At 74.8% G+C, this 47,092-nt stretch carries 48 protein-coding genes and 1 pseudogene (1 of these 49 cut by a window edge); 10 read left to right on the top strand and 39 right to left on the bottom strand.

Features of this window, described 5'->3' with window-relative positions; all coding sequences use genetic code 11:
• Positions 1-548: 548 nt before the first annotated feature.
• The 8 genes from dapB to ACI795_RS13650 form a co-directional block, all read right to left on the bottom strand.
• Complete coding sequence (dapB, locus tag ACI795_RS13685; protein WP_457076071.1) at positions 549-1,358, bottom strand: 4-hydroxy-tetrahydrodipicolinate reductase; 810 nt, start codon at positions 1,356-1,358, stop codon at positions 549-551.
• Positions 1,359-1,417: 59 nt separating this feature from the next.
• A complete protein-coding gene (locus tag ACI795_RS13680; RefSeq protein WP_457076070.1) occupies positions 1,418-1,786 on the bottom strand; it encodes a VanZ family protein in 369 nt (122 codons plus the stop codon).
• A gap of 3 nt (positions 1,787-1,789) precedes the next feature.
• A complete protein-coding gene (locus ACI795_RS13675; protein ID WP_457076069.1) occupies positions 1,790-3,100 on the bottom strand; it encodes a M16 family metallopeptidase in 1,311 nt (436 codons plus the stop codon).
• Between the two features lie 80 nt (positions 3,101-3,180).
• Positions 3,181-5,442: a polyribonucleotide nucleotidyltransferase gene (locus ACI795_RS13670; protein WP_457076068.1), complete on the bottom strand. Its 2,262-nt coding sequence runs from the start codon at positions 5,440-5,442 to the stop codon at positions 3,181-3,183.
• Between the two features lie 258 nt (positions 5,443-5,700).
• Entirely contained in the window at positions 5,701-5,970 is a 270-nt protein-coding gene (rpsO, locus tag ACI795_RS13665) for a 30S ribosomal protein S15 (RefSeq protein ID WP_029339129.1), read from the bottom strand.
• Positions 5,971-6,092: 122 nt separating this feature from the next.
• Entirely contained in the window at positions 6,093-7,070 is a 978-nt protein-coding gene (locus ACI795_RS13660) for a bifunctional riboflavin kinase/FAD synthetase (RefSeq protein WP_457076067.1), read from the bottom strand.
• Positions 7,071-7,093: 23 nt separating this feature from the next.
• Entirely contained in the window at positions 7,094-8,242 is a 1,149-nt protein-coding gene (locus ACI795_RS13655) for a branched-chain amino acid aminotransferase (protein ID WP_457076066.1), read from the bottom strand.
• Positions 8,243-8,368: 126 nt separating this feature from the next.
• Positions 8,369-8,701, bottom strand: a complete 333-nt coding sequence (locus ACI795_RS13650) for an antibiotic biosynthesis monooxygenase family protein (RefSeq protein WP_457076065.1) — start codon at positions 8,699-8,701, stop codon at positions 8,369-8,371.
• A gap of 59 nt (positions 8,702-8,760) precedes the next feature.
• On the opposite strand from ACI795_RS13650, the gene larB reads away from it, so the two are divergent.
• Positions 8,761-9,468, top strand: coding sequence for a nickel pincer cofactor biosynthesis protein LarB (gene larB / locus ACI795_RS13645; RefSeq protein ID WP_457076064.1), 708 nt, complete (start codon positions 8,761-8,763; stop codon positions 9,466-9,468).
• Here the strand turns inward: larB and ACI795_RS13640 are convergent.
• The 12 genes and pseudogenes from ACI795_RS13640 to rimP form a co-directional block, all read right to left on the bottom strand.
• Positions 9,459-10,292: an ATP-dependent sacrificial sulfur transferase LarE gene (locus tag ACI795_RS13640; RefSeq protein ID WP_457076062.1), complete on the bottom strand. Its 834-nt coding sequence runs from the start codon at positions 10,290-10,292 to the stop codon at positions 9,459-9,461. The genes larB and ACI795_RS13640 overlap by 10 nt on opposite strands.
• Before the next feature lie 22 nt (positions 10,293-10,314).
• Positions 10,315-11,235, bottom strand: a complete 921-nt coding sequence (gene truB / locus ACI795_RS13635) for a tRNA pseudouridine(55) synthase TruB (protein WP_457076061.1) — start codon at positions 11,233-11,235, stop codon at positions 10,315-10,317.
• On the bottom strand, positions 11,232-12,557 hold the full coding sequence (locus ACI795_RS13630) for an MATE family efflux transporter (RefSeq protein WP_457076060.1): 1,326 nt from the start codon (positions 12,555-12,557) through the stop codon (positions 11,232-11,234). The genes truB and ACI795_RS13630 overlap by 4 nt, the downstream gene beginning before the upstream one ends.
• A complete protein-coding gene (locus ACI795_RS13625; protein WP_457076059.1) occupies positions 12,554-13,549 on the bottom strand; it encodes a DHH family phosphoesterase in 996 nt (331 codons plus the stop codon). The genes ACI795_RS13630 and ACI795_RS13625 overlap by 4 nt, the downstream gene beginning before the upstream one ends.
• Entirely contained in the window at positions 13,546-13,794 is a 249-nt protein-coding gene (locus tag ACI795_RS13620) for a hypothetical protein (RefSeq protein WP_457076058.1), read from the bottom strand. Before ACI795_RS13620 ends, ACI795_RS13625 begins: the two co-directional genes overlap by 4 nt.
• On the bottom strand, positions 13,791-14,321 hold the full coding sequence (gene rbfA / locus ACI795_RS13615) for a 30S ribosome-binding factor RbfA (RefSeq protein WP_457076057.1): 531 nt from the start codon (positions 14,319-14,321) through the stop codon (positions 13,791-13,793). The genes ACI795_RS13620 and rbfA overlap by 4 nt, the downstream gene beginning before the upstream one ends.
• Before the next feature lie 80 nt (positions 14,322-14,401).
• Positions 14,402-14,698: a DUF503 domain-containing protein gene (locus ACI795_RS13610; RefSeq protein ID WP_457076075.1), complete on the bottom strand. Its 297-nt coding sequence runs from the start codon at positions 14,696-14,698 to the stop codon at positions 14,402-14,404.
• A 90-nt stretch (positions 14,699-14,788) separates the two neighbouring features.
• Positions 14,789-16,627 carry a translation initiation factor IF-2 gene (infB, locus tag ACI795_RS13605; protein ID WP_457076074.1) on the bottom strand — a complete coding sequence of 613 codons (1,839 nt, stop codon included), beginning with the start codon at positions 16,625-16,627 and terminating at the stop codon, positions 14,789-14,791.
• 1,020 nt (positions 16,628-17,647) lie between these two features.
• Positions 17,648-17,788, bottom strand: a pseudogene (locus ACI795_RS13600) (translation initiation factor IF-2 N-terminal domain-containing protein); the annotation flags it as partial.
• Between the two features lie 60 nt (positions 17,789-17,848).
• Positions 17,849-18,214 (bottom strand): YlxR family protein, encoded by a 366-nt coding sequence (locus ACI795_RS13595; RefSeq protein WP_457076056.1) that lies wholly within the window; start codon positions 18,212-18,214, stop codon positions 17,849-17,851.
• Between the two features lie 8 nt (positions 18,215-18,222).
• Positions 18,223-19,344 (bottom strand): transcription termination factor NusA, encoded by a 1,122-nt coding sequence (gene nusA, locus ACI795_RS13590; RefSeq protein WP_457076054.1) that lies wholly within the window; start codon positions 19,342-19,344, stop codon positions 18,223-18,225.
• The gene (gene rimP, locus ACI795_RS13585; RefSeq protein ID WP_457076053.1) at positions 19,341-20,117 is read right to left on the bottom strand and encodes a ribosome maturation factor RimP; all 777 of its coding nucleotides are present in this window, start codon (positions 20,115-20,117) and stop codon (positions 19,341-19,343) included. The genes nusA and rimP overlap by 4 nt, the downstream gene beginning before the upstream one ends.
• 241 nt (positions 20,118-20,358) lie before the next feature.
• On the opposite strand from rimP, the gene ACI795_RS13580 reads away from it, so the two are divergent.
• Both ACI795_RS13580 and ACI795_RS13575 read left to right on the top strand, forming a co-directional pair.
• Positions 20,359-20,871 carry a hypothetical protein gene (locus ACI795_RS13580; protein WP_457076052.1) on the top strand — a complete coding sequence of 171 codons (513 nt, stop codon included), beginning with the start codon at positions 20,359-20,361 and terminating at the stop codon, positions 20,869-20,871.
• Positions 20,872-20,955: 84 nt separating this feature from the next.
• Positions 20,956-21,453 (top strand): ferritin-like domain-containing protein, encoded by a 498-nt coding sequence (locus ACI795_RS13575; RefSeq protein ID WP_457076051.1) that lies wholly within the window; start codon positions 20,956-20,958, stop codon positions 21,451-21,453.
• Positions 21,454-21,457: 4 nt separating this feature from the next.
• On the opposite strand, the gene ACI795_RS13570 is transcribed toward ACI795_RS13575, so the two are convergent.
• From ACI795_RS13570 to dxr, 5 genes are all read right to left on the bottom strand, one after another.
• Positions 21,458-23,383 carry a penicillin-binding transpeptidase domain-containing protein gene (locus tag ACI795_RS13570; protein ID WP_457076050.1) on the bottom strand — a complete coding sequence of 642 codons (1,926 nt, stop codon included), beginning with the start codon at positions 23,381-23,383 and terminating at the stop codon, positions 21,458-21,460.
• Positions 23,384-23,469: 86 nt separating this feature from the next.
• Positions 23,470-24,321, bottom strand: coding sequence for a GNAT family N-acetyltransferase (locus ACI795_RS13565; RefSeq protein WP_457076049.1), 852 nt, complete (start codon positions 24,319-24,321; stop codon positions 23,470-23,472).
• 29 nt (positions 24,322-24,350) lie between these two features.
• Positions 24,351-25,511 (bottom strand): flavodoxin-dependent (E)-4-hydroxy-3-methylbut-2-enyl-diphosphate synthase, encoded by a 1,161-nt coding sequence (gene ispG / locus ACI795_RS13560; protein ID WP_457076048.1) that lies wholly within the window; start codon positions 25,509-25,511, stop codon positions 24,351-24,353.
• 78 nt (positions 25,512-25,589) lie between these two features.
• On the bottom strand, positions 25,590-27,026 hold the full coding sequence (locus ACI795_RS13555; RefSeq protein WP_457076047.1) for a M50 family metallopeptidase: 1,437 nt from the start codon (positions 27,024-27,026) through the stop codon (positions 25,590-25,592).
• Complete coding sequence (gene dxr / locus ACI795_RS13550; protein WP_457076046.1) at positions 26,978-28,180, bottom strand: 1-deoxy-D-xylulose-5-phosphate reductoisomerase; 1,203 nt, start codon at positions 28,178-28,180, stop codon at positions 26,978-26,980. The genes ACI795_RS13555 and dxr overlap by 49 nt, the downstream gene beginning before the upstream one ends.
• A gap of 269 nt (positions 28,181-28,449) precedes the next feature.
• Between dxr and ACI795_RS13545 the strand changes: the two genes are divergently transcribed.
• From ACI795_RS13545 to ACI795_RS13530, 4 genes are all read left to right on the top strand, one after another.
• Positions 28,450-29,346: a hypothetical protein gene (locus tag ACI795_RS13545; RefSeq protein ID WP_457076045.1), complete on the top strand. Its 897-nt coding sequence runs from the start codon at positions 28,450-28,452 to the stop codon at positions 29,344-29,346.
• A 107-nt stretch (positions 29,347-29,453) separates the two neighbouring features.
• The gene (locus ACI795_RS13540; protein WP_457076044.1) at positions 29,454-30,341 is read left to right on the top strand and encodes an LCP family protein; all 888 of its coding nucleotides are present in this window, start codon (positions 29,454-29,456) and stop codon (positions 30,339-30,341) included.
• A 78-nt stretch (positions 30,342-30,419) separates the two neighbouring features.
• A complete protein-coding gene (locus tag ACI795_RS13535; RefSeq protein WP_457076043.1) occupies positions 30,420-30,740 on the top strand; it encodes a DUF2631 domain-containing protein in 321 nt (106 codons plus the stop codon).
• A gap of 313 nt (positions 30,741-31,053) precedes the next feature.
• Complete coding sequence (locus ACI795_RS13530; protein WP_457076042.1) at positions 31,054-31,917, top strand: LPXTG cell wall anchor domain-containing protein; 864 nt, start codon at positions 31,054-31,056, stop codon at positions 31,915-31,917.
• Between the two features lie 78 nt (positions 31,918-31,995).
• Here the strand turns inward: ACI795_RS13530 and ACI795_RS13525 are convergent, their stop codons facing one another.
• The 4 genes from ACI795_RS13525 to ACI795_RS13510 form a co-directional block, all read right to left on the bottom strand.
• Positions 31,996-32,718 carry a VIT1/CCC1 transporter family protein gene (locus tag ACI795_RS13525; protein WP_457076041.1) on the bottom strand — a complete coding sequence of 241 codons (723 nt, stop codon included), beginning with the start codon at positions 32,716-32,718 and terminating at the stop codon, positions 31,996-31,998.
• Positions 32,715-33,893: a 23S rRNA (adenine(2503)-C(2))-methyltransferase RlmN gene (gene rlmN / locus ACI795_RS13520; RefSeq protein ID WP_457076040.1), complete on the bottom strand. Its 1,179-nt coding sequence runs from the start codon at positions 33,891-33,893 to the stop codon at positions 32,715-32,717. Before rlmN ends, ACI795_RS13525 begins: the two co-directional genes overlap by 4 nt.
• 71 nt (positions 33,894-33,964) lie before the next feature.
• Positions 33,965-35,413, bottom strand: coding sequence for a hypothetical protein (locus ACI795_RS13515; RefSeq protein WP_457076039.1), 1,449 nt, complete (start codon positions 35,411-35,413; stop codon positions 33,965-33,967).
• 131 nt (positions 35,414-35,544) lie between these two features.
• Positions 35,545-36,234, bottom strand: coding sequence for a TrmH family RNA methyltransferase (locus tag ACI795_RS13510; protein ID WP_457076038.1), 690 nt, complete (start codon positions 36,232-36,234; stop codon positions 35,545-35,547).
• 59 nt (positions 36,235-36,293) lie between these two features.
• On the opposite strand from ACI795_RS13510, the gene ACI795_RS13505 reads away from it, so the two are divergent.
• On the top strand, positions 36,294-37,403 hold the full coding sequence (locus tag ACI795_RS13505; RefSeq protein ID WP_457076037.1) for a GNAT family N-acetyltransferase: 1,110 nt from the start codon (positions 36,294-36,296) through the stop codon (positions 37,401-37,403).
• On the opposite strand, the gene ACI795_RS13500 is transcribed toward ACI795_RS13505, so the two are convergent.
• The 5 genes from ACI795_RS13500 to rpsB form a co-directional block, all read right to left on the bottom strand.
• The gene (locus ACI795_RS13500) at positions 37,404-38,564 is read right to left on the bottom strand and encodes a phosphatidate cytidylyltransferase (RefSeq protein ID WP_457076036.1); all 1,161 of its coding nucleotides are present in this window, start codon (positions 38,562-38,564) and stop codon (positions 37,404-37,406) included.
• 122 nt (positions 38,565-38,686) lie between these two features.
• Positions 38,687-39,244 (bottom strand): ribosome recycling factor, encoded by a 558-nt coding sequence (frr, locus tag ACI795_RS13495; protein ID WP_457076035.1) that lies wholly within the window; start codon positions 39,242-39,244, stop codon positions 38,687-38,689.
• A gap of 115 nt (positions 39,245-39,359) precedes the next feature.
• The gene (pyrH, locus tag ACI795_RS13490; protein WP_457076034.1) at positions 39,360-40,148 is read right to left on the bottom strand and encodes a UMP kinase; all 789 of its coding nucleotides are present in this window, start codon (positions 40,146-40,148) and stop codon (positions 39,360-39,362) included.
• Between the two features lie 194 nt (positions 40,149-40,342).
• Positions 40,343-41,158 carry a translation elongation factor Ts gene (gene tsf, locus ACI795_RS13485; RefSeq protein WP_457076033.1) on the bottom strand — a complete coding sequence of 272 codons (816 nt, stop codon included), beginning with the start codon at positions 41,156-41,158 and terminating at the stop codon, positions 40,343-40,345.
• 88 nt (positions 41,159-41,246) lie between these two features.
• Entirely contained in the window at positions 41,247-42,173 is a 927-nt protein-coding gene (gene rpsB / locus ACI795_RS13480; protein ID WP_457076031.1) for a 30S ribosomal protein S2, read from the bottom strand.
• Positions 42,174-42,510: 337 nt separating this feature from the next.
• On the opposite strand from rpsB, the gene ACI795_RS13475 reads away from it, so the two are divergent.
• Together ACI795_RS13475 and ACI795_RS13470 are read left to right on the top strand one after the other, a co-directional pair.
• Entirely contained in the window at positions 42,511-43,035 is a 525-nt protein-coding gene (locus ACI795_RS13475) for a M23 family metallopeptidase (RefSeq protein ID WP_457076030.1), read from the top strand.
• 25 nt (positions 43,036-43,060) lie between these two features.
• Complete coding sequence (locus ACI795_RS13470) at positions 43,061-43,552, top strand: DUF4262 domain-containing protein (protein ID WP_457076029.1); 492 nt, start codon at positions 43,061-43,063, stop codon at positions 43,550-43,552.
• Between the two features lie 7 nt (positions 43,553-43,559).
• Here the strand turns inward: ACI795_RS13470 and ACI795_RS13465 are convergent, their stop codons facing one another.
• The 5 genes in view from ACI795_RS13465 to ACI795_RS13445 are tightly spaced (at most 47 nt apart) and all read right to left on the bottom strand, a layout consistent with a single transcriptional unit that may run on beyond the window.
• The gene (locus ACI795_RS13465; protein WP_457076028.1) at positions 43,560-43,754 is read right to left on the bottom strand and encodes a hypothetical protein; all 195 of its coding nucleotides are present in this window, start codon (positions 43,752-43,754) and stop codon (positions 43,560-43,562) included.
• A gap of 16 nt (positions 43,755-43,770) precedes the next feature.
• Positions 43,771-44,574: an RNA polymerase sigma factor WhiG gene (whiG, locus tag ACI795_RS13460; RefSeq protein WP_457076027.1), complete on the bottom strand. Its 804-nt coding sequence runs from the start codon at positions 44,572-44,574 to the stop codon at positions 43,771-43,773.
• Positions 44,575-44,621: 47 nt separating this feature from the next.
• On the bottom strand, positions 44,622-45,578 hold the full coding sequence (locus ACI795_RS13455; protein ID WP_457076026.1) for a tyrosine recombinase XerC: 957 nt from the start codon (positions 45,576-45,578) through the stop codon (positions 44,622-44,624).
• A gap of 31 nt (positions 45,579-45,609) precedes the next feature.
• Positions 45,610-46,857, bottom strand: coding sequence for a DNA-processing protein DprA (dprA, locus tag ACI795_RS13450; RefSeq protein WP_457076025.1), 1,248 nt, complete (start codon positions 46,855-46,857; stop codon positions 45,610-45,612).
• A protein-coding gene (locus tag ACI795_RS13445; RefSeq protein ID WP_457076024.1) for a YifB family Mg chelatase-like AAA ATPase crosses the window boundary here: on the bottom strand, positions 46,854-47,092 show its 3' end. Its footprint extends 1,282 nt past the window's final position; 239 of the gene's 1,521 nt are visible here — the last part of the coding sequence; its start codon lies off the right edge, out of view — the gene reads right to left on this strand; the stop codon is at positions 46,854-46,856. Before ACI795_RS13445 ends, dprA begins: the two co-directional genes overlap by 4 nt.

The following is a 47,092-nucleotide window of genomic DNA, read 5'->3' as shown; positions in this document are numbered from 1 at the left end:
TGTTAAGCACGCCGCCAGCGTTCGTCCTGAGCCAGGATCAAACTCTCCGTAGATGAATTCAACCCACGGCTGAGAACCGAGAGCTAGCACTCTCGATGTCAATCAACCAAAGGAATCCCCAACCCAGTCACCCGAAGGCGACCAAGCCGAATGGGGGTTTAACTATATGGCACTGACTTTCGGCACGCTGTTGAGTTCTCAAGGAGCGGACGCGCACGAAACCCGACCGAATTGCTTCGGCCCTCGTTCGCGGCGGCTTGTCCCACGTTACGCCGTGCACGGCTCGCTGTCACACCCGGGGGTCTGACCTCGCGGCTTCCGGCCCTTCCGGCCCGGTCTCGCTCGGCGCAGAGAGAAAGTTACGTGGCCGGACGGGGCTCGTCAAACCGCAGATGGCCAGTCGGTGGCCGTTCCGCCTCCCATGGGACCGGTTGCACGGCGAAGGCCCAGGTCAGCCGCGTGCGGTCGCCGCAAGACTGCGAGCCAGGTCACGTGTCCTGCGGGTGTCCGGGCGCCCCGCGAGCCCCGTCCGCACCACGGGGGACCGCTCAGAGTCCCAGCAGGGACTCGATCCCGACCGTCAACCCGGGGCGGTTGCGGACCTCGCGCACCGCCAGGAGGACACCCGGCATGAAGGAGGCCCGGTCGTAGGAGTCGTGCCGCAGCGTCAGCGTCTCGCCGGCCGCCCCCATCAGGACCTCCTGGTGCGCGACGAGCCCCGCGAGCCGGACCGCGTGCACGGGGACGCCCTCGACGTCCGCGCCCCGGGCGCCTGGCAGGGAGTCCGACTCCCTGGTCGCATCAGGGGCGTCCGGGACACCGGCTGCCCGCCGGGCGGCGGCGACCAGGCGCGCGGTGCGGGCGGCCGTGCCGGACGGGGCGTCGACCTTGGCCGGGTGGTGCAGCTCCACGATCTCCACGGAGGGGAAGAACCGAGCGGCCTCCTGCGCGAAGCGCATGAGGAGCACCGCGCCGATGCCGAAGTTGGGCGCGATGAGCACACCGAGGTCGGGCTTCGGTTCCAGCCACTGGGCGATCGTCGCCAGACGCTCCTCGTCGAAGCCCGTCGTCCCCACCACGCAGTGGATGTTCTGGTCGATGCAGAAGCGGATGTTCTCCATGACCGAGTCGGGTCGGGTGAAGTCCACGACCACCTGCGCGCCCGCGTCGGCGACGTTGAACAGCCAGTCCCGCTCGTCGACCATGGCGACGAGCTCCATGTCCGCGGCCGCGTCGACGGCCCGGCAGACCTCGGTCCCCATCCGGCCGCGGGCACCGAGCACGCCGACCGGGATGAGCGGGGCCTCCCCGGCAGGGGCGTCGGGGGCGGTCACGGTCGCGGTGGGGGGTGTGCTCACCCAGCGATGCTCACCAACCCGGCCCCCGGGCGCAAGGCGGCCCACCCGACAGCGGTAGATCAGGCCGGGGAGGTGCGGCGCCGTCGGGCGAGCGCCGCCCAGGCCGCCAGGCCGACCAGCACCCCGACCACGTCGGCGAGCAGGTCCGCCACGGAGGCGTCCCGGCCGACCAGGTCCGTGCCCTGGAGCAGCTCGCTGACCGCTGCGTAGAGCACGAGGATGCCGGCCAGAGCGGAACGGCCGACGCCGGCCCACCGTCCGCTGACCGCCAGCACGGCGAACAGCAGCAGGTGGACCAGCTTGTCGACGCCCGGCGGGCTGTCCGGCACGTCCGAGGGCGGCGCGAACAGCACCGCCAGGGAGATCAGGACAGCGACCGCGAAGGCGCCCCGGGACAGGGCGCCGTGCACCCGCAGCGGTGAGGACACGGATCAGCCCAGGAGGGCGTCGAGGTCACGCTCGCGGTACGGGCCCACCACGGCCAGGCAGGTGGGCCGGGTCAGCAGGTCGTCGGCGACCGACCGCACCTGCTCCTCGTCCACCGCGTCCAGCCGCGCCAGCACGGTGCGCACCGGCAGGTACTCCCCGTAGGAGAGCTCGCTCTTCCCGAGCCGGCTCATCCGCGAGCCGGTGTCCTCCAGGCCGAGCACCAGGCCGCCCTTGAGCTGCCCACGACCACGGGCCACCTCGTCGCTGCGCAGCCCGTGCGCGGCCACCTCGGCCAGCTCGGCGCGCACCAGCCGGAGCACCTCCGGCACCCGCTTGGGCGAGCACCCGGCGTACACCGAGAAGGTGCCCGTCCCCGCGTAGTGGGTCAGTGACGATCCCACGCTGTACACCAGCCCGCGCTTCTCCCGGACCTCCTGGAACAGCCGCGAGCTCATCCCCCCGCCCACGGCGGCGTCGAGCACCGCAGCGGCGTACCGGCGGTCGTCGAGCCGGGCGAGGCCGACGCTCCCCAGCAGCAGGTGGGTCTGCTCGGTGCGCCGGTGGATCAGGCCGGCCGGGCGGGCCGGACCGTCCGGCCGGACGTCGTCACCGGACCGCAGCGGGTCCGGTCCCCCGGTCCCGGTCAGCCGGTTCCCGAAGGCCGCGGTCACCAGGTCGACCACCTGCTGGTGGTCGACGCGTCCCGCGGCCGAGACGACGATCGAGGGCACCCGGTAGCGCGAGCGGTACCAGCCGTCGACGTCGTCGCGGGTCAGCGCCTCGATCGACTCGATGGTGCCGAGCACCGACCGGCCCAGCGGTGAGTCGCCGAACAGGGTCTCGGCGAACAGGTCGTGCACGGCGTCGGCGGGCTCGTCGTCGCGCATGGCGATCTCCTCGAGCACCACCGTGCGTTCGGACTCCAGGTCGGGTGCCGTGTTCAGCGCCTCGGTGACGAGGTCACCCAGCAGCGTGACGGCCAGCGGGAGGTCGCTGGCGAGCACGTTGGCGTAGTAGCAGGTGTGCTCCTTGGCGGTGAAGGCGTTCATCTCACCGCCGACGGCGTCCATCGCCGTGGCGATCTCCAGCGCCGTCCGGCTCCGGGTGCCCTTGAAGAGCAGGTGCTCCAGGAAGTGCGAGGAGCCCCCCAGTGCCGGGCTCTCGTCCCGGGAGCCGACGCCCACCCAGATGCCCAGGGTCGCCGAGAGGACCCCGGGCATCGTCTCGGTGACCACCCGCAGCCCGCCGGGCAGTTCCGTCCGCTCCACCCGGCCGCCGACCTCGTCGACGTCCAGCACGACCGTCTCGCCCACCCGGCCCGACCCTGCACCGGCCGGGGCCGGGACGGACGCCGCAGCGTCCGTCCCGGCCCCGGCCAGGCCGTACGACGTGGTCACGCCTCCGCGGGAGCGGCGTCGGCGGCCGGGGCCGCGTCGCCGGCGGCCGCGGCGTCACCCTCGGCGACCGGCACCAGGCTGATCTTCCCGCGGGCGTCGATGTCGGTGATCTCCACCTGGAGCTTGTCGCCGACGTTGGCGACGTCCTCGACCTTGGCGATCCGCTTCCCGCCGCCGAGCTTGCTGATGTGCACCAGACCGTCGCGGCCCGGCAGCAGCGAGACGAACGCACCGAAGGCGGTCGTCTTCACCACGGTGCCGAGGAACCGCTCGCCGACCTTGGGCAGCGTCGGGTTCGCGATGGCGTTGATCCGGTCCACGGCGGCCTGCGCCGACGGGCCGTCCGAGGCGCCGACGTAGATCGTGCCGTCGTCCTCGATGGTGATGTCCGCGCCGGTCTCGTCCTGGATCGCGTTGATCATCTGGCCCTTCGGGCCGATGACCGCACCGATCTTGTCGACCGGGATGCGCACCGTGGTGACCCGCGGGGCGTACGGGCTCATCTCGTCGGGACCGTCGATCGCCTCGAGCATGACGTCGAGGATGTGCAGCCGGGCCGCGCGGGCCTGGGTCAGCGCACCGGCGAGGACGTCGGAGGGGATGCCGTCGAGCTTCGTGTCCAGCTGGAGGGCCGTGACGAAGTCCTTGGTGCCGGCGACCTTGAAGTCCATGTCACCGAAGGCGTCCTCGGCGCCGAGGATGTCGGTCAGCGCGACGTACTCGGTCTTGCCGTCGACCTCGTCGGAGACCAGGCCCATGGCGATGCCGGCCACCGGGGCCTTCAGCGGCACACCGGCGTTGAGCAGGGCCAGCGTCGAGGCGCAGACCGAGCCCATCGAGGTGGAGCCGTTGGAGCCCAGCGCCTCGGAGACCTGGCGGATCGCGTAGGGGAACTCCTCGCGGTCGGGCAGCACGGGCAGCAGCGCCCGCTCGGCCAGCGCGCCGTGGCCGATCTCGCGGCGCTTGGGCGAGCCCACCCGGCCGGTCTCACCGGTGGAGTACGGCGGGAAGTTGTAGTTGTGCATGTAGCGCTTGCGGGTGACCGGGTTCAGCGTGTCCAGCTGCTGCTCCATGCGGAGCATGTTCAGCGTGGTGACGCCCATGATCTGCGTCTCGCCGCGCTCGAACAGGGCCGATCCGTGCACCCGCGGCAGCACCTCGACCTCGGCCGACAGCGGCCGGATGTCGGTCAGGCCACGGCCGTCGATGCGGATCTTGTCGCGCAGGATGCGCTGCCGGACGACCTTCTTGGTGACCGCGCGGAAGGCCCCGGAGATCTCCTTCTCCCGGCCCTCGAACTGGCCGGCCAGCGCGGCCTTGACCTCGTCCTTGAGCGCGTCGGTGGCCTCCTCGCGCTCCTGCTTGCCGGCGATCGCCTGGACCGCTGCGAGCTTCTCGGCGGCCTGGGCCTCGACGGCGGCGTAGACGTCGTCGGAGTAGTCCAGGAACCGGGGGAAGTGCGCCTCGGGCTTGGCGGCCTTGGCGGCCAGCTCGGACTGGGCCTGGCACAGGGCCTTGATGAACGGCTTGGCGGCCTCGAGGCCCTGGGCCACGACCTCCTCGGTGGGGGCGGTGGCCCCGCCCGCGACCAGCTCGACGGTCTTCTCGGTGGCCTCGGCCTCGACCATCATGATCGCGACGTCGCCGTCGGGCAGGACCCGGCCGGCCACGACCATGTCGAAGACGGCGTCCTCGAGCTCGGCGTGGGTCGGGAAGCCGACCCACTGGCCGTTGATCAGCGCCACCCGGGTGCCGCCGACCGGGCCGGAGAACGGCAGGCCGGACAGCTGGGTGGAGGCCGACGCACCGTTGATGGCGAGCACGTCGTACAGGTGGTCGGGATCCAGCGACAGCACCGTGATGACGACCTGGACCTCGTTGCGCAGGCCCTTGGCGAAGGTCGGGCGCAGCGGGCGGTCGATCAGGCGGCAGGTGAGGATGGCGTCCTCGGAGGGCCGGCCCTCGCGGCGGAAGAACGAGCCGGGGATCTTGCCGATCGCGTACATCCGCTCTTCGACGTCGACCGTGAGCGGGAAGAAGTCGAACTGCTCCTTGGGCTGACGGCCGGCCGTGGTGGCCGACAGCAGCGTGGTGTCGCCCATGGTGGCGACGACCGAGCCGGCGGCCTGCTTGGCGAGGCGGCCGGTCTCGAAGGTGACGGTGCGGGAGCCGAGGGCCCCGTTGTCGATCACCGCGGTGGCGGTGAAGACGCCGTCCTCGGCGTCGAAGTCGGTGGTGTCGGTGCTGGGTGCGGACATCGTGTCCTCTTCCTACGTCGCATACGGCGACGTCCTCTTCGCGGCGGCCTGCGCCGCCTCTCCTCCGGGGCGACCGGTCTTCGATCGAAGCTCCCGGGTGTCGTGTGCCCGCACCGGGTGCGGGCCGAACGTGCCCGGGGGCCACTACCGAGGACCGGCCCGCTCGTGGGGACGGCAGACCGCCGGTGGGCCCGTGCGGCGGGTGCCGCACGAGTGAGGGGACCGTCCCGGCGTGCCGGAGCGGTCCCCTCGGTGGTGCTAGCGGCGCAGGCCGAGCCGCTCGATGAGCGAGCGGTACCGGTTGATGTCGGTCTTCGCCAGGTAGTTCAGCAGCCGCCGGCGGCGGCCGACCAGCAGGAGCAAGCCCCGCCGGCTGTGGTGGTCGTGCTTGTGCATCTTGAGGTGCTCGGTCAGGTCGCTGATCCGTCGGGTCAGCATCGCGACCTGCACCTCGGGGGAACCGGTGTCGTTCTCGACCGTCGCGTACTCGGTCATGATCTGCTTCTTCGTCGCGCTCTCCAGCGCCATGGTGCCTCCAGGGCAGGTCACGTGTGGCCCCCGGTCTGGGTCACGGGGGCAGCATGCACACACGTCGGTCACCCGACGTCGCCGCCAAGGTTACACAACGGTCACGCCGGGGCCGTCGGCCGTCAGGTCAGGCCGAGCACCACCCGGGTCCGGGCGACGTCGTCGGCCATCGCCACCAGCAGTTCGGGGACGCCGGGGAAGGTGGTCATCGGGCGCAACCGCTCGGCGAACTCCACCCCGACGTGCTCGCCGTAGAGGTCGCCGTCGAAGTCGAGCAGGTGGGCCTCCACCGTCCGGCGGGCCCCGGCGAACGTGGGGTTGGAGCCCACCGAGATCGCCGCGGGGTGGCGGGCGCCGCTGGCCCCGGTCTGGTGGTCGCGCAGCACCAGGTGCCCGGCGTAGACGCCGTCGGCCGGGACGGCGGTGTGCGCCGGGCTCTCCACGTTGGCCGTGGGGTAGCCCAGCTCCCGGCCCCGACGGTCCCCGCGCACCACGATCCCGTCGACCCGGTGCGGCCGGCCCAGCGCCAGCGCGGCCGAGGTCATGTCGCCCGCGGCCACGCACGCGCGGATGTAGGTGGAGGAGATCGTGACGTCCCCGCCGCCGGCCGGGTCCGGCGCCTGCGCGACGCTGGCCAGGTCCACGCCCTCCACGCCGAACCCGAACCGGCTGCCCTCGGCGGTGAGCGTCTCGACCGTGCCGGCGGCCTTGTGGCCGTAGGTGAAGTTGCGGCCGACGACGACCCGCGCGGCGTGCAGGTGCTCGACCAGCACCGTGTGGGTGAACTCCCCGGGGCCGAGCCGGCTGAACTCCTGGGTGAAGGGCAGCACGCACATCGCGTCCACGCCCAGCCCGGCGACCAGCTCGGCCTTGCGGTCGGCCGAGGTGAGGATCGCCGGGTGGGATCCGGGCCGGACCACCTCCGACGGGTGCGGGTCGAAGGTGAGCAGCAGTGCCGGGCGGCCCATCGCGCGGGCGCGGGCCACCGCAGCGCCGATCAGCTGCTGGTGCCCCCGGTGCACGCCGTCGTACATGCCGATGGTGACCACCGTGCGCCCGAGGTCACCGGGCGTGGCGTCCAGCCCGCGCCAGCGAAGCACGCCGCTCCCCCGTACCGGCCGGCTCAGGAGGCGGCGGCGACGCGGTGCAGCCAGCCGTGGGTGTCGGCCACCCGGCCGTGCTGCACGTCGAGCAGGTGCTCGCGCAGCCGCATGGTCAGCGGGCCGGGCTCCCCGTCGCCGACGACGAAGTCACCGGTGCGGGCCTTGACCGAGCCGACCGGGGTGATCACCGCGGCCGTGCCGCAGGCGAAGGTCTCGGTGACGGTGCCGTCGGCCACCCCGGCCCGCCACTCCTCCACGCTGAACCTCCGCTCGGTCACGGTGTGCCCCAGCTCGCGGGCGACGGTGATCAGCGAGTCGCGGGTGATGCCGGGCAGCAGCGTGCCGGTGAGCTCGGGGGTGACCAGCTCCGCGTCGTCGCCGGAGCCGAGGACGAAGAACAGGTTCATCCCGCCCATCTCCTCGACGTACTTCTTCTCCACCGCGTCCAGCCACACGACCTGGTCGCAGCCGGCGGCGATGGCCTGCTCCTGGGCGAGCAGGCTGGCCGCGTAGTTGCCGGCGCACTTGACGTCGCCGGTGCCCCCGGGGGCGGCGCGGATGTAGTCCTCGGAGAGGTAGACCGAGACCGGGTGCACACCGCGCGGGAAGTAGGCACCGGCCGGGCTGGCGATGACCACGAACAGGTACTCGTGCGCCGGGCGGACGCCGAGGAAGGGCTCGACGGCGAGCTGGTAGGGGCGCAGGTACAGCGTCTGGTCCGGTCCGGTGGGCACCCACTCGCGGTCGGCGTCGACCAGCGCGTCGACGGCGGTGAGGAAGGCGTCCTCGGGCACCGGGGGCATGGCCAGCCGGCGGGCGCCGCGAGCGAAGCGGGCGGCGTTGGACTCCGGCCGGAAGGTGGCCACACTGCCGTCGGGCTGGGCGTAGGCCTTGAGCCCCTCGAAGATCGACTGGGCGTAGTGCAGCGCGGCGGCGCTGGGGTCCAGCTGCAGCGGCGCGTAGGCGGTGAGCCGGGCGTCGACCCAGCCCTCGCCGGCGCGGTACCGGGCCACGAACATCGAGTCGGTGAAGTGCCGCCCGAAGCCGGGGTCGTCCAGGACGGCGGCGCGCTCCACGGTGGGCCGGCGCGGCACGTCCTCCACGACCAGCGGCACCCCGTCGGTGAAGACCCGAGCGGAGGTACGGCTGTCGGCGAGCGTGTCGGTCATGGTTCCCACCTGCTGGTGCTCGTGCTGGAGCGGTGCCCGGCGGGTGCCGGGCCGCCCCGTCACCCTAGCCCGCGCCCCCGGCGCGGCCAGCGGAGCCGGGGCGGCCCACCCCTCGGGCGGGGAGGGTCAGCTCTTCTCGCCGTGCGGGCCGGAGGACTGGACGACCTCGTAGCTCCACAGGTGGTTCTGGGACCGCTCCGCGGCGGGGGCCAGGGTGTCGCCGCCACCGTCGTGGGCGCGGTCGAAGTCCTGGCTGGACTGCCAGGCCTGGTAGGCCTCCTCGGTGGTCCAGCGGGTGTACACGAGGTAGGCATCGGTGCCCTCGACAGGACGCAGCAGCTCGAACCACTCGAAGCCCTCGGTGGTCTCCACGGCGCCGGCCCGGCCCCGGAACCGCTCCTCGAACCGCTCGCGCTTGTCCTCCGGCATGGTCACCACGTTGATCTTCACGACGCTCATGCCCCGCATCCTGCCCGTCCGGCGGGGAGACGACACGCCGAGTGCGCCAGACTGCGGGCGTGAGCGAGCAGCCGCGCACCGCCGACCTCGGGTACGCCCGGCTGGACCCGGACCGGGCCGCCCGCACCGGCACCCCCGAGGTCGTCTACGCGGCCGGCAAGTCCCCGGCGGAGACGGTCGGCTGCCTGGCCGGGTTGCTGGCCGCCGGTGCCGAGGCGGGCCGGGCGCCGTTCGCCTGGGCCACCCGGGTCGACCCGGCCACCGCCGACGCCGTCCGGGCCCGCTGGCCGGCCGCGCACGTGGACCCGGTGGCCCGGGTCGCGTGGGTGGGCACCCCGCCCGAGCCGGTCGGCGAGGTGCTGGTGCTGACCGCGGGCACGTCGGACGGGCCGGTGGCCGCCGAGGTCGCCGCCACCCTCACCGCGAGCGGGGTGGGGTGCCGGCGGGTGGACGACGTCGGGGTGGCCGGGGTGCACCGGGTGCTCGCCGTCGTCCCGGAGCTCGCCGCGGCCGACGCCGTCGTCGTGGCGGCCGGGATGGACGGCGCCCTGCCCAGCGTGGTCGCCGGGCTGACCGACCGGCTGGTGGTCGCCGTCCCGACGTCGGTGGGCTACGGCGCCGCGTTCGAGGGTCTGGCGGCCCTGCTCACCATGCTGACCGCCTGCGCCCCCGGCGTGCTCGTGGTCAACATCGACAACGGCTTCGGCGCGGGCGTGGCGGCGGCCCGGATCGTCCGGTCGCTCCACCGGCAGCCGGGTCAGCGGTAGCGGACCGGGTCCGGCAGCAGCTCGTTCATCGCCCCGGACCGGAAGCCGCGCGGGTCGAGCTCGACCCGCGCGAAGCCGGTCACCGCGGCGAGCAGCTCAGGCCCGACGGCCGGGACGAGCGCGGCGTCCACCTCCACCCGGGCCACGTCCTCCCCCAGGTCCCGCACCCGCAGGTCCCGCACGGGCACGCCGGCCGCGGTGAGCGCGGCGCGCAGCGCCGCCTCGGCCCGCTCGACGCGGGTCAGCCCCTGGGCGGTGACGGGCACCCCGTAGGCGATCCGGCTGGCCAGGCACGCGGCGGCCGGCTTCCCCGCCAGCGGCAGGCCCCAGCGGCGGGCGGCGGACCGGACGTCGTCCTTGGTCATCCCGGCCCGGGCGAGCGGCGCCCACGCGCCGCGCTCGGCGGCGGCCCGGATGCCCGGGCGGAACCCGGCCCGCACGTCGTCGGCGTTGGTGCCCGTGACGACGTCGGCGATGCCCAGCCCGGCGGCCAGCGGGGTGAGCACCTCCACCAGCTCGGTCTTGCAGAAGGCGCAGCGGTCCCCGGCGTTGGCCACGTAGCCGGGGCGGGCCAGCTCGTCGGTCCGCGGCTGCAGGTGCCGGACGCCCAGGCCGGCGGCGAACGCCGCGGCCCCGGCCTGCTCGGCGGCGGGCAGGCTCGGGGACACCGCGGTCGCGGCGACCACCCGATCGGCACCGAGCGCCCGGACGGCGGCGGCCAGCACGACGCCGGAGTCGACGCCACCGGAGAAGGCCACCAGCACCCCGGGCAGCACCGCCAGCTCGGCGTCCAGGGCGGCCAGCCGCTCGTCGAGTCCGCGCACACCCCGGAGGGTGCCACCGCGGTCAGGTGGCCGGGAAGCCGACGGCGACCCGGGCGACCCGGCCGGCGTCCTCGACGAGCGCGACCAGCCGGCCGTCGGGGGCCACCGCGGCGTGCAGGCCGGGCGCGCCGGTGGCCGGCACCCGCTGGCCGTACCCGAGGGCGACCGCCTCCTCCGCGGTGAGCTCCCGGGCCGGGAAGACGGCACGTGCGGCGTCGGCCAGCGCGAGCACACCGGGGCCGCTCCCCCGCTCACCGAGCGCTCCGGCGGCCTCCTCGACGGGCCGGGCCTGCCCGGTGTCGAAGGGACCGGACGACGTGCGCCGCAGCACGGTGAGGTGCCCGCCGACGCCGAGGGCAGCGCCGACGTCCCGGGCGATCGCGCGGATGTAGGTGCCGGTGCTGCAGGAGACGGTGACCTCGACGTCGACCAGGTCCGGCGTCGGCCGGGTCACCCGGTGGACGTCGATCGAGTGCACGGTCACCGACCGGGCGGCGAGCTCGACCTCCTCGCCGGCGCGCACCCGGTCGTAGGAGCGCCGCCCGTCGACCTTGACCGCGCTGACCGAGGAGGGCACCTGCTGCAGGGCCCCGACCTGGCCGGCCAGCGCGGCCCGTACGGCGTCCTCGGTGACCCCCGCGGCGGAGGTGGTGGCGATGACCTCGCCCTCCCGGTCGTCGGTCACCGTGGACTGCCCGAGCCGGATCGTGGCCGCGTAGACCTTGTCCGACCCGGCGAGGTGCCCCAGCAGCCGGGTGGCGGCACCGACGCCCAGCACGAGCAGGCCGGTGGCCATCGGGTCGAGGGTGCCGGCGTGGCCGACCTTGCGCACCGACAGCACCCGCCGCGCCCTGGCCACCACGTCGTGGGAGGTCATCCCGCCGGGCTTGTCGACCAGCAGCAGGGACGGCGGGACGTCGGCATCGGGCTTCTTCGGGCTCACGCCGTCACCGTCTCACCCAGCCACGCACTCCCCCGCACCCGCCAGCCGACCGCGACCAGCCGCAGCACGATGAACAGGGTCAGCCCGGTCCACACCCCGGTCAGCCCCCAGTCCAGCCAGCCGGAGAGCAACGACAGCGGCACGAAGCCGAGCAGGGCCGAGCCGACCGTGACCGTGCGCAGCCAGGCGACGTCACCCGCGCCCATGAGCACCCCGTCGAGGGCGAACGCCGCACCCGCCAGCGGTTGCATCAGGGCCAGGAACCACCAGACCACGTCGGTCTGGGCGAGCACCGCGGGGTCGTCGGTGAACAGCGGTGGGAGCACCGGCTGCAGCGCCAGCAGCACGGCTGCGGTCACCGCACCCGTACCCGCGCCCCAGGCCACGACGCGGGTGGCCGTCCGGCGGGCGTCCTCGGGACGGCGGGCGCCCAGCGCCTGACCGACCAGGGTCTGCGCCGCGATCGCGTAGGCGTCCAGCACCAGGGCCAGGAAGAGCCACAGCTGGAGCGCGATCTGGTGTGCGCCGAGCTGGGCGGTGCCGGCACGGGCCACCACCGCTGCCGCGGCGGCGAACGCCAGCTGCAGCACCGCGGCCCGGACCAGCAGGTCGCGGCCGAGCACCAGCTGCGCCCGCAGCGCTCCCGCGCGGGGGCGCCAGCCGATGTCCTGCCGGGCCAGTTCCCCGGCCAGCGACCGGGCGAACAGCGCCGCCGCGACGGCCTGCCCGGTCACGTTGGCCACCGCGGAGCCGACCAGGCCCAGACCGGCCACGTGCACCAGCAGGGGGCAGAGCACCAGGCTGAGCAGGCTCCCGACGAGCACGTAGCGCATCGGCCGGCGGAGCTCCTGGACGCCGCGCAGCCAGCCGTTGCCGGCCAGCGCGACCAGGAGCAGCGGCAGGCCGGCGCTGGCCACCCGCAGCCACTGCTCACCGGCGGCGGCGACCGGCCCGGCGCCACCGGCCATCAGCCGGGTGAGCGGGCCGGCCAGCAGCTGCAGCAGCAGGGCGGCACCGACGCCGAGCCCCACGGCCAGCCAGGTCGCCTGGACGCCCTCGGCGACCGCACCCGCCCGGTCCCCAGCGCCGGCCCGGCGGGCGGCGCGGGCCGTGGTGCCGTAGGCGAGGAAGTTCAGCAGCCCGGCGACGACCGCCAGCACGCCGCCGCCGACGGCCAGCCCGCCCAGGGCGACCGTGCCCAGGTTGCCGACGACGGCGGTGTCGACGAGCAGGTACAGCGGCTCGGCGGCGAGCACGACCAGCGCGGGCGCCGCGAGCGACGGGATGCTCCGCCCGGCCTGGCTCGGGGCGGCCTCGGTCATGCCCGGCCGAGCTCCGCCCGCAGCTGGGCGAGGGTGCCCTCGAGGTCGAGCGCGGAGGTGTAGCCGGCGGCAGCGCGGTGCCCGCCGCCCCCCAGCGCGATCGCCACCCGGGACACGTCGGTGCTGCCGCGGGAGCGCAGGGAGACCACCCAGCTGCCGTCGTCGTGGCCCTTCAGGACGGCGGCGACGTCGGCCTCGGCGGTGGCCCGGACCACGTCGACGAGCGCCTCCAGCTGGTCGGCCGCCAGCCCGTGCCCGCGGGCCTCGCCCGAGGTGGCCCAGGTCCAGACCAGGCCGGCGCCGACCTCCGCCTCCAGCCGGGCCCGTCCGGTGACCTGGGACAGCAGCCCCAGCCAGCCGAAGGGCGCGGTGTCGAACAGCCGCCGGCTGATCGCGGCGTGGTCGATGCCGGTGCGCAGCAGCCGGGCGGCCAGCTCGTGCGTGCCGGGGGCGGTGTTGCCGAACCGGAAGGACCCGGTGTCGGCCGACAGCCCGGCGTACAGGCAGGTCGCCAGCTCCTGGTCCAGTGCGACGCCCAGCCCGTCCAGGATCTCCGCGACCAGGGCCACGGTGGCCGCGGCGTGCGGCTCGACCAGCCGGACCCCGCCGAAGCCGGGGTTGCTGGCGTGGTGGTCGACGACCACCGAGCGCCCGGCGGACCCCAGCAGCGGAGCGAGCTCGCCCAGCCGGCCGGGCGAGGCGGCGTCCAGGCTCACGAAGACGTCGACCTCGGCCGGCACGGTCGCCGGGTCGCTCAGCCGGTCGGCGCCGGGCAGCCAACCGAGGGAGGCGGGCAGGGTGAACGGGGCCGGGAAGGTGGCGACCACGCGGGCACCCCGGCGGCGCAGCCCCTCGGCCAGGGCCAGGGTGCTGCCCAGCGCGTCGGCGTCGGGCTGCACGTGCCCGGAGAGCACGACCGTCGCGCCCCCGTCGGCGGCCTCCGCGAGCACCTGGACCGCGGCCGCCAGCGGGGCGGAGACGGTGGCGGTCACGGGGTGCCGTCGGGCCCCGGGTCGGCGCGCGGGGGCTGCTGCGGCTCGGCGGAGACGTCGCCACCGCCGACCGGGTAGGTGCTGCCGTCGTCGGGTTCGTCGGCGGCGATGCTCGGCACCTCGCCGATCTCGCCGCGCTTGCCGCCGGCGGTCGGGTCGCCGGTGGCCGGCTCCTCCCGCCCGCCCAGGGTCACCCGCTGCTCGTCGGGGCCCTCGGGGTCGATCGGGTCGCTGGTCTCGGTCACGAGGCGCTCCGGGGGGTGGCCGGCGCATCGGCCGGGTCGGTGAGCTCCGCGACGTCGTCGTCCACGGCGTCGTCGTCGGCGTCGGGCTCCGTCTCGTCGTCCTCGTCGACCGCAGGACGGCGGTACGGGTCGGGCTCGCCGGCGTACTGCGCGCCCTCCCGGGCGCGGGCCAGTTCGGCGTCGGCCCGGCGGACGCGCTCGAGGGCCTCCTCGAGCTCGCGGGCGGTGTCCGGGACGATGTCGGCCACGAAGGTCAGCGACGGCACGAACTTGATGCCGGTCTGCTTGCCCACCGTGGACCGCAGGACGCCGGTGGCGCTGGCGAGCGCCTTGGCGGAGTCCTCGATCTCCTGGGCGTCGCCGTAGACGGTGTAGAAGATCGTCGCCTCGCGCAGGTCGCTGGTCACCCGCGCGTCGGTGATGGTGACCATCCCCAGGCGCGGGTCCTTGATCTGCATCTCGATGGTGGCGGAGACGATCTGGCGGATGCGCACCGCCAGCCGGCGGGCGCGGGCCGGGTCGGCCATCGGATCTCCTCGGGTGGTGGTCCCCTGCGGTGCGGCCCGCGCACGGTCGGGCCGGGCCCCGGCAGGGGGCCGGGTGGGTGTTACAGGTCGTCGCTGCCGATCAGCTGACGGTGGGTCGACAGCAGCGTCACCTCGGGGCGATCGGCCAGCAACCGCTCGCAGGCGTCGAGCACGTCGGTCACCTGCCCGGCCTCGCCGGCCACGGTGGCCACCCCGACCTGCACCCGGCGGTGCAGATCCTGGTCGCCCACCTCGGCGGCGGCCACGGCGAAGCGGCGCCGCAGCTCGGCCACGATCGGCCGGACGACGGCCCGCTTGCCCTTGAGCGAGTGGACGTCACCCAGCAGCAGGTCAGCGCTGAGCGTGCCGGTGAAGATGAAGACCCTCCTGCCCCGCCACTCGCAGACTCGCGGCGGGCCCCTGCAGGAGAGCCGGACGACTCACCTGCAGGGGCCACGTCACCAGTCTTATGCGCGCGGCTTCTCGCGCAGCTCGAAGGTCTCGATCACGTCGTCGACCTTGATGTCGTTGAACGACCCCAGGCCGATGCCGCACTCGTAGCCCTCGCGGACCTCGGTCGCGTCGTCCTTGAAGCGGCGCAGCGAGTCGACCGACAGGTTGTCGGCGACCACGGCACCGTCGCGGATGAGGCGCGCCTTGGAGTTCCGCACGATCGTGCCGCTGCGGACCAGCGAGCCGGCGACGTTGCCGATGCGCGGGACACGGAAGACCTCGCGGACCTCCGCGGTGCCCAGCTGCACCTCCTCGTACTCCGGCTTGAGCATGCCCTTGAGCGCGGCCTCGATCTCCTCGATGGCCTGGTAGATGACCGTGTAGTACCGGACGTCCACGCCCTCGCGGTTGGCGAGCTCGGTGGCCTGCCCCTCGGCCCGGACGTTGAAGCCCAGGACGATGACGTCGTCGGCCAGCGCCAGGTCGATGTCGCTCTTGGTGATCCCGCCGACGCCGCGGTGGATGACCCGCAGCGAGATGTCGTCGCTCACCTCGATCTTCATCAGCGCCTCTTCGAGCGCCTCGACGGTGCCCGAGTTGTCGCCCTTGATGATCAGGTTGAGCTGACGGGTCTCCTTGAGCGCCGCGTCCAGGTCCTCCAGGCTGATCCGCTTCCGCATCTGCGCGTTCTGCGCGTTGCGGATCCGGGCCTGGCGGCGGTCGGCGATCTGCCGGGCGATCCGGTCCTCCTCGACGACGAGGAAGGTGTCACCGGCACGCGGCACGGAGGTCAGGCCGACGACCTGCACCGGACGGGCCGGCAGGGCCTCCTTGAGCTTGTTGCCGTGCTCGTCGAGCAGCGACCGGACGCGACCGTAGGCGTCGCCGGCCACGATCGAGTCGCCCTGGCGCAGGATGCCGCGCTGGACCAGCACCGTGGCGACGGGGCCACGGCCCTTGTCCAGCTTGCCCTCGATGACCACACCCTGCGGGTCCTGGCCCACGTTGGCACGCAGGTCCAGGGAGGCGTCGGCGGTCAGCAGGATCGAGGTCAGCAGGTCGTCGAGGCCCTGGCGGGTGGTCGCGGAGACGTCGACGAACATCGTGTCGCCGCCGTACTCCTCGGCCACCAGCCCGTACTCGGTGAGCTGCTGGCGGATCTTGGCGGGGTTGGCCCCCTCCTTGTCGATCTTGTTCACCGCGACCACGATCGGCACCTCGGCGGCCTGGGCGTGGTTGAGCGCCTCGACCGTCTGCGGCATGACGCCGTCGTCGGCGGCCACGACCAGCACCACGATGTCGGTGACCTTCGCGCCGCGGGCACGCATCGCGGTGAACGACTCGTGACCCGGGGTGTCGATGAAGGTGACCGGGCGCTCGTTGCCCTCCAGCTCGGTGACGATCTGGTAGGCGCCGATGTGCTGGGTGATCCCACCGGCCTCCTTGCCCGCCACGTTGGCGTGCCGGAGCGCGTCGAGGAGCTTCGTCTTCCCGTGGTCGACGTGACCCATGACGGTGACGACCGGCGGACGGACGTCCCAGTCGTCCTCGTCGCCGCTCTCCTCGTCACCGAAGGTGAGGTCGAAGGTCTCGAGGAGCTCGCGGTCCTCGTCCTCGGGGCTGACGACCTGGATGACCCAGCCGATCTCGGCACCGAGCAGCTGCAGCGTGTCGTCGTTGACCGACTGCGTGGCGGTGACCATCTCGCCCAGGTGGAACAGGGCGGTCACCAGCGCGGCCGGCTGGGCGTTGATGCGCTCGGCCAGGTCGGTCAGCGAGGCCCCACGGGGGAGCCGGACGGTCTGCCCGTTGCCGCGGGGCAGCTGCACGCCGCCCATGCTGGGCGCGGCCATGGAGTCGAACTCCTGACGCCGCTGCTTCTTGCTCTTGCGCCCACGGACCGGACCGCGACCACCGGGACGCCCGAAGGCACCCGCGGTACCCGCACCGGAGCCGCCGCGACCACGACCGCGGCCACCGCCACCCGGACGGAAGCCACCGCCGGCCGGAGCGCCACCGGGCGCGCCGCCGCCACCACCGGGACGGAAGCCACCGCCACCACCGGGACCACCCGGGCGACCACGGCCACCGGGGGCACCGGGACGACCGCCACCGGCCGGGCGCGGCGGCATCATGCCGGGGCTCGGACGCTGCGGCATCATGCCCGGGTTGGGACGGGGCCCACCCGGACCAGCGGAGGGACGGGGCCCGCCGGGACCGGCGGAGGGACGGGGCCCACCCGGACCGGCCGCGGGACGCGGGCCACCGCCACCCGGGCCGGGGCGCGGACCACCCTGGCCGGGAGCGCCACCGGGGCCGGGACGGCCCGGGGCCGCGGGCCGCGGCGCGCTGCTGAAGGGGTTGTTGCCCGGACGCGGCGCCGGCCGGGGGCCGGGCCGCGGCCCACCCGCCGGACGGGGCGCGCCAGGGGTGGCGCCACCGGCGCCACCGGCGCCACCGGCGCTGCCGGCACCACCGGCGGGACCGGGGCGCGCCGCCGCGGGACCCGGGCGGGCCCCGGGCTGCGGAGCGGCCGGAGCCTGCTGGGGCGGAGCGCTCGCCGCGGCCGGGGCCGGGGCGGGAGCCGGAGTGGGGGCAGGAGCCGCGGGACGGGGACCCGGCCGCGGGCCCGGGGCACCCGGACGCGGACCGGCAGCCGCCGGAGCGGGTGCGGCGGGAGCGGCCGGCGCCTGGGGCGCGGGGGCCTGGACCTGCGGCGCGGGCGCCGGAGCAGCGGGCGCCGCCGGGGCCTCGGGGGCGCTGGCCGCCGGAGCGCTCGGGGCGGCCGGACGCGGCGCCGGGCGCGGACCGGGACGGGGGGCGGAGCTGCTGCGGCTCTCGCCGGAGCCACCCCCGGACGGGAACGCCTCACGCAGCCGCCGGGCCACCGGGGCCTCGACGGTGGACGAGGCGGACTTCACGAACTCGCCCTGCTCCTTGAGCTTGGCGAGCACTGCCTTGCTGTCGACGCCGAGCTCTTTCGCGAGCTCGTGTACGCGGGCCTTGCCTGGCACGGGTCTCCTCTGGTGAGGCCGGCGGCGGGCCCGCTCGACCTCGGAATCAGTGGTGCATGGTCATCGTGGCGACTTCACGGGTTGCTCATCCGAGGGTCGTCCCATTCGAGTGGTGGACCGGCCGGGTGCCGGTCCGACGGTGTCCCGCCCGGGGGCCGGCCGCCCGGCGGACCGGGCGACGTGGCTCTCGAGCGGACCGGTCTCCAGCGGCACGCTGCTGCGCAGCGCGCGCGGGAAGGCCCGGCGCCGGACTGCTGCCTGCAGACACTCCCCGGTGGGGTGCACGGACGCACCCCGGCCGGGGAGCCGCCGCCGTGGGTCGGGGGTGAGCCCCCCGTCACGGACGACGACACGCAACAGCTCGGTGACCGGAGCGCGTCGCCGGCACCCCACACAGGTGCGGACCGGGATCGACGTGTCGGCCATCGACGAGTCTAGCGCGCCGCGCGCCCGGGATGTTCCGCACGCCGCACGGGAGGGCGCTGCCCCGTCTGCGGACCGCGGAGCCCGGGGCGCTGCTCGGCCGGGCCGGGCCGCAGCGGCGCGCGACCGACACCGGGCGACGCGGGCCCGTCGTCCAGCGGCTGGGCGTCGCTGCGGATGTCGATCCGGCACCCGGTCAGCCGCGCGGCGAGGCGGGCGTTCTGGCCCTCCTTGCCGATCGCCAGCGACAGCTGGTAGTCGGGGACGACGACCTGCACGGCCCGCGCCTTCGGGTCGACGACCCGCGCGCTGGCGACCCGGGCCGGGGAGAGCGCGGAGGCGACGAACGTGGCGTCGTCGTCCGACCAGTCGACGATGTCGATCTTCTCGCCGTTGAGCTCGCTCATCACGTTGCGCACCCGCTGGCCCATCGGGCCGATGCAGGCGCCCTTGGCGTTCAGCCCGGGCACCGAGGTGCGGACGGCGATCTTGGTGCGGTGCCCGGCCTCGCGGGCCACCGACACGATCTCGACGCTGCCGTCGGCGACCTCCGGGGCCTCGAGCGCGAACAGCTTGCGCACCAGGTTGGGGTGGGTGCGCGAGACGGTGACCTGCGGGCCGCGGAAGCTGCGGGCCACCGAGACGACGTAGGCCTTGAGCCGGCTGCCGTGGGCGTACCGCTCCCCCGGGACCTGCTCGGCCGCGGGCAGGGTGGCCTCGACCTTGCCGATGTCGACCATGACGACGCCGCTGGCGTTGCGCCGCTGGTCGGCCTGGATGATGCCGCTGACGATGTCGCCTTCCTTGCCGGCGTACTCGCCGAAGGTCTGCTCGTGCTCGGCGTCGCGCAGCCGCTGCATGATGACCTGCTTGGCGGTGCTGGCCGCGATCCGCCCGAAGTCACCGGGGGTGTCGTCCCACTCGTGGACCACCTCGCCGTCCTCGCCGAGCTCCTGGGCGAGCACGGCGACCTCGCCGCTCTTGCGGTCCACGTGCACGCGCACGTGCTTGGCGGCCCCGTCGGCGTGCCGGTAGGCGGTGACCAGGGCGGTCTCGATCGCCTCCAGCACCGTGTCGGCGGGGATGCCCTTCTCCCGCTCGACCGCCTTGAGGGCGGTCACGTCGATGTTCACTTGCTGCCTCCTCGTCGCGGCCGGTCATCCCGCGGCGCGCGGCGCGGGGCCGGTCGCCCGGCCCGTCCGCTCGCGTCGGCCGCGGGGGCACCGGCCGGGTCCTGCTGGTGGTCCGTCTCGTCGTCGTCCCCGGTGCCGAGGTATGCGTCCTCGTCCCGGTCGTCCTCGTCGTCGTCCTCGTCGTCGTCGGCGTCGGCGTCGTCGTCACCGGTCGACTCGTCGACCAGGCCGGCGTCCCGGTGCCCCGCGGGGCGGGCGAACTCCACCTGCACGCGGGCCTCGCCGAGCTCGGCCCAGGTGACCGTCCGCTCCCCGGCGGCCTTGCGGACCTGGCCCTTCTTGGCGCCGCCCTTCTCCACCGCGAGGACCACGCCCTCGTCGGTGACCCGCAGCACGCGCGCGGTCAGCTGCTCCCGCGAGCCGTCCGGGCCCACGGCGACGCCGACGAGCCGGCCGACGTTCCGCCGCCAGTGCCGGGGTGCGGTCAGCGGCCGGTCGACCCCGGGGCTGGTGACCTCGAGGACGTAGGGCGACCGGCCGAACGCCTCGTCCTCGGCGTCGAGCACGTCGGACAGCGCACGGCTGAGGTCGGCCACGTCGTCGAGGCTCACGCCGGCGTCCCGGTCGATGACCACACGGACGACCGAGCGCTGCCCGGCCGGGCGGACGACCAGCTCCTCCAGGTCGTACCCGGCGGCGGTGACGACCGGCTCGAGCGAGGCGGCGAGCTGGGTGGTCAGCGCCTCGGGGGTGCGGGCACCTCGGGTGGACACCGGCTGCCTCCTGTCGTCCGTACGTGCTCGGGTGGTGCGTGCGTCGGGTGGTCGTGCGGTGCGGGCGTCACCTCGCGGGCCGGGGAGCGGACCGCTGTACAGCGGGTGCCCGGGCGCGTGGGGGTGAACCGTCAGGCTACCGCCCGGCTGCCGACGCGCTCACCGCCAGCGAGGGACTCCGGGAGGCACACCGGTGCGTCACCCCCGGGCCGGAGCCGATCGGCTGCCAGGATGGACGCCGATGTCCGCTGCCGGCTCCCCTCCCCCGCCCGCGGGCGCCTTCTCCCGGCGCACCCTGCTCGCGGCCGCCCTGGTCGGCACCGCGTCGACCGTGGTCGCCTGCACCGCAGACGGCGGCGACCCCGCCGACGCGGTCACGCCGCAGCAGGTCGACCAGCTGGCGGCGCAGCTGGCGGTGCAGCAGACCCTGGTGGGCGCCTACGAGCAGGCCTTCGCCGCCGACCCCCAGCTGGCTGCCGGCGCCGGGACGCTGGCCGAGCAGGCCCGCACCCAGCTCGACCGGCTGCAGGCGGCGGCGCCCGGGGTGGCGAGCAGCTCCACGGCCGCGAGCAGCTCGACCCCCGCGACCGCCGGGGTGCCGGACCCGGCCGGCGCGCGGGCGTGGCTGCGCACCCAGGTGACCGCCGCGGCCGACGCGCACACCGCCGCTGCGCCCACCTTCAGCGGTGCCCGCGCGGCCCTGCTGGGCAGCATCGCCGCCGGACTGCGCGGCCAGGACGCACTGCTGGCATGACGGATCGAACGGGTCCGGGGACGCCCGAACGGCGACACGGACGGCGACACGGACGGCGACACGGACGGCGACACGGTCGACGAGGTGGAGGGCGGCACGGCGATGGCTGACGGCACCGAGGGCGGCACCCCGGCGAGCGGCTCGGCGACCCCGGCCGACCGCGAGAACGCAGCGCTGCAGGAGGCGCTGGCCGCCACCCGTGCGGCCATCTGGGGCTACGGCGTGGTCGGAGCGGCCTGGCCCGAGGGCGACCGCGGCGTGGTCGCGGCGGCCCAGGAGGCCCACCGGGACGTCCGCGACGCGCTGCTCACCCTCCTGGCCGAGCGCGGGGTCGACCCGGTGCCCGCCGAGGCTGGGTACGCGCTGCCCTTCCCGGTGCTCTCGCCGGTGGACGCCGCAGCGCTCGCGACGACCGTGGAGGAGGGCACCTCCCGGTCCTGGACGTGGCTGCTGGACCAGGCCGCCGAGCCGGCGACCCGCGAGCTCGCCGTGCGTGAGCTCGCCGCCGCCGAGCTGCGCGCCGTCGGCTGGCGCACGGCGGCCGGGCGGACGCCGGTCACCAGCGCCCTGCCCGGCCTCTAACACCTCAGCCGAGGTTGCCGAGGAAGGTGTCGGCGACGGCGACCGCGGCGCTGCTGGACTGCCCGGCCTCGACGAGGACGGCGAAGGCGATGTCGCCCTGCGGGCCGCCCAGCTGGTAGCCCATGAACCACCCGTGGGAGTCCGGCGGGGTGTTGGTGCCGAACTCGGCGGTGCCGGTCTTGCCGAAGACCTCGCCCCGGTCGCCCAGCGCGGTGGCGGTGCCGCTCAGCACGACCTCCCGCATCAGCGGCCGCAGCTGGTCCAGCACCGCCGCACCGGGGCCGGCCGGTGCCGGCCCGGCCGCCTCCGCACCGACGACCTCCACCGGGGCGGCCGGGGTGCCGCTGGCGATGCCGCCGGCGACCAGCGCGAGCTGGGCCGGGCTCATCAGCACGTCACCCTGGCCGATGGCGTCGGCGGCCTTGGTGGTGCCGGTGCTCGTGCTGGGCACCTGGCCGCTGAAGATGCCGACCGGGAGATCCCACTCCGACCCGACGCCGTAGGAGGCCGCCGCCTGGGCCAGCGCATCGTCGGGCAGGGCGAGCGCCTGCTGGATGAAGGTGGTGTTGCAGGACTCGGCGAACGCCTGGGTGAACGGGACCGTGCCCAGGTCGAACTGGTCCTCGTTCTCGAACTCCCGGCCGTCGACGACCGTCGTCCCCGGGCAGGGCACCGGCGTCTGCGGGGTGACCGCCCCGGCGTCCAGCAGTGCCGTCGCGGTCATCGTCTTCATGCTCGACCCGGGCGGGAACTGGCCCGAGAGGGCGTACGAGGGGTTGGCCGCCTCGTTCGAGCTCACCGCGAGCAGCTCACCGGTGCCCGGACGCACCACGACCAGGTGGGTGGCCAGCGGCTGGGTGGCGACCGCGGCGTCCGCGGCGTTCTGCAGCGCGGGCACCAGCGGCGTCTGCAGCGGCGTGCCGGGCACCGGGTCGACGGTGGCGACGACCCGGCCGGTGTCGCCGGTGGCCTCGTCGGTGCTGATCACCGAGACGGTGAACCCGGGGGTGCCGGTCAGCTGCTCCTGGGCCTGCCGCTGGAGCCCGGAGAGGCCGAGCTGGTCGCCGGCGGCGTACTGCGGCTCGCCGTCGGCCGCGCTCTCGTCCAGCACCTCCTGGGTGGCCGGGCCGACCCGGCCGAGCAGCCCGACCGCGAACCGCGGGGAGGGGGCCAGCAGCCGGGTGCTGGGGGGGAAGACCGCGCCGGGCAGGTCGTAGACCTGGGCCCGGATCGCCTCGAAGTCCGGACGCCGCAGGGTGATCACCGGCACGAACTGGCCGGCCGGCGCGGCCTGCACGTCGGCGGTGATCTCCGCCGCGTCCACCCCGGTCGCCGCGGCGAGCTCCTGGGCCAGCGCGGGGAGGTCGGTCACCTGGGCCGGGTCGACGCCGACGTTGACCACCTCGGTCTCGGCGAACAGCGGGGCGCCGGTGCCGTCGGTGATCGGCGCGCGCTCGGGGAGCGTGCGCGCGAGCTGGAGGTGCTGGCCGGTGCCGAGCTCGGGGTGCACCGTCGCCGGTTCGGCGACCACCTCCCAGCGGTCCTCTCCCTCGGTCAGGGCCAGGGTCGCCGGGTACTCCCAGTCCGGTGCCGCGGGCAGGTCCCAGGTGGCCGTCCAGTCGACGGTCGCCGCGCCGTCCTCCCCGACCCGGACCTCGCCGACCTCGGCCGACAGGTCGGCGCCGGACAGGTCGGTCGCGGTCTGCTCCAGGAGGGCGGTGGCCGCCGCCGGGTCGGTGCTCCGGCCGGCCGCGGCGGCGACGTCGCCGGAGGACCAGTCCGCCAGGAACGCCTCCGCCGCGGCGCGGACGTCGTCGGAAGGGTCCGACGAGCACCCCGTCAGCAGCGGTCCGAGCAGCAGGACCGCCGTCCCCGCCACCGCCGTCGCCCGTCCTGCGGCCTGTCCCGTCGAGAGTCCCCGTGCACGCACGCACCCACCCTGGCAGACGCCGCGCCGGGAACCGAGGCCGCCGCACCACCAGCCCCGGGACTCACAGGCCGGGCGGGAGGGACCGCCTAGAACAGCACCGAGGCGTAGGTGCCGACCTGCTGGAACCCCACCCGCTCGTAGGTGGCGCGCGCGGCCCCGTTGTAGTCGTTGACGTAGAGGCTCACGACCGGGGAGATCACCGTGCGGGCGTGCTCGACCACCGCCGCGGTGCCCCGCTGACCGACCCCTTGCCCGCGCAGGTGCGGCGCGACCCACACGCCCTGCAGCTGGCAGGCCGCGCGGGACACGGCACCGACGTCGGCCTTGAACAGCACCTGGCCGTCCTCGATCCAGGCCAGCGCGTGCCCCGCCCGGACCAGTTCGGCCACGCGGGCGCGGTAGCCGGCGCCGCCGTCGACCCGCAGCGGGCTGACCCCCACCTCCTCGGTGAACATCGCCACCGCCGCCGGCAGCAGGGTGTCCAGCTCGTCGAGCCGGACCGGCCGCACCCGGGGCTCCACCGGCACGGCCGGTGGACCCTGGATCGCCAGCAGTGGCTGGCGGGCCCGGACCTCACGCGCCGGGCCCCAGGAGGGTTCGAGCAGCTCCCACAGCGGCAGCACGGCCGCCGCCGGCCCGACCACGGTCGAGCAGCGCCGGCCGGCGCGGCGGGCGCGGTCGGCGAAGGCGGTGGCCGCGGCCTGCTCGGCGCCCGGGCGGGCGAAGGGGATCAGGTTGGCCCCGGCCAGGCAGACCGCGTCCAGCCGCCGTCCCGACCACAGGCCCCACAGCGGGGCACCCAGGACGGAGGCCGACGTCCCGTGGGCCTCGATCCGGCCGGCCAGCATGCAGGCGGCGACCGGGTCGGTGGCCAGCAGGTCGCGGACGGCGCCCTCCTCGTCGGCGTCCAGGACCCGCGCCGATGGCGCGCGCAGCACCCGGCCCCCGCTCTCTCAGCCCGGCAGGTTCAGGAGACGGTGACGACGGGCGGGCCCGAGGGGGTGCCGTCGGCCACCTGGGCGGCGGCGATCCGCTGGGCCTCCTCGATGAGGGTCTCCACGATCAGCGCCTCCGGCACGGTCTTGACCACCTCGCCCTTGACGAAGATCTGGCCCTTGCCGTTGCCCGAGGCGACGCCGAGGTCGGCCTCGCGGGCCTCGCCCGGGCCGTTGACGACGCACCCCATCACGGCGACCCGCAGCGGCACCTCCATGCCCTCCAGCCCGGCGGTGACCTCGTTGGCCAGCGTGTAGACGTCGACCTGGGCGCGCCCGCACGAGGGGCAGCTGACGATCTCCAGGCCGCGCTGGCGGAGGTTCAGCGACTCCAGGATCTGGTTGCCGACCTTGACCTCCTCCGCCGGCGGAGCCGACAGGGACACCCGGATCGTGTCGCCGATGCCCTGGGACAGCAGCGCGCCGAAGGCGACCGCGGACTTGATGGTGCCCTGGAACGCCGGCCCGGCCTCGGTGACGCCCAGGTGCAGCGGGTAGTCGCACTGGGCGGCGAGCAGCTCGTAGGCGCGCACCATGACCACCGGGTCGTTGTGCTTCACCGAGATCTTGATGTCGCGGAAGTCGTGCTCCTCGAACAGCGAGCACTCCCAGAGGGCGGACTCGACCAGCGCCTCCGGCGTGGCCTTGCCGTACTTGGCCAGCAGCCGCTTGTCCAGGGAGCCGGCGTTGACCCCGATCCGGATCGGGGTGCCGGCGTCCTTGGCCGCCTTGGCGATCTCGCCGACCTTGTCGTCGAACTTCTTGATGTTGCCCGGGTTGACCCGGACCGCGGCGCAACCGGCGTCGATCGCGGCGAACACGTAGCGCGGCTGGAAGTGGATGTCGGCGATCACCGGGATCTGCGACTTCCTGGCGATGATCGGCAACGCCTCGGCGTCGTCGGTGTCGGGGACCGCCACCCGCACGATCTGGCACCCCGAGGCGGTCAGCTCGGCGATCTGCTGGAGCGTGGCGTTGATGTCGGCGGTCTTGGTGGTGCACATCGACTGGACGCTGACCGGGGAGTCGCTGCCGACGCCGACGCCCCCCACGTCGAGCTGACGGGTCTTGCGCCGGGGCGCGAGGACCGGTGGAGGAGCTGCGGGCATGCCGAGACTGACGGGGGTCGCCATGCCGATCAGTATCCCCCTCCCCGCCACCGCGGCGCCGCCACGCCCGGTGTGACCGCCGCCCTGCTGCGGCGACGGCGCTCAGCGCAGCGTGATCGGGTTGACCACGTCGGCGATGACCAGCAGCCCGGACAGCAGCACGAACAGGCCGGCGACGACGTAGGCCACCGGCATCAGCCGGGCGATGTCGAACGGGCCCGGGTCGGGCCGGCCCCGCAGCCGGGCGACGGTGGACCGGGCCTTCTCGTAGAGCGCGCCGGCCACGTGCCCGCCGTCCAGCGGGTACATCGGCAGCAGGTTGAACAGGAACAGGATCAGGTTGAGGCTGGCCAGCAGCCCCACGAAGAAGCTGACCTTCATCGTGGTGGTGAACCCGTCGAAGGCGAACGCCTCCCCGGACAGCCGGCCGACCCCGACCAGCCCGATCGGACCCTCCCGGTCCCGCTCCTCGCCCAGGAAGGCGGCGCGGAACAGCTGCGGGATGCGCTCGGGGATGCCGATCAGCCGTTGCACCGACTCGCCGACCACGTCGGCGAAGTAGCCGGGCAACGTGCTCACCGGCTGCCGGACGTAGGTCTGCGCGGACTCCACGCCCAGGTACCCGACCTCGGCGGTCCCGTCGGGCGCCCCGTCCCCGTCGGGGTCGGTGTAGACGGTGTTCTGGATCGGGGTGACCGTCAGGAGGAGCTCCCGGGTGCCCCCGTCCTCCTCGCGAGCGACGGTCAGGGTGAGCGGCTCACCGGCACTGGCCTGCACGGTCTCGACCAGCGCGTCCCAGCCGTCGTCGGGCGCCTCGGGCAGGGGCTCGCCGTCGATCGCGAGCACGGTGTCGCCGGCCCGGAGCCCGGCCTCGGCGGCCGGCCCGGCCGGGGGCAGTGCGCAGTCCGGCGCACCGAGGGTGCACTCCTCGCCGGCCGGGGTGATCGGCACGGCGCAGGGGTCCTCGGCGCCCGCGCTCGCCGCGCCGGCGGGGAGCACGCACCCGGGCACGGCCTTCAGGGTCGGGCTCACCGTCGGCAGGCCGATGCCGACCAGCAGGACCAGGAAGAAGAGGACGGCCAGCACCAGGTTGTGGAGCGGCCCGGCGGCCATCACGATCACCCGCTGCCACCAGGGCTTCTTGTAGAAGACCCGGTTCCCGTCGGTGGGCAGGACGTCGTTGAGCGCGGCGCCGCGGACCTCGGCGATGAAGCTGCGCATCCGGGTGGCGCGCTTGCTCTCGCCCTCCTCGGCCGGCGGGATCATGCCGACGATCCGGATGAAGCCGCCCAGGGGCACGGCCTTGATGCCGAACTCGGTCTCCCCGCGGCGGCGCGACCACACCGTCGGGCCGAAGCCGACGAAGAACTGCGGCACCCGCATGCCGAACTTCCGGGCCCAGTAGAAGTGCCCGAACTCGTGGAAGCCGATGCTGAACAGCAGCCCGACGGCGAAGGCGACGATCCCCAGGACCGTCAGGAGGAACCCGCTCAGCTGAAGCCTCCGGCGATGGCGGCGCGGGCGTGCTCCCGGGCCCACCTCTCGGCGGCCAGCACGTCCTCGACGCAGGTGGGTGCGCCGAGGTCCGGCGCGGCGTCGAGGGTACGCGCGATCACCTGCACGATCGCCGGGAACGACAGGTGTCCGGCTGTGAATGCCGCGACCGCCTCCTCGTTCGCGGCGTTGTACAGCGCCGGGACGACGCCCCCTGCCTCACCCGCCTGCCGGGCCAGCCGGACGGCGGGGAACACCTCGGCGTCCAGCGGCATGAACTCCCAGGTGCTGGCGGTCGACCATTCCAGCGCCGGCTGCACGCCCGGCAACCGGTCGGGCCAGGCCAGCGCCAGCGCGATCGGCAGCCGCATGTCCGGGGGGCTGGCCTGGGCGATGGTGGCGCCGTCGGCGAAGGTGACCATCGAGTGCACGATCGACTGGGGGTGCACCACGACGTCGATGTCGGCGTAGGGGACGCCGAAGAGCAGGTGCGCCTCGATCAGCTCCAGACCCTTGTTGACCAGGGTGGCGGAGTTGATCGTCACCACCGGCCCCATGTCCCAGGTCGGGTGGGCGAGCGCCTCCTCCCGGGTGACGCCGGCCAGCTCGGCGGCCGTGCGGCCACGGAACGGGCCGCCGCTGGCGGTGAGCACGAGCCGGGCCACTTCCCCGCGGGCGCCGCCGCGCAGGCACTGGGCGAGGGCGGAATGCTCGGAGTCGACCGGGACCAGCTGGCCCGGTGCCGCCGCGGCGGTGACCAGGTCACCCCCGGCGACGAGTGACTCCTTGTTGGCCAGCGCGACGGTGCGGCCGGCCGCGAGCGCGGACAGCGTCGGGCCCAGTCCGATCGACCCGGTGATGCCGTTGAGGACGACGTCGGCGGGGCGGGCGGCGAGTTCCTGGGCGGCGCGCGGACCGGCCAGGATCTCCGGCAGCGCGTAGTTGCCCTGCGCCCAGCCACGTTGCTGGGCGGCGGCGTAGAAGGCCAGCTGGAGGTCCTGCGCCGCGGTGGCCCGGGCGACGGCCACGGTGCGCACGCCCAGTGCCAGCGCCTGCTCGGCCAGTCGCCCGACGTCCCCGCCGCCGGCTGCCAGACCGGTGATGCGCAGCCGGTCGGGGAACTGCCGGGCGACGTCGATCGCCTGCCGGCCGATCGACCCGGTCGACCCCAGCACGGTGACGGTGCGCGGCTCGCTCATGGGCCGATCCTGCCAAGGCACCCCGAGTGCCCACGCCGGGTGGGCACGACACGGCGACCCCACAACGTCCGATGGATCGTCATCTGACCAAGGAAATGGCCATATGGCACAACGTGCGCCAGTTGGAATCTGGACACCATCCGCCCCTTCCGTGCATTTGTGGTCCTCTCTCCGGCGTGTCGTCGTGCACAGCTACAGCTCAGCCAAATCCGTGCCGATACTCATCTCGACGGCTCGGCACTCGGGCCCCCGATCAGACGGAGAAGCTCATGACCCGCGTGTCCCCGTTCCGCGCCACCGTGGCGACCGGCCTCGTCCTCGGCACCACCACCCTGGGTGTGGCGCTCGCCCCGGCCGCCCTGGCCGCGGACACGCTGCCCCAGCCGACGATCAAGTCGGCGACCGTGGAGGTGGGCGACACCATCACCGTCACCGGCACCGGGTGTCAGGCCCCCGCCGATGCCCTGCACCCGGCGGACGTCTACTACGTGGGCCCGAACCCGAGCTACTTCGACGGCTGGACCACGGCCGAGGCAGACGGCAGCTGGACCCTGGAGATCGGCATGTACCAGGAGATCACGCCGGGCACGTACCAGCTGGAGATCGACTGCGACTACTACGTCGACGGCGGCACGTACCCCCCGGTGACCGTGACCGTCGTGGCCGACGGCGCCCTGAGCCAGCCGACCACCACCCCGGCCCCGACGGCTGCGCCGCCGGTCGTCACCGGTGTCCTCGGGACGAAGGCCATCACCCCGGGCGTGGCCGCCACCAAGGCCACCAGCGCCCTCACCGACACGCTCGCCGCTCCCGGCGAGAAGGTCGTCCGGGTGATCAAGGGCTTCCAGCCCTTCGAGGAGGTCACAGTGACCCTGCACTCGACCCCGCAGACCGTCGGCACCTTCAAGGCCGACGGCAACGGCGTGCTGACCGCGGAGTTCACCGTCCCGGCCGGCACCCCGGTCGGCGACCACACGCTGGTCTACAACGGCACCGTGACCTACTTCCAGGAGTCGTTCGAGGTCGCCGGCGCCGGTGACCCCCGCCTCGCCTACACCGGCGCGAGCATCGCCCTGCCGCTGGCCCTGGGCACCGGCCTGGTCGCCCTCGGTGGCGGCGCCCTCATGGTCACCCGTCGCCGCGCCTCGGGGGCCTCGCAGGCCTGAGCATGACCACACCGCACGCGCCGGACGCCGGCCAGGGTCTCCCTGGCCGGCGTTCGGCGCGTCCAGGCCCCCTCGCGCACCGCCCTCGGCTGCGCGCCAGCCTGCTGGTGCTCACCGCCCTGCTCCTCGCCCTGGTCGCCGACGTCGCCGTCGTCGGCGCGCGGGTCGACCGGCTCGACGTGGACCTCTCCGGCGGCCCCGGCGACGCGGACGGCCGCACCTGGGTGCTCGTCGGGCTGGACTCCCGCGACCGACTGCCCGCCGGCACGGACGTCGCGGAGTTCGGCACCGCCGACGACGTGCCGGGATCCCGCGCCGACGTCGTCGTCGTGGTGCACCAGACCGATGCCGGGACCAGTGCCTGGTCGGTGCCCCGCGACCTCCTCGTACGGACGAGCACGAACACCGAGCGACTCGCCCTGACCTGGCTGGACGGCGCACGAGCGACCGTGGCGGGTCTCTGCGGCCTCGGCATCCCGACAGACCACCTGGTCACCATCGACCTGGCCGGGTTCGCCGCCGTCGTCGACGCAGCCGGCGGGCTGGAGCTGGAGGTGGCCGAACCGGTGCGCGACCAGCCGGCCGGGCTGCAGATCGACGAGGCCGGTCGTCAGCACGTCGACGGGGCGACCGCCCTGGCACTCGTGCGCTCACGCCACCCCGAGCACCTGGTCGACGGGGCATGGCGCGCGGCCCCCGTCGACCCGGACGGCCGGGCCACCGCAGCCGGGACGGTGCTCGCCGCCCTCGCGGAACAGGTGCGGGGCGCCACGCTGCGCCCCTGGCGCCTCCAGGCGGTCGCCTGGACAGGCTCGGGCGCCGTCGCGGTCGACCCGGACACGTCCATGGCCGAGCTGGCGGGGCTCGCCAACGCCGACCTGGGCCAGGTGCAGGTGCTGCCGGTCAGCGAGCCCCTGGGCGGCACCATCGCCCGGCGGGCGACGGACCGGACCGCAGAGGCGGTGGCCGCGGCAGGGCTCGCCTGTGCCCGGTGACCGGGTCGGCACCCGCGCCGGGACGCCACGCCCGCGCCCATCGGGTGCCGAGCCGTGCGGCCTGGCAAGATGACGCCCGTGAGCGAGCACAGCGGCCGGGGACAGGGCCACCAGACCAGCGCCCGGGTGGTCGAGCAGTCCGATCGTGTGGAGGGCATCGTCCGTGCGGGCGAGGCCCCCATCACCCACGAGACCCCCGAGGACTGGGGGTGGCACGGCGAGGCCGGCAAGTGGGGCCGCATCGGCGGCTGGTTCATGGTCCTGGTGGTGCTCGCCTTCCTGATCGGCAACCACGAGGGGCAGGTCGAGGACCTGTGGATCCTCGGCTTCGCGCTCTACCTCGCGGGGCTCCTGGTCTGGGACTGGCGGCGGCGGAAGAACGCCTGGCGCTCACGCTGACCTGCCGCACCTCGGAAGGCCCGCCCCCACCCTGGGGGCGGGCCTTCGTCGTGTCCGGCTGCTGCGCCACCCGCCCCGTTCCCAGCGGCACGTGCCGACCGGAGGACCGTCCAACAACTGGACTGTCAGCCGCAGTTCGTCACGACTTCACAGCCCCCACGGTCGGCGATCTGGACATCGCTGATCGGAATTGTCCGAAGATGACGTGCTCTACGGCGCGTCGCCGTCGACATCTACAGCAGTTGGAGAACTCAGCCGATACACATTGCGCCAACAGGCCCACCCCGGGCCGCCACTGAGAACCGGAGCCCCCATGTCCCGCGTGTCCCCGTTCCGCATCGCCACCGCGACCGGGCTGGCCGTCGGCGCCGCCGTCGTCGGCGTGGCGCTGCCCTCCGTCGCCCTCGCCGAGGAGGCGCTGCCCGCCCTGTCGCTCAGCACGAGCAACGTGGCTGCCGGCACCGCGTTCACCGTCTCGGGCACCGAGTGCATCCAGATGGGCAAGGACCCGGTCGGGACGGTGCTCGCCTATGCCGGCACCGATGTCCAGGGCATGGAGGAGGCCGCCGTCGAGGTGGCCGAGGACGGCACCTGGACCGCGTCGCTGACGTTCCCGGCCGGCACCGCTGCGGGCACCTACGCCGTGTACGGCGCCTGCGACACCTACTGGGAGGTCACCGACTACCCGGTCGCCTCCGTCACCGTCGGGAGCGCCGCTCCGGCCGCTGCGCCCGCCAAGGCACAGGTCTCGGTCGCCAACGGGGTCACGACCGTCACGGCTGCCCCCGGCCAGTCCCTCACCCCCGAGAAGGCCTTCACCCCCGGGCAGAAGCTTCGTCTGAACCTGACCGGCTACACCCCCGGCGAGCTCACCGCCTGGACCCTGCACTCCACCCCGCGGGACCTGGGCGACCACACCGCCGACGGCACCGGCACCCTCAGCGCCGCCCTGACCCTGCCGACCGACGTCGAGGCCGGCGAGCACGAGCTGTGGGTGACCCGCGCCGATGGCACCGTGCTGAAGTACCCCGTCACGATCGCCGCCGCGGGCCCCCAGCTGGCCTACACCGGTGCCGACGTGACGGTTCCGCTGGTGCTCGGCGGCGTCCTCGTCCTGGCCGGCGCCGGCGCCCTCGTGGCCACCCGCCGTCACCGGGGCACCGGCGCTGCGGTCTGACCCACCCGGGACACCAGGAGGCCCGCTCCCCACGGGGGCGGGCCTCCTGCCGTTCCCGGCGGGCCGGGAACGGCAGGATCAGCCGACGCTCACGCCGATCGCCAGGCCGATGAGGTAGGTGGTCCCGGCCGCCAGGGCTCCGAACAGCAGCTGCCGCAGACCGGCGGACCACCACGGCCGCGGGGTGAACCGGGAGGACAGCGCACCGGCCACGGCGAGCCCCAGCCCGCCGCTGGCCAGCGCGGCCCACAGCAGCGGCCACCCCAGCAGGTAGGGCAGCAGGGGGATCAGCGCCCCGGTCGCGAACGTCAGGAACGAGGAGACCGCGGCGACGCGCGGTGAGGGCCGGTCGGCCGCGCTGACCCCCATCTCGGCCAGCACGTGCAGCTGCAGCGCCGTCTCGGGGTCGCGGGACAGCTGGGTGGCCACCTGCTCGGCCAGGTCCGCGTCGACGCCGCGGTCGCGGAACAGCTGGACCAGCTCGGCCCGCTCGCCGGCCGGGTTGCGCTCGAGCTCGCCGCGCTCCTTGGCGACCTCGAGCTCGAGCTGCTCGTTCTGGGTTCGCACGGAGGTGTACTCCCCGAGCGCCATCGAGATCGCGCCGGCGACCAGGCTCGCCACCCCGGAGAGCACGACGGTGCGCGCAGCTGCCCCGCCGGCGCCCACGCCGGCGACCAGCGCGGTGTTGGTGACCAGCCCGTCCATCGCGCCGAAGACGGCGGCGCGCAGCCAGCCGCCGGAGACGTCGGCGTGGGTGTGCTCCGGGGCACCGGCCTCCGGGAGCACCCCGGGAGCGCTCACTCCTGGTCCGACTCGGACCCGAGCGGCACGCCCTCCTCGACCTCCGGGGTCGCCACCGCGACGCTGGGCACCCCGTCGACCCGGTCGGCCGCGGCGAGCTGGCCGCAGGCGCCGTCGATGTCCTGGCCACGGGTGTCGCGCACCGTCGTCGGCACGCCGGCCGCGCGCAGCCGGGCGACGAACTCACGCTGGGCCGGCAGCGGGCTGGCGTCCCACTTGCTGCCCGGGGTGGGGTTCAGCGGGATGAGGTTGACGTGCGCGAGCCGCTTGGCCAGCAGCTTTCCGAGCAGGTCAGCACGGAACGGCTGGTCGTTGACGTCGCGGATCAGCGCGTACTCGATGGAGTAGCGGCGGCCGGTGCGGCGGGCGAAGTCGTCGGCGGCACCGAGCACCTCCTCCACGTTGAACCGCGTGTTGATCGGCACCAGGGTGTCGCGCAGCTCGTCGTCGGGGGCGTGCAGGCTCACCGCCAGGGTGACGTTGAGGCCCTCCTCGGTGAGCTTGCGGATCGCCGGCACGACGCCGACCGTCGACACGGTCACCGAGCGCTGCGCCAGCCCCAGCCCGTGCGGAGCCGAGGTGAGCAGCGCATCGAGGGTCTTGCGGACCCGGGCGTAGTTGGCCAGCGGCTCGCCCATGCCCATGAAGACGACGTTGGACAGCCGGCCCGGCCCGCCGGGGATCTCACCGTTGGCCATGGCGGCGGCCGCGGCGACCGCCTGGCCGATGATCTCGGCGGCGGAGAGGTTGCGGGTCAGGCCGCTCTGGCCGGTGGCGCAGAAGGGGCAGGCCATGCCGCAGCCGGCCTGGCTCGAGATGCACACCGTGGCCCGGTCGGGGTAGCGCATGAGCACGCTCTCCACCAGGGCCCCGTCGTGCAGCCGCCACAGCGTCTTGCGGGTGCGCCCGCCGTCGGCGGACTGGTGCCGCACCGGCGTCAGGAGCCCGGGCAGCAGCGCCTCGGTGAGGTCGGCGCGGGCGGCGGCCGGCAGGTCCGTCATCTGCTCCGGGTCCGTGATGCCGGCGTAGAAGTGCCGAGCGAGCTGGTCGGCGCGGAACGCCGGGTGGCCGAGCTCGGTCACCGCGGCACGCGCCTCCGCACGGGTCAGGTCGGCGAGGTGACGGGGCGGCTTGGTGCGGCGCGGGGCGTCGAAGACCAGGGGGAGAGCAGTCATGGCGTGTACATCGTCCCACTCCCCCGGCCGCTCCGGCACACGCGCGGCGTGAGATGGCTCCCCCGCAGGGGTCAGCGGGGGACGGCCGGGGCCATCAACGGCACGTCCGCGTCGCGGCCGCCCGGATCGGACGGCGGCTCCGTGGTCGGGTCCGACGACGGGCCGGTGGTCGGTCCGCTCGTCAGCGGAGGTGTCGTCGGGGGTGTCGTCGTCGGGGGTGTCGTCGTCGGCGGCGTCGTCACCGGGGGCGTCGTCGTCGGCGGCGTCACCGGGGGCGTCGTCGTCGGCGGCGTCGTCGGAGGCGTCGTCACCGGAGGCGTCGTCGGAGGCGTCGTCGGAGGCGTCGTCACCGGCGGCGTCGTCGTCGGCGGCGTCGTCACCGGAGGCGGCGTCGTCACCGGAGGTGTCGTCGGCGGCGTCGTGACCGGTGCCCCTGTCGGCGTGGTGACCGGAGGCGTGGTGACCGGAGGCGTGGTCGGCCGGATCGGCAGGCGCCCCGGCCCGTCGCCCGCCGGCGGAGCCGGGACGGGCGCCGGGGCCACGAACGGCGGCGCCAGGGGGGCGGGGGCGAGCGCCTGGGCCGGCGGGTCGGCCACCACCGGCGCCGGGACGGCCGGGCCGACGACCGCCACCTCGCGGCGCGCGGCCGCCTGGGGCGGTGCCGGGGCGTCGACCGACTCCGAGGCCGAGGGCAGCGGCTGCTCGACCGCCGGGGGCACCGCCGGCGGCGCCACCGAGGGGCGGCGCGGACGGCTCGCCGAGGTGCTCGGCGAGCTGTCGCCCGAGGCGTCCCGAGCGGCCGCCGCGACCGCCGGCTGGTCGCGGTCGCCACCGCCGCCCAAGCCGGCGACGGCGCCGAACACCCCGGCGATCACCAGGACGACCAGCGGCACCAGGACCCGCGCCCACCGACGCGGCGGCACCGGCGGGCCTGCGACCGAGCGCACCGGCGGCCCGACGGCCGGGGCAGCGACCGGGGCAGCGGTCGGGACGGCGGCAGGCGCCGGCGCGGGTGGCCGGGCGGCGGCCTCCACCGCGAGCACCTCGTCCGCGAGGCGGGACGCGGCCAGCGCCACCTCGGCGCGGACGACGGCCCGCTCCTCCTCCGCCCGGCGGAGCGCGGCCAGTTCCTCATCGAGCTCTGCGGCGGCCCGGATCAGCTCGGCCCGGTGGTCGGCGGTGCGCACCTCCGTGTCCGACTCGGAGCCGGCGGCCGCGTCCTCGGCGAGGACGTCGTCACCGGACACCTGCTCAGCGGGAGCTGACCCGGGGACACTGCGCTCCCCCGGGTCCCCGTCGGCCGCGGCGATCCAGGAGGGCAGCCACACCTCTTCCCAGGCGTCGCGCGGGTCGGCCTCGGCGGGTCCGTCGGTCTGCGGCGGGGGCAGCTGGTCGGCCGGCTGCACCGGCCCGGCGTCCGCAGCAGGCTCGACGGCGTCCGGGGCGTCGCCGGCGCCGGCTCGCGGCTCCGCCGGGTGCTCGCCCGTCGCCCGATCGACCTCTGGTCGGCCCGACCCCACACCCACTCCTCACCGGCGACCGTCCCACCGATCGCCCGAGCACGACCGGTCCCGTCGACCGCGCCTCGGATGCTCCCCTGCGGGACGCCCCCGGCCCGGCGTGACGGGGCGGTCACATCTGACGACGCGCGTCAGACCTTTGGTGAGGTCTCGCCAGCCGCGGGAGGTTCGGCGTGCTGTCGGATCCAGGTGTGCATGGCGATGCCTGCGGCCACCCCGGCGTTGAGGGAGCGGGTGGAGCCGTACTGGGCGATGGAGACGGTGAGCGCCGCCCCGGCCGACGCCGCCGGGGTGAGCCCCGGCCCTTCCTGCCCGAAGAGCAGCAGGCAGGCGCGCGGCAGCCGGACCGTCTCGAGGGGCACCGCGCCCGGACCGTTGTCCACCCCGACCACGACCAGTCCGGCCGCGTCGGCGTGCGCGAGCAGCGCCGCGACGTCGGGGTGGTGGCGCAGGTGCTGGTACCGGTCGGTGACCATCGCCCCGCGGCGGTTCCACCGGCGCCGGCCGACCACGTGCACCTCGGCGGCGAGGAAGGCGTTGGCGGTGCGGACGACCGTCCCGATGTTCAGGTCGTGCTCGAAGTTCTCGATCGCCACGTGGAAGGGATGCCGTCGCCGGTCGAGGTCGGCGACGATCGCCGCCATCCGCCAGTAGCGGTACCGGTCGACGACGTTGCGGCGGTCACCGGTGGCGAGCAGCTCGGGGTCGTAGCGGGGGTCGGTGGGCCAGGGACCGGGCCACGGGCCGACGCCGACGGTCGTCCCCCACTCGGTGGGTCCCGGTCCGCTCTCCTCGGCTGCGAGGTCCTGCCGCTCGGCCACCGGCGCATGCTGCCACGCCCGGTGCCGTCGGCCTCCGGGGCGCCGGGCACAGTGGCCCCGTGACCGACGGCGTCCTGCTGCACCTGATCGAGCCGGCCGACTGGCGGGCGGCGCTGGACGCCGGCGCGGTGCGGCCGCCCTCGCTGGCGGAGGTCGGTTTCGTGCACCTGTCGACGCCGGACCAGGTGCACCTGCCGGCGCAGCGGCTGTCCCGGGACCGCCACGACCTCGTCGTCCTCGTCGTCGACCCGGCCCGGCTGACCGATCCGGTGCGCTGGGAGCCGGGCGTCGCCGGGGACCCGGCGACGATGCGCTTCCCCCACCTGCTCGGCTCCCTCCCGACCACCGCCGTGGTGGGCGTGGTCCCGTGGCTGCCGGACCGCCCCCTGGAGCTCCCCTCCCCCGACGACGCGCTCGCCCGGGCCCGGGCGATGGACGTGTCGCTGCGCACCCGCCGGGCGGCACGCGTGCTGCAGGTTCCGGGCGGCGTCGCCGTCCTCGACCCGGCCTTCCCGCACTCGCGCGACGACAACCGGCTGCTGCTCACCGGAGACGTCCCGGCCGGGCACGTCGAGGCCCTGGCCGCCGAGGTCGCCGCCACCGCAGGCTGGCCGACGCGTGCGGTGACGCTCCTGCACGCGGGCGCCGCGCCGGTCGCGGCCGAGCTCGCCCACCGCGGGTGGCAGATCGCCGAGAACCTGGTGATGGCCCGCCGGGCTCCGTTCCCGGTCGCCGTGGACCGGCGCGCCGACCTGGTCCCGCAGGGCGAGGTGCACGACCTCTGGGCGCGGTCGTGGCGGGCGGAGCTGGGGCAGACGGAGCCCGACCTGGACGAGGTGGTCCGCCAGCTCGTCGGCCGGGAGCACCGCAACGACCGGGTCGTGCAGGTCACCGACGTGGCCGTGCGGTCCGGCGGCGCCGTGGTGGCGGCCGCGCAGCTGCGGGTGGACGGCGCGACGGCGTCCCTGGAGTCGGTGCTCAGCGACCCGTCGGTGCGCCGGCGCGGGTTCGGCAACGCGCTGCTCGACCGCGTGCTGGAGGTCGCCGCGACGGCGGGCTGCGACCTGGTCACGCTCGATGCGGCTGCGGAGGACTGGCCCCGGCAGTGGTACGGCCGGCGTGGGTTCACCGTGGTCGGGCGCAGCTGGGAAGCGGTGCGCCCCGCCTGATCAGGCCGGGACGACCACCGAGAGCACCAGCCACGCGACGACGGCCGAGGGCAGCAGCGAGTCCATCCGGTCCATCAGCCCACCGTGGCCGGGCAGCATCTTCCCCATGTCCTTGATGCCGAGGTCGCGCTTGATCAGCGACTCGCCGAGGTCCCCCAGCGTGGCGGTCAGCGCGATCGCGACGCCGAACAGGGCCCCGCCCCACCACGGCCCGGAGAAGGTCAGGGTCACCAGCAGGACGCCGACGACCACGCAGGCGGCGACCGACCCGGCCAGCCCTTCCCAGGACTTCTTCGGGCTGATGCTCTCCGCGAGCGGGTGCTTGCCGAACAGCACGCCGGCGGCGAACCCGCCGGTGTCGCTGCACACGACGGTGACGATGAACGCCAGCACGCGGGCGACCCCGTCGTCGGGGACCAGCAGCAGGACGGCGAACCCGGCCAGCAAGGGCACGTACAGCGCCACCAGGACGGCGGCGGAGGCGTCCCGCAGATAGCCCACCGGACCGTCGCCGAGCCGCCACAGGACCACCGCGAACGCCGTGAGCAGGAAGCCGACGACCAGCCCGGATGGGCCGCGGGTCCAGGCGAGCGCCATCATCGCGAGCGACCCGACCAGCACCGGGGGCAGCGGCGGGCGGTGACCGCCGGCCTGCAGCGCCCGCCCCAGCTCGACGACGCTGATCAGCACGGCCACGGTGATCACCAGCAGGAACGCCGGCCGCCAGACGAGCAGCGTGGCCACGACCACCACACCCAGACCGAGCGCGACACCGATCGCCGAGCCCATGTCCCGGCCGGCGCGACCGGCACCGGCCGGGGTGTCCTGGGGCGACTCTCCGGTCACCTCGGCCCCAGGTGCGCCGGGCACTGCGGTCAGCGGCGCGTGGTCCTCCGCGTGCACCGCCGTGTGCTCCGCGGCACCGCCACCGGGCGTCGCGGCCGGGCCGCGTCCACTCGCGAGCAGGCCGCCGTCGTCGGCGAGCAGGCCCTCCCCGGCGTCGTCCCGCCCGGTTTCCTCGTTCGGGTGGCCCGGCGGCAGGCCGGCGGCGTCGGGCGACGGCGGACGGACCCGGGCCCCGGGCGGGGGCACCGGCGGCCGGCCGACCCGCCGCAGCGCGCCGGTCTCCGGAGCAGCGGCCGACGGCTGGGGGGCGGTCACCGGCTCGTCGGGCGACCAGCCGGGCTCGGCGACGCCGGCCCGGCCAGGGACAGGCTCCCGCCCCGGACCCTCGGGTCCGGGACGGGACGGGAATCGGGGCACCACGCGGGTCCGGACCGGGATCAGACGTCGAGGAGCTCGGTCTCCTTGTTCTTCATCGCCTCGTCGATGGCCGCCACGTGCGTGGCGGTGAGGTCGTCGAGCTCCTTCTCCGCGCGGCGCACGTCGTCCTCGCCGGCCTCGCCGTCCTTGGCGATGCGGTCCAGCTCCTCCTTGGAGCGACGGCGGATGTTGCGGATGGCGACCTTGGCGTCCTCGCCCTTGGCGCGGGCCTGCTTGACCAGGTCGCGACGCCGGTCCTCGGTCAGCTGGGGGAAGACCACCCGGATCAGCGTGCCGTCGTTGGTCGGGTTGACCCCGAGGTCGGAGTCGCGGATCGCCCGCTCGATGGCCTGCAGCTGGCTCATGTCGTAGGGCTTGATGACCGCCATCCGCGCCTCGGGCACGGTGATCGAGGCCATCTGCGGCACCGGCGTGTAGGCGCCGTAGTAGTCGACCGCGATCTTGTTGAACATGGACGGCGCGGCGCGGCCGGTGCGCACGGAACCGAGGTCCTCGCGGGCGACCGACAAGGCCTTGTCCATCCGCTCCTCGGCGTCGAGCAGGGTGTCGTCGATCACGGTTCTCTCCTCCTGCGGCGGCTGCCGCCGTGCTGGCCGTCTGGTCGATCGGCGTTCAGCCGACCAGTACCCGGGTCGGAATGCGGCGACCGCCACCCCTCCGGGAGCCGGCCGGTCACGCCGGCTGGCTGATCAGGGTCCCGATCTTCTCACCTGCGACGGCGCGGGCGATGTTGCCCTCACGCAGCAGGTTGAACACGACGATCGGCATGCGGTTGTCCATGCACAGGCTGATCGCGGTGGCGTCGGCGACCCCGAGCTGCTTGGCGAGGACCGTGGCGTAGTCCAGCTCCTCGTACATGCTCGCGTCCGGGTTCGTCCGGGGGTCGGCGTCGTACACGCCGTCCACACCGTTCTTGGCCATCAGCAGCACCTGGCAGCCGATCTCCAGGGCGCGCTGGGCGGCCACGGTGTCGGTGGAGAAGTACGGCATGCCGGCACCGGCGCCGAAGATGACCAGTCGGCCCTTCTCCATGTGCCGCACGGCCTTGCGGGGGATGTAGGGCTCGGCGACCTGGCCCATGGTGATCGCGGTCTGCACCCGCGTCTCCAGCCCGATCTGCTCGCAGAACGCCTGCAGCGCCAGCGCGTTCATCACCGTGCCGAGCATGCCCATGTAGTCGGCGTGCCGGCGGTCCATGCCCGCCTGCGCCAGTTCGGCGCCGCGGAAGAAGTTGCCACCACCGACGACGACGGCGACCTGGGTCCCGCTGTGCACGACCTCGGCGAGCTGTTCGGCGATGTTGTGCACGATGCCGCCGTCGACCCCGACGCTGCCGCCGCCGAACGCCTCACCGGAGAGCTTGAGCAGGACCCGCCGGTAGCCGCTGCCGTCGGTCGGCGCGGAGGCGGCGGGCGCGAAGAGCAGGCCCTCCGGGTTGCTGGCGGGGGTCGTGTCGGTCACAGGTGTCCTTCGTGTCGATGTGATCGGTGATCGATCCTGCCGCATGCCCGGCGCAGGGGCCTCCGCAGCACGGGCCGGACAGGCCACCGGCCCCGCTCCACGGAGGAACGGGGCCGGCGGTGACGTGCTGGAACGGCCCCGTCGCAGGGCCCCGCCCCGGGCGTGCGAGGGACGGGGGGCGACGGGGTCCTTGCTCAGGCCTGGCCGACCTCGAACCGGGCGAACCGCTCGACGGTCAGACCGGCGTCGCCGATGACCTGCTTGACGGTGCGCTTCGGCTCGGTGATCGAGGGCTGCTCGAGGAGCACGAAGTCCTTGAAGTAGGAGTTCACGCGACCCTCGACGATCTTGGCGATCGCCTGCTCGGGCTTGCCCTCCTCCTTCGCCGTCTGCTCGGCGACCCGGCGCTCGGTCTCCACCGTCTCGGCGGGGACGTCCTCGCGGGTCAGGTAACGGGGGCGGGCCGCGGCGATGTGCATCGCCAGGGCGCGGGCCGCGTCCTCGTCACCGCCGGAGTACTGCACCGCGACACCGATGGCCGGGGGCAGGTCGGTGGCGCGCTTGTGCAGGTAGACGGCCGTGGTGCCCTCGAAGAGCGCGAAGCGGGACAGGACCAGCTTCTCGCCGATGCGGGCCGACTCGGACTCGATCAGCTTCTCGACCGTCTGGCCGTCGACATCGGTGGCCAGCAGCGCCGCGACGTCGGCCGGCTTCTGGGCCAGCACGATGTCCAGCAGCTTCTCGCCCAGGGCGACGAACTCGGCGTTCTTGGCGACGAAGTCGGTCTCGCAGTCGAGCTCGAGCAGCGCGCCGCCCTTGCTGACCACGATGCCGTTGGTCGTCGAGCGCTCCAGGCGCTTGCCGACGTCCTTGGCGCCCTTGATCCGCAGCAGCTCGACGGCCTTGTCGTACTCGCCGTCGGCCTCGGTCAGGGCCTTCTTGGCGTCCATCATGCCGGCGCCGGTGGCGTCGCGGAGACGCTTGACGTCGGCTGCGGTGAAGGCGGGCATGTCACTTCCTCTGGGGTGGTGTGCTGGGTGCGGACGTGCAGCGGCGCCGCTCCCCGGCCGTGTGGGGCCGGGGAGCGGCGCCTGCGGATCAGCCGTTCTGGGCGCCCTGGGTGCCGGTCTCGGTGCTGCCGGTGGCGGGCACACCCTCGACGGGGGCGACCTCCTCGGCGGTGACGGTCGGCGGGGCGGCCGGGGTCTCCGGCAGCTCGGTGGCCGGGGCGTCACCGGACTGGCCGGTGAGCAGCTCGCGCTCCCAGTCGGCCAGCGGCTCGGCAGCGGCACCGGCCGGGGCGCCGTCCTCGGCGCGACCGGCGTTGGCCTGCGCGGCGGAACGGGCCATCAGACCCTCGGCGACGGCGTCGGCGATCACGCGGGTGAGCAGCGCGGTGCTGCGGATCGCGTCGTCGTTGCCCGGGATCTTGTAGTCGACCTCGTCGGGGTCGCAGTTGGTGTCGAGGATCGCGACGACCGGGATGCCCAGCTTGCGCGCCTCGCCGACGGCGATGTGCTCCTTCTTGGTGTCCACGATCCAGACGGCGCTGGGCACCTTCTGCATGTCGCGGATGCCGCCGAGGCTGCGCTCGAGCTTGGCCTTCTCGCGGGTCAGGCCCAGCTGCTCCTTCTTGGAGAGGGAGGCCATGACGCCGGTCTGCTCCATGTCCTCCAGCTCCTTCATGCGCTGGAGCCGCTTGTACACGGTGGAGAAGTTGGTGAGCATGCCGCCCAGCCAGCGCTGGTTGACGTAGGGCATGCCGACGCGCTGCGCCTGCTCGGCGATGACCTCCTGCGCCTGGCGCTTGGTCCCGACGAACATGATCGAACCGCCGTGGGCCACGGTCTGCTTGACGAACTCGTAGGCCTGGTCGATGTAACCCAGCGTCTGCTGGATGTCGATGATGTAGATGCCGTTGCGCTCGGTGAAGATGAAGCGCTTCATCTTCGGGTTCCAGCGACGGGTCTGGTGCCCGAAGTGGACCCCGCTGTCGAGCAGGTTCTTCATGCTGACGACTGCCACGTGGCGCCGCCTTCCTTCTCGTGCGCGGGCGGCCGGGGGCCGGGCCGCGCTGTGCCGGTTGTCGCGGGCACCGGGTGGTGCACCGCCCTGGTGTCCGGATCGCGTCACCGACCCGCCGCGAGGGTGGGACCGAGGTGACGAGCTCCCCGCCTGGCTCGTCGAGGTGCACGAGCAGCGGGACGCGGACACGCGAAGTCGACCCGCCGGAGCGGGCCGCACCGAGAAGCATACGCGGTGTCAAGCGGTGCTCCGCGCGGGTCGTCCCCAGGGGGACCCGTCGTCCACAAGCGGGGCGGGAGGCCGCCACCCGGACGCCGGTGGCACCAGGGTCGGCGGGGTGTCCGTCGCCCGCCTGCTCGTGCTGCTCGTGCTGGTCTCCGGGACCCTGCTCGGCCCCGCGGCGGGGCCGGCGACGCCGGCTCCGGCCCCGCCGTCCTCCCCTGGGCCGGCCGGGGTGTGGGGGTGGCCGCTGCCGGGGCCGCCGGAGGTGTCCCGGGCGTTCGATCCCCCACCGACGCCGTACGCCGCGGGGCACCGGGGCGTGGACCTGCTCGCTGGCATCGGCGCACCGGTGGTCTCCGCCGGGGACGGCGTGGTGGCCTTCGCCGGCATGGTGGCCGGGCGGCCGGTGGTGAGCGTCGAGCACCCCGGTGGCCTGCGCACGACGTACGAGCCGGTGCAGCCGGCGGTGGCCGCCGGCCAGGTCGTGGCCCGCGGCTCACCGTTGGGCACCCTGGTGGCCGGGCACACCGGCTGCCCGGTCGAGGCCTGCCTGCACTGGGGACTCCGACACGGGGAGGTGTACCTCGACCCGCTCTCCCTGCTGCAGCCGCCGCGGATCAGTCTGCTGCCGTGGCCGTGACTCCCGGAGGCGTTACCGTCCGGGCGTGCGCTGGCGACGGAAGAAGGACTCGGGACCGGAGGAGCAGGACGGCGGCCAGGTGCTGCGCGACCTGCAGGCGGTCATCGACCGGTTCGGCTGGGCGGTGCTGCACGGCGGCGGTTCGCCCGGCGAGCCGCGCTGGTCGCACACCGTGGGCCTGACCGGGCTCGGGCACCCGGAGGTGATCGTGACCGGGCTGCCGTTCGAGGCCGGCGAGAAGTACCTGAACCTGGTGGGCGAAGCCGTTCGGGGCGGCGCCCGGTTCGCTCCGGGGGCGGCGACCTCGACGATCACCGATGCCGACTCCCCCGTCGTCTTCCTGGCCGTGGCCGACACCGGCCGGCTGGCGGTGGCCGAGCAGCTCTACGGGAGCGTCGAGGTGCTGCAGCTGGTGTGGCCGGACTCCCAGGGGACGCTCCCCTGGGAGGAGGGCCACCGGAACCCGCCGACGGCGCAACCCCTGCTGGGACCCCGCCCGGGCGAGCAGAGCGGCTGACCGGGCGTCAGTCGCCGTTGGGCTGGGCGACCAGGTGCACGATCGAGGCCGGGCTGCTGATCCAGAACGCCGAGCCCTCGCCCAGCGGTTCGATCTCGTCGCAGCGGGCCACTCCCTCGGCCGTGGCCAGGTGCTGCGCCGCCGCGGCCGGGTCGTCGGTGGTCAGCTGGAGCCAGAGCTCCGCCTGGCTGATCACCGGCACCCGGTCGATCCAGACCTCAGGCGATGTCGGCGAGCTTGGTGCGCAGCTGCAGGACCGCCTTGGTGTGCAGCTGGCAGATGCGGCTCTCGGTTACCCCGAGGACCCGGCCGATGTCGGCCAGGGTGAGCCCTTCGAAGTAGTAGAGGCTCACCACGACCTTCTCCCGGTCGGGCAGCTGCTCGACCGCGCGGGCGAGCAGCTGACGGGCCTCGCCGTGCTCGGCCATCGCCTGCGGGTCGAGCGCGCTGGTGTCCTTGAGGGTGTCGACCAGTCGCGGGGCGGAGCCGTCGTCGTCGACGAGCAGCTCGTCGAGGGCGACGACGTTGACCAGGGACAGCTGGCCGAGGAACTTGCGGATCTCCTCGACGTCCATCTCCATCTCGGCCGCGATCTCCTCCTCGGTTGGGCTCCGCTGGAGCCGGCTCTCGAGGGCGGCGATCGTGCGCTCGAACTGACGCGCCTTCATCCGCACCGACCGCGGGATCCAGTCGGTGGACCGGAGCTCGTCGATGATCGCGCCGCGGATGCGCGCCATCGCGTAACTCTCGAACTTGATCTCCCGCGACGGCTCGAAGCGGGTGATCGCGTCGATGAGGCCGAAGGTGCCGTAGGAGACCAGGTCGGCCTGCTCCACGTGCGCGGGCAGGCCGCTGCCGACCCGGCCGGCGACGTACTTGACCAGCGGGGCGTAGTGCAGGATCAGCCGGTCGCGCAGGCCGGTGTCCCGGTCGACGGCGTAGCGGCCCCAGAGCTCGACGACCGCCGCGTCCGGGTCGTCGCTCGCCCCGAGCTGGTCGACCGTCGCCTCAGACACCTGCATCCCCCTGATCGCCCGTCGCTGTGCGCACCGTTGCCGCCCCCACTCTCTTAGGCCCGCGGATGGGCCTGCGCGTGGACCGCGCGCAGGCGCTCGACCGTGACGTGCGTGTAGACCTGCGTGGTCGCGAGGCTAGCGTGCCCCAGCAGCTCCTGGACCGACCGCAGGTCGGCACCGCCCTCCAGGACGTGCGTGGCCGCGGAGTGCCGCAGCCCGTGCGGACCGATGTCGGGGGTGCCGGGGGCGGCCTGGACCGCCGCGTGCACGACCCGGCGCGCCTCCCGCGCGTCCAGCCGGCCGCCGCGGGCACCCAGCAGCAGCGCCGGGCCGCTGGTCGCGGTCACCAGCGCCGGCCGGCCGTGAGCCAGCCACGTCTCCAGCGCCTGGGCGGCCGGTGCGCCGAACGGCACGCTGCGTTCCTTCCGGCCCTTGCCGAACACCCGGAGCAGCCGCCGGCCCCGGTCGACGTCGTCGACGTCCAGACCGACCAGCTCCCCCACGCGGATGCCGCTGGCGTAGAGCAGCTCCAGCACCAGCACGTTGCGCAGCCGGAGCGCGGTGGCCGCGGCGTCCTCGCCGTCGTCGGCGGGGTGCGCGGCCTGCTCGAGCACGGTGCGCGCCTGGTCGGCGCCGAGCACCCCGGGCAGCGTGCGGTGCGCCTTGGGGCTGGCCAGCCGGAGGCCGACGTCCTCGGCCACCTGGCCGCTGCGGCGCAGGTGCGCGGTGAAGGACCGCGCCGAGGCCGACCGGCGGGCGGTGGTGGACCGGCTGTCGCCGCGGGTGCGACCGGCGGCCAGCCAGCTCCGCAGCGTGGCCAGGTCGAGGTCGGCGGGGGTGGTCCCCTGCCGGCGGGCCAGGTGGTCCAGCAGGGACACGACGTCGCCGACGTACCCGCGCACGGTGTGGGTCGAGAGGTCCCGCTGCACGCGCAGGTGCTCCTCCCAGGCGTCCAGCGACTCGGCGAGGGCAGGGGGCAGCCCCGCCCGCAGCTCCGTCGTCCCCGCCATGGGGGCAGCGTCCGTGCCGGAGTGGAACCGGTCAACGGGACGCGCCGGTCGCCGGGCTCGGCGGGCGGTGCAGCCGCCAGCCGGTGCCGGTCCACTCGACGAGGTCGGCGAGCTCCAGCGCAGGCAGCACCCGCAGCACGTCCAGCACGTCGCAGCCGGCGACGGCGGCGAGCCGCTCGGGGGTGACGCCGGTGCGGACGGGGCAGGCGTCCAGCACCCGGCGGGCCACGTCGGACAGCGCGTCACGGGGGCTGCCCGGTCGTTCCGGCGGCACGGCCAGGTCGGCGCCCAGCGACCCGACCTGCTCGACGACCTGCGCCGCCGTCGTCACCAGCCGGGCACCGCGCAGTTCGTCGCGGAGCAGCTCGTGGCAGCCGACCGACATCGCGCTGGTGACCGGGCCGGGAACCACCATCAGCGAGCGCCCGAGATCACCGGCCCGGTGAGCGGTGGCCAGCGCACCTGACCTGGCCGCGGCCTCGACCACCACGGTGCCGCGGGTGAGCGCGGCGATCAACCGGTTGCGGACCAGGAACCGGTGCCGCAGCGGTGCGCAGCCCGGCGGCCACTCGCTCACCAGCAGGCCCCCGTCGAGCAGGCGGGAGAAGAGCGCGGAGTGGGACGCCGGGTAGGCGCGGTCGACGCCGCAGGCGAGCACGGCGACCGTCGGGGCACCGGCGGCCAGCGCCCCGCGGTGGGCAGCGGCATCGATCCCGAAGGCACCCCCGGAGACGGTGGTCCACCCCCGCTCCCCCAGGCCGTGCGCCAGCTCCCCCGCGACGTGCTCGCCGTACGCGGTCGCGGCCCGGGACCCGACCAGGGCCACCGAGCGGTCGACCACGTCGGCCAGCGCACCGTCGCCGCGCACCCACAGCGCCAGGGGTGGGACCAGCGTCCGGGTCCGGTCGGGCCTCGGCTCGTCGGGGGCCTCCGCACTGGCCACGGTCAGGCAGTGCAACGCGTACGCCGGCCACTCGTCGTCCTCGGGGACCACCAGCCGGGCGCCGCACCGCGCCGCCCGCCGGAGGTCGGCCAGGCTGGCGTCCTCGCCGGCCCGGGCGCCGGCGACGGCCTGCACGCGGGGCGGTGCCGTCCCGGCGCGCAGCGCCACCACCGCCTCGACCGGGCCGACCCGCTCGACGAACCGCCACACCCCCACCGAGCCGGGCTCCAGGGCGCGGCTCAGCCAGGCGCGCGCCCGGCGCTCCGGGTCGCCGTCGGGCTCGCCGCGCAGGGCGGTCACCAGGGCGTCGCCTGTTCCGCCCCCGGCGCCGGTCATGCCGTGACCCGTTGGAGGCGCATGCCGAGGGCCTCGGCCACCTCGTCGGGGCCGGGCACGGTCGACCCCGCCAGGTCGCTCAGCGTCCAGGCGACCCGCAGCACCCGGTCGAAGCCGCGCACCGACAGGGACCCGCGTTCCAGGGCCCGTTCGGCGAGGGCCAGCGCCCGCCGGGGCACCGGCCACCGCTCGCGCAGCAGCCGGCCGGGCACCGCGCTGTTCAGGGTGAGGCCGG

The sequence above is a fragment of the Modestobacter sp. SYSU DS0290 genome (assembly GCF_054050955.1).
Note: the sequence above shows the minus strand (reverse complement) of the source record. Positions and strands in the feature narration are given on the sequence as shown.

Excerpts from the sequence above, each read along its gene's own strand:
- ACI795_RS13650 (WP_457076065.1), bottom strand. The coding sequence starts at position 8,701 with ATGAGCGTCGTGAAGATCAACGTGGTGACCATGCCGGAGGACAAGCGC.
- rpsO (WP_029339129.1), bottom strand. The coding sequence starts at position 5,970 with ATGGCGCTGGAGAGCGCGACGAAGAAGCAGATCATGACCGAGTACGCG.
- ACI795_RS13455 (WP_457076026.1), bottom strand. The coding sequence starts at position 45,578 with ATGGCGGGGACGACGGAGCTGCGGGCGGGGCTGCCCCCTGCCCTCGCC.
- dxr (WP_457076046.1), bottom strand. The coding sequence starts at position 28,180 with ATGAGCGAGCCGCGCACCGTCACCGTGCTGGGGTCGACCGGGTCGATC.
- ACI795_RS13545 (WP_457076045.1), top strand. The coding sequence starts at position 28,450 with ATGACCCGCGTGTCCCCGTTCCGCGCCACCGTGGCGACCGGCCTCGTC.
- ACI795_RS13670 (WP_457076068.1), bottom strand. The coding sequence starts at position 5,442 with ATGTCCGCACCCAGCACCGACACCACCGACTTCGACGCCGAGGACGGC.
- infB (WP_457076074.1), bottom strand. The coding sequence starts at position 16,627 with ATGGCCGCGCCCAGCATGGGCGGCGTGCAGCTGCCCCGCGGCAACGGG.
- rbfA (WP_457076057.1), bottom strand. The coding sequence starts at position 14,321 with ATGGCCGACCCGGCCCGCGCCCGCCGGCTGGCGGTGCGCATCCGCCAG.
- whiG (WP_457076027.1), bottom strand. The coding sequence starts at position 44,574 with ATGCAGGTGTCTGAGGCGACGGTCGACCAGCTCGGGGCGAGCGACGAC.
- ACI795_RS13580 (WP_457076052.1), top strand. The coding sequence starts at position 20,359 with ATGTCCGCTGCCGGCTCCCCTCCCCCGCCCGCGGGCGCCTTCTCCCGG.
- ACI795_RS13630 (WP_457076060.1), bottom strand. The coding sequence starts at position 12,557 with ATGACCGAGGCCGCCCCGAGCCAGGCCGGGCGGAGCATCCCGTCGCTC.
- tsf (WP_457076033.1), bottom strand. The coding sequence starts at position 41,158 with ATGCCCGCCTTCACCGCAGCCGACGTCAAGCGTCTCCGCGACGCCACC.
- ACI795_RS13530 (WP_457076042.1), top strand. The coding sequence starts at position 31,054 with ATGTCCCGCGTGTCCCCGTTCCGCATCGCCACCGCGACCGGGCTGGCC.
- ACI795_RS13655 (WP_457076066.1), bottom strand. The coding sequence starts at position 8,242 with ATGACCGACACGCTCGCCGACAGCCGTACCTCCGCTCGGGTCTTCACC.
- dprA (WP_457076025.1), bottom strand. The coding sequence starts at position 46,857 with ATGACCGGCGCCGGGGGCGGAACAGGCGACGCCCTGGTGACCGCCCTG.
- ispG (WP_457076048.1), bottom strand. The coding sequence starts at position 25,511 with ATGGCGACCCCCGTCAGTCTCGGCATGCCCGCAGCTCCTCCACCGGTC.
- ACI795_RS13595 (WP_457076056.1), bottom strand. The coding sequence starts at position 18,214 with ATGGCCGACACGTCGATCCCGGTCCGCACCTGTGTGGGGTGCCGGCGA.
- rlmN (WP_457076040.1), bottom strand. The coding sequence starts at position 33,893 with ATGACTGCTCTCCCCCTGGTCTTCGACGCCCCGCGCCGCACCAAGCCG.